General features: G+C 65.1%; 47 protein-coding genes and 5 pseudogenes (2 of these 52 only partly in view). 32 read left to right on the forward strand and 20 right to left on the reverse strand.

Annotated features, from left to right (window positions below):
- The 6 genes and pseudogenes from ACCQ03_RS01315 to ACCQ03_RS01340 all read right to left on the reverse strand — a co-directional run.
- On the reverse strand, window positions 1-562 hold the 5' end (the start) of the coding sequence (locus tag ACCQ03_RS01315; protein ID WP_150147365.1) for an L-fuconate dehydratase. Its footprint begins 761 nt before the window's first position; the window shows 562 of its 1,323 coding nt (coding positions 1-562); it begins with the start codon at window positions 560-562; its stop codon lies off the left edge, out of view.
- 524 nt (window positions 563-1,086) lie between these two features.
- Complete coding sequence (locus tag ACCQ03_RS01320) at window positions 1,087-1,944, reverse strand: fumarylacetoacetate hydrolase family protein (protein ID WP_057679663.1); 858 nt, start codon at window positions 1,942-1,944, stop codon at window positions 1,087-1,089.
- A gap of 211 nt (window positions 1,945-2,155) precedes the next feature.
- The gene (locus ACCQ03_RS01325) at window positions 2,156-2,926 is read right to left on the reverse strand and encodes an SDR family oxidoreductase (protein ID WP_017156042.1); all 771 of its coding nucleotides are present in this window, start codon (window positions 2,924-2,926) and stop codon (window positions 2,156-2,158) included.
- Window positions 2,923-3,795, reverse strand: a pseudogene (locus ACCQ03_RS01330) (amidohydrolase family protein). Before ACCQ03_RS01330 ends, ACCQ03_RS01325 begins: the two are co-directional and overlap by 4 nt.
- Window positions 3,792-4,799 carry an aldo/keto reductase gene (locus ACCQ03_RS01335; protein WP_057679661.1) on the reverse strand — a complete coding sequence of 336 codons (1,008 nt, stop codon included), beginning with the start codon at window positions 4,797-4,799 and terminating at the stop codon, window positions 3,792-3,794. The pseudogene ACCQ03_RS01330 and the gene ACCQ03_RS01335 overlap by 4 nt, the downstream one beginning before the upstream one ends.
- On the reverse strand, window positions 4,796-5,017 hold the full coding sequence (locus ACCQ03_RS01340) for a hypothetical protein (protein ID WP_209227710.1): 222 nt from the start codon (window positions 5,015-5,017) through the stop codon (window positions 4,796-4,798). Before ACCQ03_RS01340 ends, ACCQ03_RS01335 begins: the two co-directional genes overlap by 4 nt.
- A 90-nt stretch (window positions 5,018-5,107) precedes the next feature.
- Between ACCQ03_RS01340 and ACCQ03_RS01345 the strand changes: the two genes are divergently transcribed.
- On the forward strand, window positions 5,108-6,730 hold the full coding sequence (locus tag ACCQ03_RS01345; protein ID WP_209227708.1) for a family 43 glycosylhydrolase: 1,623 nt from the start codon (window positions 5,108-5,110) through the stop codon (window positions 6,728-6,730).
- 209 nt (window positions 6,731-6,939) lie between these two features.
- Here ACCQ03_RS01345 and ACCQ03_RS01350 read toward each other — a convergent pair whose 3' ends face one another.
- Window positions 6,940-7,143, reverse strand: a complete 204-nt coding sequence (locus tag ACCQ03_RS01350; RefSeq protein ID WP_005922076.1) for a hypothetical protein — start codon at window positions 7,141-7,143, stop codon at window positions 6,940-6,942.
- A 3-nt stretch (window positions 7,144-7,146) separates the two neighbouring features.
- Complete coding sequence (locus ACCQ03_RS01355; RefSeq protein ID WP_209227736.1) at window positions 7,147-7,710, reverse strand: peroxiredoxin family protein; 564 nt, start codon at window positions 7,708-7,710, stop codon at window positions 7,147-7,149.
- Window positions 7,711-7,990: 280 nt separating this feature from the next.
- Between ACCQ03_RS01355 and ACCQ03_RS01360 the strand changes: the two are divergent.
- Window positions 7,991-8,552: pseudogene (locus tag ACCQ03_RS01360) on the forward strand (DUF4424 family protein); the annotation flags it as partial.
- A 189-nt stretch (window positions 8,553-8,741) separates the two neighbouring features.
- Window positions 8,742-8,899, forward strand: a pseudogene (locus ACCQ03_RS01365) (DUF4424 family protein); the annotation flags it as partial.
- 213 nt (window positions 8,900-9,112) lie between these two features.
- Here ACCQ03_RS01365 and ACCQ03_RS01370 read toward each other — a convergent pair.
- On the reverse strand, window positions 9,113-9,781 hold the full coding sequence (locus ACCQ03_RS01370; RefSeq protein WP_017156036.1) for a response regulator transcription factor: 669 nt from the start codon (window positions 9,779-9,781) through the stop codon (window positions 9,113-9,115).
- Window positions 9,782-10,054: 273 nt separating this feature from the next.
- A complete protein-coding gene (acs, locus tag ACCQ03_RS01375) occupies window positions 10,055-11,998 on the reverse strand; it encodes an acetate--CoA ligase (RefSeq protein ID WP_209227699.1) in 1,944 nt (647 codons plus the stop codon).
- Window positions 11,999-12,294: 296 nt separating this feature from the next.
- Between acs and ACCQ03_RS01380 the strand changes: the two genes are divergently transcribed.
- The 6 genes and pseudogenes from ACCQ03_RS01380 to ACCQ03_RS01405 all read left to right on the forward strand — a co-directional run bounded on the left by ACCQ03_RS01380 (window position 12,295) and on the right by ACCQ03_RS01405 (window position 19,243).
- Window positions 12,295-13,677 (forward strand): DcaP family trimeric outer membrane transporter, encoded by a 1,383-nt coding sequence (locus tag ACCQ03_RS01380; protein WP_057687119.1) that lies wholly within the window; start codon window positions 12,295-12,297, stop codon window positions 13,675-13,677.
- Between the two features lie 87 nt (window positions 13,678-13,764).
- The gene (locus tag ACCQ03_RS01385; RefSeq protein WP_017156033.1) at window positions 13,765-14,082 is read left to right on the forward strand and encodes a DUF485 domain-containing protein; all 318 of its coding nucleotides are present in this window, start codon (window positions 13,765-13,767) and stop codon (window positions 14,080-14,082) included.
- On the forward strand, window positions 14,079-15,806 hold the full coding sequence (locus ACCQ03_RS01390; RefSeq protein ID WP_057687118.1) for a cation acetate symporter: 1,728 nt from the start codon (window positions 14,079-14,081) through the stop codon (window positions 15,804-15,806). Before ACCQ03_RS01385 ends, ACCQ03_RS01390 begins: the two co-directional genes overlap by 4 nt.
- A 602-nt stretch (window positions 15,807-16,408) precedes the next feature.
- Window positions 16,409-17,418: pseudogene (locus ACCQ03_RS01395) on the forward strand (glycerophosphodiester phosphodiesterase family protein).
- 68 nt (window positions 17,419-17,486) lie between these two features.
- Window positions 17,487-18,371, forward strand: coding sequence for a peptidylprolyl isomerase (locus ACCQ03_RS01400; protein WP_057687116.1), 885 nt, complete (start codon window positions 17,487-17,489; stop codon window positions 18,369-18,371).
- Between the two features lie 164 nt (window positions 18,372-18,535).
- Window positions 18,536-19,243 (forward strand): hypothetical protein, encoded by a 708-nt coding sequence (locus tag ACCQ03_RS01405; RefSeq protein ID WP_209227697.1) that lies wholly within the window; start codon window positions 18,536-18,538, stop codon window positions 19,241-19,243.
- 31 nt (window positions 19,244-19,274) lie between these two features.
- Here ACCQ03_RS01405 and ACCQ03_RS01410 read toward each other — a convergent pair whose 3' ends face one another.
- The gene (locus ACCQ03_RS01410) at window positions 19,275-20,417 is read right to left on the reverse strand and encodes an ROK family protein (RefSeq protein ID WP_209227695.1); all 1,143 of its coding nucleotides are present in this window, start codon (window positions 20,415-20,417) and stop codon (window positions 19,275-19,277) included.
- A 388-nt stretch (window positions 20,418-20,805) separates the two neighbouring features.
- On the opposite strand from ACCQ03_RS01410, the gene xth reads away from it, so the two are divergent.
- Together xth and ACCQ03_RS01420 are read left to right on the forward strand one after the other, a co-directional pair.
- The gene (gene xth / locus ACCQ03_RS01415) at window positions 20,806-21,585 is read left to right on the forward strand and encodes an exodeoxyribonuclease III (protein ID WP_209227693.1); all 780 of its coding nucleotides are present in this window, start codon (window positions 20,806-20,808) and stop codon (window positions 21,583-21,585) included.
- Window positions 21,582-22,019 carry a GFA family protein gene (locus tag ACCQ03_RS01420; RefSeq protein WP_057678850.1) on the forward strand — a complete coding sequence of 146 codons (438 nt, stop codon included), beginning with the start codon at window positions 21,582-21,584 and terminating at the stop codon, window positions 22,017-22,019. The genes xth and ACCQ03_RS01420 overlap by 4 nt, the downstream gene beginning before the upstream one ends.
- A 61-nt stretch (window positions 22,020-22,080) precedes the next feature.
- On the opposite strand, the gene ACCQ03_RS01425 is transcribed toward ACCQ03_RS01420, so the two are convergent.
- Window positions 22,081-22,332, reverse strand: a complete 252-nt coding sequence (locus ACCQ03_RS01425; protein ID WP_005914591.1) for a GlsB/YeaQ/YmgE family stress response membrane protein — start codon at window positions 22,330-22,332, stop codon at window positions 22,081-22,083.
- Between the two features lie 126 nt (window positions 22,333-22,458).
- On the opposite strand from ACCQ03_RS01425, the gene ACCQ03_RS01430 reads away from it, so the two are divergent.
- A complete protein-coding gene (locus ACCQ03_RS01430; protein WP_057678848.1) occupies window positions 22,459-23,055 on the forward strand; it encodes a 4'-phosphopantetheinyl transferase family protein in 597 nt (198 codons plus the stop codon).
- A gap of 247 nt (window positions 23,056-23,302) precedes the next feature.
- The gene (locus tag ACCQ03_RS01435) at window positions 23,303-24,724 is read left to right on the forward strand and encodes a hypothetical protein (RefSeq protein WP_209227691.1); all 1,422 of its coding nucleotides are present in this window, start codon (window positions 23,303-23,305) and stop codon (window positions 24,722-24,724) included.
- An 804-nt stretch (window positions 24,725-25,528) separates the two neighbouring features.
- Here ACCQ03_RS01435 and ACCQ03_RS01440 read toward each other — a convergent pair.
- Window positions 25,529-27,147 (reverse strand): annotated as a pseudogene (locus ACCQ03_RS01440) (alkaline phosphatase D family protein).
- Between the two features lie 340 nt (window positions 27,148-27,487).
- On the opposite strand from ACCQ03_RS01440, the gene rsmG reads away from it, so the two are divergent.
- The 5 genes from rsmG (at window position 27,488) to ACCQ03_RS01465 (ending at window position 34,317) form a co-directional block, all read left to right on the forward strand.
- Entirely contained in the window at window positions 27,488-28,126 is a 639-nt protein-coding gene (rsmG, locus tag ACCQ03_RS01445; RefSeq protein WP_057678845.1) for a 16S rRNA (guanine(527)-N(7))-methyltransferase RsmG, read from the forward strand.
- 711 nt (window positions 28,127-28,837) lie between these two features.
- Window positions 28,838-30,655 carry a DUF885 domain-containing protein gene (locus ACCQ03_RS01450; RefSeq protein ID WP_209227689.1) on the forward strand — a complete coding sequence of 606 codons (1,818 nt, stop codon included), beginning with the start codon at window positions 28,838-28,840 and terminating at the stop codon, window positions 30,653-30,655.
- Window positions 30,656-31,146: 491 nt separating this feature from the next.
- Window positions 31,147-31,530, forward strand: a complete 384-nt coding sequence (locus ACCQ03_RS01455) for a DUF2946 family protein (RefSeq protein ID WP_017154871.1) — start codon at window positions 31,147-31,149, stop codon at window positions 31,528-31,530.
- A gap of 55 nt (window positions 31,531-31,585) precedes the next feature.
- Window positions 31,586-32,863, forward strand: coding sequence for a TolC family protein (locus tag ACCQ03_RS01460; protein ID WP_209227687.1), 1,278 nt, complete (start codon window positions 31,586-31,588; stop codon window positions 32,861-32,863).
- A 182-nt stretch (window positions 32,864-33,045) separates the two neighbouring features.
- On the forward strand, window positions 33,046-34,317 hold the full coding sequence (locus ACCQ03_RS01465; RefSeq protein ID WP_209227685.1) for an efflux RND transporter periplasmic adaptor subunit: 1,272 nt from the start codon (window positions 33,046-33,048) through the stop codon (window positions 34,315-34,317).
- A 283-nt stretch (window positions 34,318-34,600) separates the two neighbouring features.
- Here ACCQ03_RS01465 and ACCQ03_RS01470 read toward each other — a convergent pair whose 3' ends face one another.
- On the reverse strand, window positions 34,601-34,771 hold the full coding sequence (locus tag ACCQ03_RS01470; RefSeq protein ID WP_209228339.1) for a hypothetical protein: 171 nt from the start codon (window positions 34,769-34,771) through the stop codon (window positions 34,601-34,603).
- Window positions 34,772-34,908: 137 nt separating this feature from the next.
- On the opposite strand from ACCQ03_RS01470, the gene ACCQ03_RS01475 reads away from it, so the two are divergent.
- The 4 genes from ACCQ03_RS01475 to rpmG all read left to right on the forward strand — a co-directional run bounded on the left by ACCQ03_RS01475 (window position 34,909) and on the right by rpmG (window position 39,444).
- Window positions 34,909-38,121, forward strand: a complete 3,213-nt coding sequence (locus ACCQ03_RS01475) for an efflux RND transporter permease subunit (protein ID WP_209227683.1) — start codon at window positions 34,909-34,911, stop codon at window positions 38,119-38,121.
- Window positions 38,118-38,765, forward strand: a complete 648-nt coding sequence (locus tag ACCQ03_RS01480) for a cation diffusion facilitator family transporter (protein ID WP_244663951.1) — start codon at window positions 38,118-38,120, stop codon at window positions 38,763-38,765. The genes ACCQ03_RS01475 and ACCQ03_RS01480 overlap by 4 nt, the downstream gene beginning before the upstream one ends.
- A gap of 261 nt (window positions 38,766-39,026) precedes the next feature.
- Window positions 39,027-39,263, forward strand: a complete 237-nt coding sequence (gene rpmB, locus ACCQ03_RS01485) for a 50S ribosomal protein L28 (protein ID WP_002809459.1) — start codon at window positions 39,027-39,029, stop codon at window positions 39,261-39,263.
- 13 nt (window positions 39,264-39,276) lie between these two features.
- The gene (gene rpmG / locus ACCQ03_RS01490) at window positions 39,277-39,444 is read left to right on the forward strand and encodes a 50S ribosomal protein L33 (protein ID WP_002809462.1); all 168 of its coding nucleotides are present in this window, start codon (window positions 39,277-39,279) and stop codon (window positions 39,442-39,444) included.
- A 443-nt stretch (window positions 39,445-39,887) separates the two neighbouring features.
- On the opposite strand, the gene ACCQ03_RS01495 is transcribed toward rpmG, so the two are convergent.
- The 3 genes from ACCQ03_RS01495 to ACCQ03_RS01505 all read right to left on the reverse strand — a co-directional run bounded on the left by ACCQ03_RS01495 (window position 39,888) and on the right by ACCQ03_RS01505 (window position 42,858).
- Window positions 39,888-40,910 (reverse strand): amidohydrolase family protein, encoded by a 1,023-nt coding sequence (locus ACCQ03_RS01495; protein WP_057680096.1) that lies wholly within the window; start codon window positions 40,908-40,910, stop codon window positions 39,888-39,890.
- Window positions 40,911-41,138: 228 nt separating this feature from the next.
- Window positions 41,139-42,194: a 4-oxalomesaconate tautomerase gene (locus ACCQ03_RS01500; protein ID WP_057680097.1), complete on the reverse strand. Its 1,056-nt coding sequence runs from the start codon at window positions 42,192-42,194 to the stop codon at window positions 41,139-41,141.
- Window positions 42,187-42,858: a 4-carboxy-4-hydroxy-2-oxoadipate aldolase/oxaloacetate decarboxylase gene (locus ACCQ03_RS01505; protein ID WP_057680098.1), complete on the reverse strand. Its 672-nt coding sequence runs from the start codon at window positions 42,856-42,858 to the stop codon at window positions 42,187-42,189. The genes ACCQ03_RS01500 and ACCQ03_RS01505 overlap by 8 nt, the downstream gene beginning before the upstream one ends.
- A 101-nt stretch (window positions 42,859-42,959) precedes the next feature.
- On the opposite strand from ACCQ03_RS01505, the gene ACCQ03_RS01510 reads away from it, so the two are divergent.
- Both ACCQ03_RS01510 and cls read left to right on the forward strand, forming a co-directional pair.
- Window positions 42,960-44,267, forward strand: coding sequence for a LysR family transcriptional regulator (locus tag ACCQ03_RS01510; protein WP_150147383.1), 1,308 nt, complete (start codon window positions 42,960-42,962; stop codon window positions 44,265-44,267).
- Window positions 44,268-44,283: 16 nt separating this feature from the next.
- The gene (gene cls / locus ACCQ03_RS01515; RefSeq protein WP_022560327.1) at window positions 44,284-45,702 is read left to right on the forward strand and encodes a cardiolipin synthase; all 1,419 of its coding nucleotides are present in this window, start codon (window positions 44,284-44,286) and stop codon (window positions 45,700-45,702) included.
- Window positions 45,703-45,712: 10 nt separating this feature from the next.
- Here cls and ACCQ03_RS01520 read toward each other — a convergent pair whose 3' ends face one another.
- Window positions 45,713-46,108, reverse strand: coding sequence for a VOC family protein (locus tag ACCQ03_RS01520; protein WP_057680099.1), 396 nt, complete (start codon window positions 46,106-46,108; stop codon window positions 45,713-45,715).
- 170 nt (window positions 46,109-46,278) lie between these two features.
- Here ACCQ03_RS01520 and ACCQ03_RS01525 point away from each other — a divergent pair, with 170 nt between their 5' ends.
- Together ACCQ03_RS01525 and uvrD are read left to right on the forward strand one after the other, a co-directional pair.
- Window positions 46,279-47,673, forward strand: a complete 1,395-nt coding sequence (locus tag ACCQ03_RS01525; RefSeq protein ID WP_209227682.1) for an FAD/NAD(P)-binding protein — start codon at window positions 46,279-46,281, stop codon at window positions 47,671-47,673.
- 426 nt (window positions 47,674-48,099) lie between these two features.
- Window positions 48,100-50,286 (forward strand): DNA helicase II, encoded by a 2,187-nt coding sequence (gene uvrD / locus ACCQ03_RS01530; RefSeq protein WP_039571651.1) that lies wholly within the window; start codon window positions 48,100-48,102, stop codon window positions 50,284-50,286.
- Between the two features lie 180 nt (window positions 50,287-50,466).
- On the opposite strand, the gene ACCQ03_RS01535 is transcribed toward uvrD, so the two are convergent.
- Complete coding sequence (locus tag ACCQ03_RS01535; protein ID WP_209227730.1) at window positions 50,467-50,691, reverse strand: hypothetical protein; 225 nt, start codon at window positions 50,689-50,691, stop codon at window positions 50,467-50,469.
- Window positions 50,692-51,078: 387 nt separating this feature from the next.
- On the opposite strand from ACCQ03_RS01535, the gene ACCQ03_RS01540 reads away from it, so the two are divergent.
- The 3 genes from ACCQ03_RS01540 (at window position 51,079) to ACCQ03_RS01550 (ending at window position 53,610) form a co-directional block, all read left to right on the forward strand.
- On the forward strand, window positions 51,079-52,056 hold the full coding sequence (locus ACCQ03_RS01540) for an IS5 family transposase (RefSeq protein ID WP_372359824.1): 978 nt from the start codon (window positions 51,079-51,081) through the stop codon (window positions 52,054-52,056).
- A gap of 263 nt (window positions 52,057-52,319) precedes the next feature.
- Window positions 52,320-52,901, forward strand: a complete 582-nt coding sequence (locus ACCQ03_RS01545; protein ID WP_209227966.1) for a sugar O-acetyltransferase — start codon at window positions 52,320-52,322, stop codon at window positions 52,899-52,901.
- 262 nt (window positions 52,902-53,163) lie between these two features.
- Window positions 53,164-53,610, forward strand: a complete 447-nt coding sequence (locus ACCQ03_RS01550; protein ID WP_007972857.1) for a universal stress protein — start codon at window positions 53,164-53,166, stop codon at window positions 53,608-53,610.
- 96 nt (window positions 53,611-53,706) lie between these two features.
- On the opposite strand, the gene tagK is transcribed toward ACCQ03_RS01550, so the two are convergent.
- Window positions 53,707-54,378: a transcriptional regulator TagK gene (gene tagK / locus ACCQ03_RS01555; protein WP_057687089.1), complete on the reverse strand. Its 672-nt coding sequence runs from the start codon at window positions 54,376-54,378 to the stop codon at window positions 53,707-53,709.
- A gap of 313 nt (window positions 54,379-54,691) precedes the next feature.
- Between tagK and tssB the strand changes: the two genes are divergently transcribed.
- The 3 genes from tssB to ACCQ03_RS01570 all read left to right on the forward strand — a co-directional run.
- Window positions 54,692-55,201 (forward strand): type VI secretion system contractile sheath small subunit, encoded by a 510-nt coding sequence (tssB, locus tag ACCQ03_RS01560; RefSeq protein ID WP_008572540.1) that lies wholly within the window; start codon window positions 54,692-54,694, stop codon window positions 55,199-55,201.
- A gap of 4 nt (window positions 55,202-55,205) precedes the next feature.
- Window positions 55,206-56,699 carry a type VI secretion system contractile sheath large subunit gene (gene tssC / locus ACCQ03_RS01565; protein ID WP_209227965.1) on the forward strand — a complete coding sequence of 498 codons (1,494 nt, stop codon included), beginning with the start codon at window positions 55,206-55,208 and terminating at the stop codon, window positions 56,697-56,699.
- Window positions 56,700-56,779: 80 nt separating this feature from the next.
- Window positions 56,780-57,260: the 5' portion of an Hcp family type VI secretion system effector gene (locus ACCQ03_RS01570; RefSeq protein ID WP_005993934.1), read on the forward strand. It continues 23 nt past the right edge of the window; only the first 481 of its 504 coding nucleotides appear in the window; the start codon lies at window positions 56,780-56,782; its stop codon lies off the right edge, out of view.

Below are 57,260 nucleotides of genomic sequence, written 5' to 3' on the forward strand. Positions count from 1 at the left end.
AGGCGGGGTAGCCCTGTTCGATCAGCGTGGCGATACGTTGCGCGCGCTGCGGCTGCGCATTGCGCAGGATCGCCAGCGCCTCGTCGCGGGTGAGCACGTCGGTGAGGTAGCGGAAGTCGATGGTGTCGACCAACTGCTCGGGCGTGAGTTCGGCAATGAAGCGCCACAACGGTTTTTTCGCCGCGCGTGCGGCCAGGTCCCATGCGGCGTTGATGACAGCGCCGATGGCCATGTGCATCACGCCCTTTTCCGGGCCCAGCCAGCGCAGCTGCGAATCGTTGGTGAGCCGGCGCGCGAACGCGCCCAGATCGGCGATGACGTCTTCCACCCGCAAGCCGACCACATGCTCGGCCAGTGCTGCCACCGCAGCGGTCTGCACGTCGTTGCCGCGGCCGATGGTGAACACCAGGCCGTAACCGGCCAGGTCATCGGCCGCATCGGTGCGCAGCACGACGTAGGCCGCCGAGTAATCGGGATCGGGATTCATCGCGTCCGACCCATCCAACTCGCGCGAGGTGGGGAAGCGGACGTCGTGGGTTTCGAGGGCGATGATGGTGCGCATGAAAATCCTGGGCGGTGAAGGGTGGAAGAAGAACGGACCGACAAGAACGGAAACAGGGAATTGATCTAGCCCATCTCCTATCGGGAGAGGGGTTGGGGTGGAGGGTGCGAACGCGTAGCGACGGTTGTGTTGACGCATGGCAGGGCCCCTGCGTTTGAAACTCGAATCACTGAATCGATTGCACGACAAACTGCGTATCGCCATCGAAGCGCTACAACGTTTGGACATTCAATGCGGGCGCCCACTCGCTAAAGACCTGCTGATGATTCGTTAGCACCAGCATCGAGGTAGCAAACCAACAAACAGCGGCATTGCGTCGATTTGCGCGACGACGTGGCACCTCACCCTCACCCCAACCCCTCTCCCGGTGGGAGAGGGGCTTGAGCTGCAGCGCGTACCCATGGTTGCTCGGCGACGTCTACGGTTGTTGTTCGGCTTTTGCTGCAAAAGAAGGGTCTGGGTGGTGGAGCGCAACGCGTCAACACGCTTTCAATTCGGTAACCCTCTCCTGCCGGCACGCAACCTCACCCCGCATCGCGTGGATGCGCCACCACCGGCTGACGTTGGCGACCCAGGCCTTCGATCTCCAGCTCCATCACATCGCCCGGCTTGAGGTAGACCGGTGGCTTCTGGCCCAGGCCCACGCCCGGCGGCGTGCCGGTGCTGATCACATCGCCGGGCATCAGCGTCATGTAGCGGCTGATGTGGCTGACCAGTTCGGCCACGCCGAACACCATCGTGCGGGTGCTGCCGTTCTGGTAGCGGTGACCGTTGACCTCCAGCCACATCGACAGGTTCTGCGGGTCGGGGATCTCGTCGCGGGTGACCAGCCACGGGCCGATCGGGCCGAAGGTGTCGGCGCTCTTGCCCTTGACCCACTGGCCGCCGTGTTCGAGCTGGAATTCGCGCTCGGACAGGTCGTTGATCACCGCATAGCCGGCGACATGGTCCAGCGCTTGGTCCACCGACACATCGCGCGCCACATCGCCGATCACCACGCCCAGCTCCACTTCCCAATCGCTCTTCACCGACCCGCGCGGAATGATCACCGTGTCGTTGGGACCGCACACCGCGGTGGTGGCCTTCATGAAAAGAATCGGCATCTTGGGCACGTCCATGCCCGATTCGGCGGCGTGGTCGGCGTAGTTCAAGCCCACACAGATGAACTTGCCGATGCGGCCTACCGCAGCGCCGTAACGCACGTCGCCTTCGATCACCGGCAGCGCAGAGACATCCAGCGCGCGCAGCTTGTCCACGCCGGCATTGGTGAGATGCTCACCGGCGACATCGTCGATCACACCGCTGAGGTCGCGGATGCGGCCTTCGCTATCGATCAGGCCAGGGCGTTCGTGGCCTTCGGCGCCAACACGTACGAGTTTCATGCAGTCTTCCTTTGCAGGGGAGGAGTGGAGCGGCCAATTACACGTCGCAGGCGGGTGCGGAAGGTGCGCTCGGAGGAATATGGATGATGCATGCTGCAAACAGCGGTGACGCCAGGTGTGGAAGAGCGTTTTTTGTCAGCGCGCAACGCGCGATAAAACCCTGGCGAGCGTGAGTGCGCCTGGCGGCTGCACTCTCGTTCGCCAGCGGTGCTCAGTTCGACCAGCCGCCATCGATGATGTGGGTCTGGCCGGTGGTGAACGACGATTCGTCCGAAGCCAGGTACACCACCAGCTGCGCAATCTCGCGCGGGTCGCCCAGGCGGCCCATCGGCTGGCGGTCGGTGAAGCTCTTCCACACCGCCTGTTCGTCGCCGCCCAGGGCCTTGACGCGCTGGCCCAGCGACGGCGTCTTGATGGTGCCCGGGCAGATCGCGTTGCAACGCACGCCCTGCGCCACGTAGTCGGCCGCAATCGCCTTGCTCAGCCCGATCACCGCGGCCTTGGTCACGCCGTACACGAAGCGGTTCGGCACACCCTTGATGCTGGAGGCCACCGAGGACATGTTGATGATGCTGCCGCGGCCGCGTTCGAGCATGCCCGGCAACACCGCCTTGCAGGTGTAGTACATCGCATCGACATTGATCGAGAACGAACGGCGCCATGCCGGCTCGTCGCAATCGAGAATGCTGCCCTGATGCACGAAGCCGGCGCAGTTGAACAACACATCGAACGGGCCATGCGCAGCGATCAATGCATCGATTGCTGCAGCGTCGGTCACGTCGAGCAGGTGAGTGGTGATGGCGTCCGATTCGGTGGCCAGCGCCTGCAAGGCCGCAGCGTCGATGTCGGTGGCGATCACCTGTGCGCCGGCGCGTGCGCAGGCCAGCGCGCTTTCGCGACCGATGCCGGCCCCGGCGGCGGTGATCAGGCAACGCTTGCCCTGCAGGCGGGTGTTGGGAGTGGTGGAGATCGAGACAGTCATACCGATGAGGTTCCGTGGGTGGGGGCCGCCGGCCGTGGCAGACGATAGAACGTGCGTGCGTTGTCGCCGAAGATGGCTGCCGCGTGCTCGGCGGCATGCCGGGTGACGAGTTGCTGGGCAAGCGCGAACCAGTGCGCGTAATCGGCGCGCAAGGTCAGCACCGGCTAGTCGCTGCCCCAGAGCAGCCGCTGCGCGCCGAAGCGGGCGAACAGGTGCGCCACATACGGCTCCAGCGCGTCCACGCCCGCGCCGCGCGCGGCTTCGGTCAGCAGGTCGGAGAGTTTGCAATGCACATTGGGATGCTGGGCCAGTGCGGCCATGCCGGCGGCCCAGGCGACGAATTCGCCGGCCGCAATCTGCGGTTTGCCGCCGTGATCGACCACCACGCGCAAGCCCGGATGGCGCTTCAGGCGTGCCTGCAGTGCCGGTACATGGGCGGCACGAATCAATGCGTCGAAGGCCAGATCGTGCGCCAGCAGGGCATCGAAGGCGGCATCCAGGGCAGGACTGGCCAGCCAGTGCACGTCGGCGATGTCCTGCACCATCGGGCGCAGGCCCTTGAGCACGCCGCCGCCGGCGCGCACCAAGGCGCCGATGCGTGCAGCCGCATCGGGTGCGGCGAAATCCACCCAGCCCACCACGCCGGCAATGCGCGCATCGTCGCGGGCCAGCTCGAACAGGTAGCAGGTCTCGGCCTCGGTGGTGGCCGCCTGCACCACCACCACGTGATCGACATTGGCCGCGTCCAGCGCAGCGCTGACGTCATCCGGGCCGAAGTCGCGGTACAGCGGCGCCAGCTCCGGCGTCAGCCAGTGGTAATCGCCACGGGCCAGGTGCCAGAAGTGCAGGTGCGCGTCGACCCGGCTCATGGCGTGGGCAGCTCCGCTGCGAGCAGACCCTCATCGCGCAGGCGTTGCCACAGTGCCGATGGCACCGGAGCGGCAAGCCGCGTGGCAGCCGATCGCACTTCGGCCACGCTGCGCATGCCGGCCACCACCGTGGTCACCGCCGGGTGCGCCAGCGGGAACTGCAAGGCAGCCGCACCGATATCCACCTCGAACGCCGCGCAGGCCGCGTACAGCCGCTGCGCATGCTGCAGCGTTGCGGTGTCGACCGGGGCGTAGTTGTAGGTGGCGCCGGGGCCGCGTGCGTCGCTCAGCAGGCCGGAGCTGTACGGGCCGGCCGACAGGATCGCCACATTGCGTTGCTGCGCCTGATCCAGCAGCGCACGCGCGCCGTGCTGTTCCAGCAAGGTGTAGCGGCCGGCCAGCATCACGCAGTCGAGCGGAAAGCGCGGCAACACCTCCAGTGCCACGTCCTGCTCGTTGACGCCCAGCCCGATCGCCCCGCAGGCACCGGCCGCCTTCAGCTCCGCCATCGCCGGCAAGGCCTCCTCCAAGGCCTGGCGCAGGACGTTGGCGTGGTTGTCGCCGTGGGTGAGCGCACCGATGTCGTGCAGCAGCACGTCGATGTAGTCGGTGCCCAGGCGCTGCAGGCTGGAGTCGAACGCGCGGCGGACGCCGTCGGCGCTGTAGTCGAACTCGGCACGCCGCCCGGCCACCGCAAAGCCATCGCGGCCGGCAACGGCGTGGGCATCGTCGTAGACGCAACGGCCAACCTTGGTCGACAGCGTGTAATCCGCGCGCGGCACGCCGGCCAGGCCACGCCCCAGGCGCGCTTCGCTCAGCCCGTAGCCGTAATAGGGCGCGGTATCGAAATGACGGATGCCGGCCTCGAACGCGCCTGCAACCGCTGCCAGTGCGTGCGCTTCATCCACTTCCGCATACAGGTTGCCGATCGGGGCCGCACCGAAGCCCAGTGCAGACAGCTGCACGTCGGTGCCGCCCAGGCGCTGCCGTGCCACGCCGCTCATACGCGCCGCTCCACGAGCAGGGCGCAGGGGCGGGCGCTTGAAGAATCCGTAGAACAGAAGCTGAGCATTGCAACGTCCACCATCCGGCAGGTGCCGGACTGTTCGTATATGAATATGGCAATCATCAATGAACAGATCACGCTGCAGCGCAGCATAGCGCTGGCCTGGGTGTGCGCATCGTCGTCGAGGCCGGCGGCGCTATGTCGGATTTCGCACATGGCATGACCAGTTCCTATAACGCCCCGTCTGCGGTTGCGGCATGAAAGCCGGTGCGGCTAGATACCTGCCTTCTTCGACGAACCTGGCGCATGGCAGACACGACACGGCGGGATTTGTTCAAGGGGCTGGCTGCCGGCGCACTGGTCGCACCGCTGGCGGCTGCGCCCCAGGCGTCGGCGACACGGTGCGCACGCACGCCACAGTGGGCGCGCGGTGTGGAGGGGCAGCGCAAGGCGGATCTGGGCGACGGCACCTATCTCAATCCCATCGTGGCCGGCGATCACCCCGACCCCACCATCCTCAAGGATGGCGACGACTACTACATGACGTTTTCGTCGTTCTTTTCCTACCCGGGCATCGTGCTGTGGCATTCCACCGATCTGGTCAACTGGACCCCGATCGGCCCGGCGTTGCATCAGGAGCTGGGCACGATCTGGGCGCTGGACCTGTGCAAGCACAACGATCGCTACTACATCTACATCCCGGCCAATCCGGACGACACCGGCTGGTCGATCTTCGTGATCTGGGCCGACGACATCCGCGGGCCGTGGAGCGCACCGATCGACCTGAAGATCGCCGGCTGCATCGATCCCGGTCACGTGGTCGGCGAATACGGCAAGCGCTATCTGTTCGTCAACGGCATCCGCAAGATCCGCCTGCGCGATGACGGCCTGGCCACCGACGGGCCGCTGGAACCGGCCTATGCGCCGTGGCGTTATCCCGACCACTGGGTGGTGGAGAATTTCGCGCCCGAAGGCCCCAAGCTGACCTGGCACGATGGCTGGCTGTACCTGGTCACCGCCGTTGGCGGCACCGCCGGGCCGGTGACCGGGCACATGGTCATCGCCGCGCGTTCGCGCTCGGTGCATGGGCCGTGGGAGCACTGCCCGCGCAATCCGCTGGTGCGCACCCAATCGGAGCAGGAGCCGTGGTGGTCGCGCGGGCATGCCACGCTGGTGGAAGGGCCGCGCGGCGACTGGTGGATGGTCTATCACGGCTACGAAAACGGCTTTCGCACGCTGGGGCGGCAGACCTTGCTGGAGCCGATCGAGTGGACGGCTGACGGCTGGTTTCGCGCCACTGGCGGCGATCTGTCCAAACCACTACGCACACCGGCACGCGTGCCTGCCGGCGGCATGGCGCCGGCGACGGGGTTGGCCTTGTCCGACGATTTTTCCAGCGACAGGTTCGGCACCCAATGGAGCCTGCATGCGCCCAAGCCCGGCGAACAGGCGCGGGTGCGGCGTGCGCACAAGGCGCTGACGCTGGCCTGTGCGGGCAGCTCGCCGATCGACAGCACGCCCCTGACCTGCGGCGTGCCCGATCGCGCCTACATGGCAGAGCTGACGCTGGAACTGGTCGGCAATGCCGAAGGCGGCATGGTGTTGTTCTATAACCACAAGGCCTTCGTCGGCATCGGCTTCACTGCCGACACCATGAAGACCTACGAATATTCGGAAGAACTGGTGTGGGCACGCGCGCCCAATACGCATCGGCGCATACGCGTGCGGTTGACCAACGACCACCAGATCGTGAGTTTCGACTACTCCTTCGACGACGGCCGGCAGTGGACGCGTCACCCCACCCGCATGGAAGTGTCCGGATTCCATCACAACGTGTTCGGCGGTTTTCTGAGCCTGCAACTGGGCGTATACGCCGCGCAACAAGGCCACGTGGTGATGCGCGACTTCCGTTATCGCGCGCTGGGCTGAGTGGCGCGGCACGCCACGCACCGACACCTTCAGACGGCGAGGCCCGGAGGGACCTCGCCGTCAGGCGGAACAGCGGCGATCAAAACGGTGCGTGCAGCGTCAGCAGAAGGCGGGCGGTGCGCAGAAGCGGAAGATGCGCGTGCAACACGCTGCTTCCGTCCACCGGCCGCTTCCGTTTGGCAGCGACACAGTCGCTTTGTCGCCGGCGGTTAACCGCAGCAGTAGCAGACGTTGCCCTGGCCCAGGTCGCCGCCGAATTCCGGACACTCGGCTTTGCAGGCCCATGCACTACACGATTCGACTTTCGGCTGTGCGTTATCGACCGCCATCACCTGGAAGGCACCGAACCCGGTACTGGCCAGAAAGGTCGCTGCCATCAACGCACTACGCAAGCTTACCCAACGCTTCTTCATGCATTACTCCTTCACCGTTGCAAAAGCCGCTGGCGCGTCCGTGCGGCGCAAGGCGGCAACGAGGTCCTGCACCCGCTCCGTGGTATCGAAAATGCCAAGATGCGAATGACGCACGCGCCCCTTCCCATCGATGGCCATCAGCAGCGGCACATTGCGTGCGCGGAACAGCATCAGCGCGCGACGATCGGTCAACGTGACCACCGGGAAATCGAAACCGTGCACATGGGCGTAGCGCGCCGCCTGCGCCGCATCGCAATGGCACACGCCCAACAGCTGCGGCCGGCCGGGAAGGTTGGCCTGCAGCTCCCGCGCTGCCCGCAGCACGGTCGGTGCCGAGCGCTGGCAGTACGGGCAGGTGGTGGTGAAAAAGAACAGCACCTGTGCCGGCCCCTGCGACGCACCGAGCAGATGTCGCCGGCCATCGCCATCGGTCGCTTCGATACGCGGCACGTACATGCCGTCATACGGCGTGCTGATGCGCGTCTGCAGCCACTGCTGCTGCACGCGTAGCTGCCGGTTCTGCCACGCCAGCACCGCAATCAATGCACAGGCCACCAGCAGGCCCATCCAGAGCCAGGGGAAACGTCGCGCCATGCCAGCTCCAAAGCGTCCTGGGTGCTCGAGCCTTGCCCAGGCATTAGCTCATGGTCAATGGTGATATCGACAACTGCGATGTCGCACGGTATGCGGTTGTGGATGCGATCACGCCCCCGCGCTTGGGCTTGTCACTGAAGCAGGGTGTCGCGATCGGCATTTGCGCAATCAGCGCATCGTGGAAGGGTGCAATGCGGCGTTGGCATGGGCAAGCGCGTGGAAGCTGGGATGACGTTGCGCGAGCGCGCACAACGTTTTCGCCACCACTAGCGAGCGCGACCTGAGCGTGCCGGTGGTCTTTCTGATACTGCCGATGTACTGCCGAATGGCCGACAACAAGGCACTGAGCGATTTCAAACTCTGGGGCCGACGGCAACCCGGCTGCCACCGCGCGCAAGCTGGTTATGCTGCTAAATGACGGCAGCAGGAGCTCCACCGCGTTCGCCGCCACCGGCTGGACCCAGGACAATGTCGCCGCCTTTACCGCACCGGCCACGCCGCCGAACGGACGCAAACCGCTGCCCGCACTGGGTCGATGGCGATGGGCCGGCGCGATTCACGCTTAATGCCTACTTCGTCTGGCAGCAGGAATTTCCTGCCAAGGTCAGAGTGCAGATCCGCCACACCTCTATATCCAGCCTGTCCATTAACGTCCCGCAGCCCAGCAGGGAGTGGCTGGAGTCATATGCAAAGACACCTGTATCGAACCGACGACCCAGGCCAGCATGCAGCGTCGTGAGGACAAGGACGGTCTGGAATGGACCAACCTGTGCTACGTGCGCACGAACGGCAACCACTGGAACGGCCCGATCAAGCAGGCAACAGCCTGCGTTGAGGCCGGCATGCTGGCGCAGGCACGATTGCACCGGCGCGCGCAGCGTTTGCTGCCCGCCGGCATCGAGACGGTGGCGCTGCTTCCACGCACTCGCCGTCGCTGCGGGCCGTGCCCGGCGCGTCGTACAGCACCAACCAGGTGGGAATCTTGCCCGCCAAGTTGCCTGGGGGTCCGGCTGACCATTCGCAAGCAGGCGGCCAGCGCCATCCCGAGCGTGTGCCTGGATGGCGAACTGAAAAAGTCGACCCGCTGACCTTCCAGTTCACGCAGGCCAACTTCGAGCCGATGCGCGAGTTGCACGTGCTGTTGGTGCGCGCGCCGGAATAGGGGCACGGCCTGAAAAGTGCAGGAACGCGCTGCGCGCGATACCGCACTACCGATAACGCCCTCGCGCCCGGGTGCGCTCCTACCGCGGTGCCGGAGCGTGCGATGTAGTGCAGCGCATCGGGTGACTCGGATGGATGCCGGGTCAGGCGCAGGCGCGCACCCGGGCGCGATGAAGTGTTCCCTAGACGCCCAACGCAGGACGTCCGGCGCGACTCATTCCTCTTCCGGCGGCGGCAGCACGATGCCGTCGGCATCGATGGCGAGTTTGCCGGCCATCAGCACTGCCTGGGTGCGATTGGTGACGCCGAGCTTGCGCAGGATCGCGGTGACGTGGGCCTTGATGGTGGCTTCGGACACGCCCAGGTCGTAGGCGATCTGTTTGTTGAGGCGCCCGGCACCCAGCATCTGCAACACGCGAAATTGCTGTGGCGTGAGATCGCGCAGACGCTGGCCAACCTCGCGTTCCTCGCTATCGGTCGGCGGCAGGTTTTGCGCTTCGGCCGGGATCCAGCGCTCGCCATCGAGCACGGTGGCCAGCGCGCGCCCGATGGTGTCCGAATCGGCGGATTTGGGAATGAAGCCGAACGCACCGTGGTCGATCGCGCGCCGCATCACGGTGGGCTCTTCGCGTGCGGAGACCACCACCACCGGCAACTGCGGATGCAGCGAGCGCATGTGCACCAACGCGCTGAATCCCTGCGCGCCAGGCATGTTGAGATCCATCAGCAGCAGATCGGCGTCCGGCTGCGCATCGGCCAGGGTGTATAGCGCATCCACGTTATCGGCTTCGAATAGTTCTACCCCCGGCATCACGCGCTGCACCGCCCCGCGCAAGGCTTCACGGAACAGGGGATGGTCGTCGGCGATGAGCAGGGTGGTCATTGGGGAGCCGGGAATCGGGAGTGGGGAATCGGGAAATCAAGAGCAGCCCAGAAGCAGGCAAGCAAGCAGCAACTAACGAGGGCACAGGCAGCACACGACAACAAAAGAAGTAACGAACGAATTGAGTGGGGTGGCGTTGGAGGAAATCAGTTGACGACGATGGCAGCGCAGCAAGGAGATTCGCTTCCGACGAATCCCCATCCCCATCCCACGCTCAGCAACCAGGGAACCGCTCTACCGATTCCCTACTCCCGATTCCCCATTCCCAGCGCGTCAGCGCGCCAGGCGCTCGTTGACCAGCGAATCCACCACCGACGGATCTGCCAGCGTGGAGGTGTCGCCAAGCTGGTCGGGCGCGTTCTCGGCGATCTTGCGCAGGATGCGGCGCATGATCTTGCCCGAGCGGGTCTTGGGCAGGCCCGGCGCCCACTGCAGGTGGTCGGGCGAGGCGATCGGGCCGATCTCCTTGCGCACCCAGCTCACCAATTCCTTGTGCAGGTCCTCGCTCGGGGTTTCGCCGGCGATCAGGGTGACATAGGCATAGATGCCCTGGCCCTTGACGTCATGCGGGAAGCCCACTACGGCCGCTTCGGCGACCTTGGGGTGCGAGACCAGCGCGCTTTCCACTTCGGCGGTGCCGATGCGGTGCCCGGAGACATTGATCACATCGTCCACGCGGCCGGTGATCCAGTAGTAGCCGTCGGCATCGCGACGGCAGCCGTCGCCGGTGAAGTAGCTGCCCGGATAGGTGCGGAAGTAGGTGTCGATGAAGCGCTGGTGGTCGCCATACACGCTACGCATCTGGCCCGGCCAGGAATCGAGCAGCACCAGGTTGCCTTCAGTGGCGCCTTCCAGGATCTTGCCTTCGGCATCGACCAGCGCCGGCTGCACGCCGAAGAACGGCAGGGTGGCCGAGCCTGGCTTGAGATCGACCGCGCCGGCCAGCGGCGAAATCAGGATGCCGCCGGTTTCGGTCTGCCACCAGGTGTCCACGATCGGGCAACGGCTGTCGCCGACCACCTCGTAATACCAGCGCCAGGCTTCCGGATTGATCGGCTCGCCAACGCTGCCAAGCAGGCGCAGGCTCTTGCGCGAGGTCTTCTTGACCGGTTCGGAGCCGTCGCGCATCAGTGCGCGAATCGCAGTGGGTGCGGTGTAGAAGATGCTGACCTGGTGCTTGTCGATCACTTCCCAGAAGCGCGAGACGGTCGGGTAATTGGGCACGCCTTCGAACATCACCGCGGTGGCGCCATTGGCCAGCGGGCCGTAGACGATGTAGCTGTGGCCGGTGACCCAGCCCACGTCGGCCGTGCACCAGTAGATGTCGTCCTCGCGCAGGTCGAACACCACTTCATGCGTGTAGCTGGCAAACAACAGATAGCCGGCGGTGGTGTGCAACACGCCCTTGGGTTTGCCGGTGGAGCCGGAGGTATAGAGGATGAAGAGCGGGTCTTCGGCGTTCATGCGCTCGGGCGTGCACTCGGCCGGCTGGCCGTCGACCACGTCGTGGAACCAGCGATCGCGCGGTGCCTGCATCTCCACCGCGCCACCGGTATGACGCACCACCAGCACGGTTTCCACCGTATTGGTGCCGGGAATCTTCAGCGCTGCATCGACATTGGCCTTGAGCGGAATCTTCTTGCCGCCACGCAGGCCTTCGTCGGCGGTGATGATCAGCTTGCTCTGGCAGTCGATCACGCGGTCGGCGATCGAGTTGGCAGCAAAGCCGCCGAACACCACCGAATGCACCGCACCGATGCGCGCGCAGGCCAGCATGGCCACGGCGGCGTCGACGATCATCGGCTGGTAGATGGTGACCCGGTCGCCCTTCTTGACGCCCAGGTTGCGCAGCGCATTGCCCAGCTTGCACACGCGCTCATAGAGCTCGCGATAGGTCACCGGGTACGAGGCCGCGTCCGGGCTGTCGGGTTCGAACAGCAGCGCGGTCTTGTCGCCGCGCGTGGCCAGCTGGCGGTCCAGGCAGTTGACGCTGGCGTTGAGCTCGCCGTCGCCGAACCAGCGGATGTGGAAGTCGTCCAGCGCATAGCTGACGTCCTTGATCTGGGTCGGTTGCTTGAACCACTCCAGCCGCTGCGCGGCCTTGCCCCAGAACTGTTCGGGGTGTTCGATCGATTCGCGGTACAGCGCGGCGTACTGCTCGCGCGTCACGCGCGCATCGGCGGCGAACGCGGGATCGACGGGATAAACATCAGCCATGGCACCCTCACTTGCGATGAACTTGTCGGAAGAGGGCGTTGCGGCTGCCCTCGGTAGGCAATCAGTGTGCCGCATCCATTCTGTCCCGGCGGTCAACGGCGCCTTAGACCATGGTCGTAACCCGGATGAGTGGGGCAACGCACATGCCAGGCGTGATGCGGTGCGACCATCGATCATCTTGCGGAATGCTGCGTTGCAGCTACGACCAAAGGCGAATAGGCTCCGAAGCGCGGACTGCCTCACGCTCCGCACAGCATCGCCATCAAGCGCGAGGCCTTCATTGGGGAGAGGGTTCCATGAAACACCGTATTGCACCGCTGGTGCGCCATCCGTTGGCGGCCGCCTTGTTGGTCGCCACCTTATTGCCGGGCGCTGCGTTCGCCCAGACGTCCAAGGAAAAGGCACTGGAAGCGCGCATCGCCGAGCTCGAGCGTCAGGTCCAGATGCTGGTGTCCGCGCAGCAACAGCAGCAGGGCCAGATCGCGCAGACGCAGACGCAGGTCACCGAAGTGCGTACCTTGCAGGCGCAGACGCCGCCGGCACCGGCGGTGCCTGCCGGCAAGAAGCCGATCCAGCTGACCAGCATCACGCCGAACGCGTTGCCGGGGACAACGTTCCGTTACGGTGGTTTCATCAAGGCCGACTTCATGACCACCCGCACCAGCGACGGCGCACTGCCTGAGGGTGCGGTGGGACGTTACCTGTATATCCCGACGCAGACGCCGGTCGGCGGGCAGGCGTCCAGCACCGATACCGACTTCCACGCCAAGTTCTCGCGCTTCAATCTGGGCGTAGACACCGTCACCGAAAACGGCGACAAGCTCACCGCCTTCATCGAACTGGATTTCTTCGGCAACGCGCTGGCCAACCAGGTCAACAATCTGTATGGCGGCACCTTGCGGCATGCCTACATGAGCTGGAACAACTGGCTGGCCGGTCAGACCTGGTCCAACTTCATCGATCCCACCATCCTGCCGGAAGCGGCCGACATCGTCGGGCCGACCGACGGTGCGTTGTTCAGCCGTCAGACCCAGATCCGGTATACCCGCGGCGCTTTCAGCGTGTCGGCCGAAAACCCCGAGACGCTGACCACCCCGTACCAGGGCGGCAATACCATCCTGGCCTCCGACCATGGCGCGATGCCGGACCTGACCGCACGCTACAACTGGAAGGGCACCTGGGGCACCTTCGGTCTGTCGGCCATCGCGCGCCAGTACCGCACCCGCAGCGCGCTGACCAACGACACCGACTTCGGCGGTGCCATCGCCGGCGGCGGCCGCTGGATCATCAACTCCAAGAACGATCTGCGTTACCAGCTCAGCTACGGCGAGGGCCTGGGACGCTATCTGGGCCTGGGCAACGGCTCGGATGTGGAGATCGACATCGACGGCAATATCCAGACCGTCACCACGGTTGCCGGTTGGGTGGCCTGGCGCCACGACTACAACGCCAAGCTGCGCAGCACCCTCATGTACTCGCGGGTGAATTACGACCATTCGCTGGCCAATACCGGTGGGCTTGCCAGCAAGTCCCAGCAAAGCATTCGCGCCAACGTGTTCTATTCGCCGTTGCCGAAGGTGGATGTGGGCGCCGAGCTGATGTACGGCCGCCGCGAAGCCGAAAACGGCGACAGCGGCGACATCTCGCGTCTGCAGTTCACCACCAAGTACAGCTTCTAGCGTTCTGCCACTGGCGGCCTGTTCCACTGCGGTGGAACGGGCATCGCCGCCTTCATGTCTTACCAGCGCTCTACCAGGAGACAGACCATGACCGTCTCGAATGACGCGTTGATCGCCAAGATCGATGCCAATCCGAAGTACCACGCACTCAAGCGTCAGCGCAATACGCTGGGCTGGACGCTCACCGTACTGATGTTGCTGGCCTATTACGGCTACATCGGCCTGATTGCCTTCGACAAGGAATTCCTTGCCAAGCCGATCGGTGCCGGGGTGACCTCGATCGGCATTCCGATCGCGATCGGGGTGATGGTGTTCACCATCGTCATTACCGCCATCTACGTGCGTCGCGCCAACAACACCTACGACCAGCTGACCGCGCAGATCCTGGAGGAAGCCCGCAAATGAGCAAGACTTCGCGCCTTCTCCTGATCCTGGCCGGCCTGATGCCTGCCGGCATTGCGCTGGCCGCCGGCGGCGACCTGGGCCAGGTCGACAAGCAGCCCACCAACTGGGTGGCGATCGCCATGTTCGGCTTCTTCGTGCTGGCCACCCTGTGGATCACCAAATGGGCAGCGGCCAAGACCAAGTCGGCCGCTGACTTCTATACCGCTGGCGGTGGCATCACCGGTTTCCAGAACGGCCTGGCGATCGCCGGCGACTTCATGTCGGCGGCCTCGTTCCTGGGCATCACCGCCGCGGTGATGGCCAACGGCTACGACGGCCTGATCTATGCGATCGGCTTTCTGGTCGGCTGGCCCATCCTGACCTTCCTGATGGCCGAACGCCTGCGCAACCTCGGCAAGTACACCTTCGCCGACGTGGCCGGTTACCGCTTCGCGCCGACGGCGATCCGCAGCTTCGCGGCGTCCGGCACGTTGGTGGTGGTGCTGTTCTATCTGATCGCACAGATGGTGGGTGCCGGTGCGCTGATCAAGTTGCTGTTCGGCCTGGACTACTGGGTGGCGGTGACCCTGGTCGGCGTGCTGATGATGATCTACGTGTTGTTCGGCGGCATGACCGCAACCACCTGGGTGCAGATCATCAAGGCCGTGCTGCTGCTGACCGGCGTGACCTTCATGGCCGTGGCGATCATGTGGCATTTCAACTTCAGCTTCGAGGCGCTGTTTGCCGAAGGCGTGCGGGTGAAAACCGCGGTCGCGGCCAGCGGTGGCGCTTCGCCTGAGGATGCGGCGAAAGCAGGCCTGTCAATCATGGGACCGGGCGGTTTCGTCAAGGACCCGATTTCGGCGATTTCCTTCGGCATGGCACTGATGTTCGGTACCGCCGGCCTACCGCATATCCTGATGCGATTCTTCACCGTTCCCGATGCCAAGCAGGCACGCAAGTCGGTGCTGTGGGCCACCACCTGGATCGGCTACTTCTACATCCTGATCTTCATCATCGGCTTCGGTGCGATCGCGCTGGTGCTGACCAACCCGCAGTTCGCCGATGTTGCCACCGCCACCATCCATGGCGGCAAGGGTGCGGCCAACATGGCGGCGGTACTGGTCGGTAACGCGGTGGGCGGCAACGTGTTCATGGGCTTCATCTCGGCAGTGGCCTTCGCCACCATCCTGGCGGTGGTGGCTGGCCTGACCCTGTCCGGCGCATCGGCGGTGTCGCATGACCTGTACGCCACGGTGATCAAGAAGGGCAACCCGGCGCCCGGCTCCGAGCTCAAGGTCTCGCGTGCCACCACCCTGGTGCTGGGCGTGATCGCCGTGCTGCTGGGCATCGTGTTCGAGAAGCAGAACGTGGCCTTCATGGTGTCGCTGGCCTTCGCCATCGCCGCCTCGGCCAACTTCCCGGTGCTGATCCTGTCGCTGCTGTGGAAGAACTGCACCACCCGCGGCGCGGTGGTGGGCGGCTTCCTCGGCCTGATCTCCTCGCTGGTGCTGACGATCCTGTCGCCGTCGGTGTGGGTGGACACGCTGGGCAATGCGGCCGGCTCGGCGCCGTTCCCGTACACCTCGCCGGCGCTGTTCTCGATGACGATTGGCTTTGTCGGCATCTGGTTGTTCTCGGTGCTGGATCGCAGCCCGCAGGCAGCCAACGAACGCGCCGCCTTCAAGGCGCAGCAGATCCGTGCCGAAACCGGCCTGGGTGCCAGTGGCGCTTCGGGTCACTGATAGATGGGTTGATGGTTGATGCGACCGCACAACGCCGGCCCAGTGCCGGCGTTGTGCGTTTTGGCGCCGCCGCCGCTGTTCTGGCGGCCCGGCCAGTGACGTGTGCGAGATACCCGCGCGGCCCTGGCCCCGGTGGCCCCGGTGGCCGCGTGTTCGTGGTGGTGCGCACGCGCACGCGCAGTGCCCTATGCAGGCCGAGCGCCGGCATTTCGTGGTTGTCCCGACGCCGGGAAACACCTGCAATAGACCCCGGCCGACACATGTTGGACATGTCTTTCGTTGCGTGCGCCATCGCTGCGCGCCGGTAGCAAACCGCCATCTGGTCGAAGAAATTAGGTCATGGAAAGTGACTAAGTTTTTCGCCAAGCCGACCGCCAATTGCGGCCGGCTTGCGCTCCCTCGCGGCCATTGATCCGTTGAGCGAGTGTGCTGTCCGGCGAGTGCATCGATGGTGTCGACCCGTCGGTCCTTGTCGTTGGGGATGCACCTTCCTTCACTCTGGACAATGAGACATGACCACTTCCTGTGAGATTCATAGGCTGGCCCGTGCGTGCCGGCGCCTCGGAACGATTGCGTTATTTGCAGCATTGCCACAGTGGGCGATGGCCGCGTGCGGCGACTCCAGCGCAACCAAAATGAACGCCATCCTGTTCAATGGCGCCGACAAGACCACGGTGCTGGCGCATCGCGGCCTATGGGGAAAATACGCCGGGATCGCCGATCTGCCGGAAAACTCGCGCGGCGCGTTGCAGGCTGCCAACGATCAATGCATGGATGGCGTGGAGCTGGACGTCAAGCTCACCAGCGATGGCGTGCCGGTCCTGTTGCACGACTACAACCTGGCCGCACCACCACCGTGTGGCAGCAGCATCCCGGCGTCAAATACGACCCGATCACCAACCAGGGCGTGAACCCATCAGTGCTGGTGACACCCTGGTCGCAGGTCAGCGCGCTGTTCCTGCTGAGCCCGGACCGCAACACCATTACCGGCTATCACGTGCCGCGCGTCGATGACGTGTTCGCCTATTACAAGCAGCACAACCTGCGCACTCCGATGGTGTTCGACATCAAGGATGCGGCGACGGTACGCGCTGTCCGCAAAGCGGCGGAAGGCGCGTTCGGTGTGGCCTCCGGCAGCTATGTCGCCGCCAAGGTCAATGCAACGCTGTACACCAGTCGCGATGCCTACCGTGCCGACGGTAGCGGCATGGTCGGCATTCCGGTGTTCACCACCAACATGCTCGGCAAGATCAACGTGCGCCAGACGATCTCGGCGTGGATGAACGACGGCCAGCAGACGATGGAGATCAACGTCAAGCAGCTCGGTGGCCTGTTGCAGAGCGATGCCGACTTCATTCGTGAGCGCGGTTATCGCGTCGGTGTCTTCCAGGCCATTCCCGACGGTCCGTCTGCCGGCAAGTTCTATCAGAACAGCGGTGCCTGCTGTTATGCCTTGTCGGATCTGTACTTCGCCTACGCCGGCGGCCGCGACACCGCCGACAATCGCGGCAACCTGGATTTCATCGTGCACGACGAGGCATTCGGCCTGATCACCACCGATGACCCGAAGGCGGCCATCGCCTATCTGCGTGCGCGCGGCAAGCACGAATAACGCGTGCATCTGGCCGACCCGACGGCGGCGCCGACTGCCGTCGGGTCTTGTCTAACGGAGGTTGTCGTATGTTTTCCAGACGTTTCTTGCTCGCTGCGCTGGCGGTGAGCCCGATCTTCTGCGTGGCAGCGGCGCAGGCCGCCACTACCGCATCCGATAGACGCAGTCACCAGGCAACGGTGCTGCAGATCGGCAAGCAATCGCTCGATGCCCAGCAATACCGTGTGCTTGCGCTGGCTGGCTTGCCGCAGGATTTCGATCCCGCCGGTGCAGCCGACCCGGCATTTGTACGCGAATTCGCCGATCGCCTGTTGCTGGTGGAGCAGGCTCGGCGTGTGCATCTGCAGGACGATCCGGTCGTGGCCGCGCGCATCCGTCAGGCAACCGATGCGATCCTGGCCAAGGCCGTGCAGACGCGTGCGCGCGACAGCGCGCAGATCGATGCTTCGCAGATAAAGGCGCAGTTCGATGCGCATCCACACGATTATGATGAAGTGCACTTGAGCCATGTATTCGTGGCGTTGAAGCCGCAGGGCGCCGCGCGGCGCGGGACGCCACTGACCGATGCGCAGGCGCTTGCCCGGGCGCAGCGCCTCAAGCAACAGCTGGAGTCCGGCACACCGTTTGCCGAATTGGCGATGCAGCAGTCCGACGATGCCAGCACTGCGGCCGAAGGCGGCGCACTGTCGCCGATGTTTCTGCGCAACGTGGCGGACGCGTTTGTCGCGCCGGTGCAGGACCTGGCGGTGGGACAGGTGTCGGCGCCGGTGCGTGGCCCGGAGGGTTACCACCTGATCCGTGTCGATGCGCGGCGACCGGCAACCCTGGACAGCGCACGCGGACAGATCGAAGTGCAATTGCGCGACCAGGCGGCTGCCAACGCACTGGAGCAGTTGCGTCAGGCCAACCCGGTGCGTTTCGATCACGCCACGCTGGAAGCGGCATTGCGTTGAGGCGGGGTGCGATGACAAGCCGACCGCAAACGGCGCATCGGTCTGGCGATCGATCAGGCTGGCCATGGCCGGGCAGGGTTGCTGCGATCGTGCTGGTGCTGGCGGTCATAGGGTCGCTGCACGCGTTGCATGCACCCGACACACCGCGTGTCGAGGATCGAGCCATGCTGCCGAGCGCGCCTTCGGGCGCTGGCCGATCGCGACAGCCATTCAATGGCGCATCGCCCAGCTTGTTCGACACCGCCATGCAGCAACTCGCCTGCCGCGAACGTCAGCACCAACAGGCTGCGCAGATCGCGCGCGGTGGGGTGATGGTCGCAGGGTTGCCTGGTCGGGCCGGATGCGTGGCAGACACGCCCTTGCAGATCGAGGCGATGCTACGGACCGCCGCCGCGCGTGGCGATACGGCTGCCCAGCGCTATCTGCTGGCGCAACGCGCTGCCGACCTGATGCAGCGTGCTGTGGCGGCCGCGCCTGCAGGCACGCAGCCAACGTTGTCGCCGGATGCAGAGCGCGAGGTGGCTGTCATCGTGAGCGAACTGGAGGCGCTGGCATTGGCAGGTCACCGCGATGCCATCGATACCCTGGCGCAGGTGGTGGAATCGCCGCTGCTGCATGCGCCCGACCCGGTGTATGCAGCGGCGTGGCGACTGGCTGCACGCCAGCCGCCGGGGCAGCCGCTGGACGCAACTGCGCCGCTGCAGGCCGAAGACGAGATGTTGGACGCGCTTACCCAACAGCAGCAGCAACAGGCACGCAATTTGGCGATGGAACTGTTCGACGATTGCTGCCGCCCTCTGCGGCAACTAGGAGATCGCAGCAACGCGCCGGCTTACCAGAATGCGCATCTGCCGTCGCAGCCAGGACGCTAGCCGCGCTGGCGATGCGGGTGCAGCGCCTTGCTCAGCCGAAATAACGCGCCTGCAACGGCAAGCTGGCCGCGCCAATCGCGCAGGCATCGGCAGGCGCCTCGGCCGGAAGCAGCACCGGCAGGCGCGCCTGGTCGCCGCGTGGCAGGGTGGCGATCTGCACTGCGGCGATCAGGCGTTGCGCCAGATCGCCCGGCAGGCGACCGCCGAACACGATGGCGTCGGGGTCGCACACGGCGGTGATGGCCGACACGATCGACGCGACCCCAGGTACGCTGCCGGCAATCCAGCGCTCGATCGCCGCCCAGGCCGGATCGTAGGCCGCCAGCAGGCTGTGCACATCGGCAAACGCCAGGCCGTCTTCGGCCAGCAGTTCGCGCAGCACTTCCAGGGTGGCCGGCTCCCGCTGCGGCGCCGGCAAGATGTCGGCGAATGTGCCGGCGTTGCCACGTGCCCCACGCATCACCTGGCCATCGATGACCAGGCCGCCGCCCAGGCCGTCACCTACAGACAGATAGGCAAAGTCGCGATGGCGCCGGCCAACCCCCAGCATCGCTTCGCCGGCGGCGGCAACGCTGCCGTCGTTATCCATCCACACCGGTTGCCCGAACGCCTCGGCCAGCCATGGGCACAGTGCGATCTGGCCCAGGGCGCGCAGCGGTTCGGGCCGATGGATGAAGGCATCCTCGCCGGTGAAGTACCCGCCCGGCGCCACGCCGATACCCAGGCGCGCGCCGGCTGTGTCCACGCGTGCCAGCAGCGCCGCATCGGCGGCCTGCAGTTGGGTGAGCACCCCGTACAACGTGGTGTCGGTCAGCGCGGCCTCGCTGCAGGCGAGCAGGGCACCGGAAAAATCCACCAGTGCCAGGGCCAGCGCATCGGTGGCGATGGAGATGCCCAACGTGTGCCCATGCGCCGGATTCAGCGACACCGCCACCCCGGGCTTACCGCGCCCGTGGCGTGCCACCGCCTCGCCCATCTGCACCATGCCGCGCGCGTGCAGACCTTCGATCAGGCGCACCGCAGTCTGCATGGTCAAGCCGGTGCCACGGCTGAGGTCGGCACGGGTGAGCGCACCGGCCAGACGCAGGCGGTCGAGCATGTCGCGCTCGTTGCGGCTCAGGCTGGGAAAGGCAGGCGACTGCGGCGGCAACGCGACTGCGGCGGATGACGGCATGGCTAGCGGTGTCATGGGGGTCGGGCAAGCTTACCCATATCAACCGGGAGGATTGCTTCACGCTAAGTGATTGAATTGGCGGCGGCTGTCCGGCGCAGGTGCCCGCCTCGCGCTTTCGGTGACAGGCGGCGGTCGCCGGACCGGCCGCGCCCGCGCGTGACCGCCGGCCGCTCGCCACCGTTCGCGGGCAAGCGCGTCCGTTGCGCCGATCCAGTGCGCCCGCGCAATGGGCGGCACCGATAACGCGCACGCCAGGACCGCACGCGCCTTCCCGACGACACAACCGCAGCGCGTGGCGGAATGCCCCGGTTCTGCCACGCCGGGCTCCACCGTCCTGAGGGCGACACATGGCGCGGTACCATTGGTGGTTTGGACCACGGTCCGCGCCATGAAGATTGCCTCCTGGAACGTCAACTCGCTCAATGTGCGCCTGCCGCACCTGCAACAGTGGCTCGCCGCGTTTGCGCCGGATGTGGTGGGCATCCAGGAAACCAAGCTGGAAGACCACAAGTTCCCCGATGCGGCGCTGGCGGCACTGGGCTACCGCAGCGTGTTCTGCGGCCAGAAAACCTACAACGGCGTGGCGATCCTGTCGCGCTCGCCGGCCGTTGACGTGCAGATGGGCATCCCCGGGCTCGACGACGTGCAGCAGCGCGTCATCGCCGCCACTGTGGATGGCGTGCGCATCATCAATCTGTATGTGGTCAACGGCCAGGACGTGGGCACCGACAAGTACGCCTACAAATTGCGCTGGCTCGCCGCAGCGCACGACTGGATCGCGCAGGAGCTGCAGCGGTACCCGCAGCTGGTGGTGCTGGGCGACTTCAACATCGCCCCGGATGCGCGCGACGTGCACGATGCGACGGTGTGGAACGAGCACCACATCCTCACTTCGACCGACGAGCGCGCCGCGTTGGACAAGCTGCTGGCACTGGGCCTGCACGACGCATTCCGGTTCCACAACCAGGACGCCGAACACTTCAGCTGGTGGGATTACCGCCAGGCCGGTTTCCGCCGCAATCTGGGCCTGCGTATCGACCTGACCCTGGTCTCGGAAGCCTTGCGCACGCGCGCGGTGGAATCGGGCATCGACCGCGAACCGCGGACCTGGGAGCGCCCCAGCGACCATGCGCCGGCGTGGGTGCGGCTGGCGGAGGTCGGCGCATGAGCGAGCGGCATCTGCGTCGTAGCACGCACAAGGTGGGCGATGTCACGCTGGGGCCGGTGCATCGCCTGAGTTGCCACTGCGGTGCAGTGCAGATCGATCTGGATCTGCCGCATGGCCTGCTCGATCCACGCCGCTGCGATTGCTCGATGTGTCGCCGTCGCGGCGCCATCGTCGCGTCGGTCACCCTCGATGGCCTGCATGTCGTACAGGGCGAAGACGTGCTGCGGCTGTATCAATTCAATACGCAGACGGCAGCGCACTATTTCTGCGGCGTGTGCGGCATCTACACCCATCACCGGCGCCGCTCCAATCCCAACGAATACGGCTATAACGTCGGCTGCCTGGAGGGCGTCAATCCGTATGCGTTGAACATTGCCGTGCCGGTGGAAGACGGCGTGCATCATCCGGCCGATCGCATCGCCGCCAAAGGTTGAAACGACAACGCCCGGGCGGGCCCGGGCGTTGCGTGACGCGAGAACTGTATGAGGCGCTGCGTTAGCGCAGGCGGCCGCGGGTCACCAGGTTGACGATGGCCAGCAAAATCACCGCACCCACCAGCGACCACACGAAGGTCCACAGCGTGATGGCCTGGTTGATGCCGCCGCCAAACAGGAAACCGGCGATCAATGCACCCACGATGCCGACCACCACATTGAGGATGATGCCCTGCTGCGCGTCGCGGCGCATGATGATGCTGGCCAGCCAACCCACGATGCCGCCGACGATCAACCAGATGATGATGCCCATGTTGCCGATCTCCCTGTTCGCGTGCACCGGAAGTGGTGCATGGGCGCCATTCAACGCAGCCGCGCGTGAAGCAGCTGTCGAGCGCGATGAACGCTGTGGCCGAATGTTCGGCTTGGTGTACGGCGCGTGACAGCGCACGCAAGTTGGCAGGTTGGCCCGGTGCAGCTGTGGCTACGCCCGCACCGCCCTGGCGATCGTGGCGAGCCGCAGGCACGTCAGCTGCTGGGCCCGGCGTTGGGCATCGATCCGGCAGTGGTGCCATTGCAGCGCGATGCACGCGGGCGTCCTTCGCTGCACGCCGCGCTACCCGACCGCGATACCGGCTGGAGCCACAGCGGTGAGTATCTGCTGGTGGGGCTGGGCCAAGGCGTGCGACTGGGCGTGGATCTGGAGCGCATTCGCGCGCGGCCGCGTGTGCTGGAAATCGCGCAACGCTTCTTTCATCCCGACGAGATCGCCTTGCTCGCTGCGCTGGCGCCGGATGCACAACACGCGTTGTTCTTCCGGCTGTGGTGCGCCAAGGAAGCCTTGCTCAAGGCCCATGGGCATGGCCTGTCGTTCGGCTTGCACCGGCTTGCGTATGCGCTCGCACCCGACGGCGCACTGCGCCTGCAGTGGTGCGATCCGGAACTCGGCCAGGCCGCACACTGGCAGCTGCACGAATGGTGGGCTGCTCCAGAGTGTCGCGCGGCGCTGGCGTTCTATCCTAAAGCCGACGCATGAGCCTCAATCCCCGCTCAGCTCGCGCAACGTCACGGTCAGGGCCAATTTGTGCATTCAACTCAACTTGGGCCAAGAATTAAAAATCTGCCGTCGCGGCAGTTCTGCGCTGGCAGGCGTGGAAAATATTCAACATCGGCATCTAACTTAAAAGATTTGGATCAATGGGTCTGGATACTCCGTCCCAATTTTCTTTCATGGCGAAACATCAAATTCACATGTCACTCACTCAACTAGCGGCCGCGCGGCCTTGCTGCGCTACCAAGCTGTAGTACGGCAGCAGCAGTGGCTCGCATACGAGATTTCACCAGTCTCAGGATCTGCGCCAGCTGAGGTTGAAACTGAGCCTGTCTGGCGTCGAATAGGTGGTGAGCTGACATCATTATTATTCTTTGACAGTAAGCACGGCGACATCAAATCCACGTTACGCCCTGCGTGTTTCACACCTTGGGTTAGGCAATCTGCCTGCACGGATTTTATAAGCAAGGTGCGTGAGCTTTGTCTGCAATGGTTAAATATTCTAAATGGAAACAGGGTGATTGATATGAATACAGGTAGCACGCGTAACGACGTGGATGGAGAGTCTGCTGATTCGCTTCGAGCGGATCTCGCCAATCCAGACATTGGAACATCGCTTCTTGGATTTAAGCAGCGTGGTGCAGCTGCGGCTGCGCGTACACTGCAGGATAAGATATGGCAAGATCTCCCAGTTAGCGTGCTTGATTACATTCCATTCGATGAGCACATTGCTATTCTTGCTGGCACCAGCACCTATGACTGCTCCCCTGGATTTCAATCAGCACTGAGTGATCTTCAGGCTCGCCCTTCAGGTGGCCGGCTTTTCATTCCAAATGGAAGATATAATTTAAATTCACAACTCAATTTTACTGGAAATAGTATTGAAATTTCCGGCGAGACTGAAGAGGGCGTCGTAATTTTATCACGATCAGCCGGGCACACATTCAATTTCATACTGAATGGGCCTATTGCTGGCACGCCCTCTAGCAAAGCTTTCGACTCTTGCACCATACGGAATATTTTTTTCTACGCTGCGGCCAACTCTACAGGCGCAGCTATAAATGTGGAATATATGCAAGAAAATGGAGGGCAGTGTCCGATGTTGGTGGAAAATATTCGGATCGCCAATGATCTTGAAAATAGCCTTGCATTTAAATATGGAATTAGGACGGCAAAAGCGGGCGATATGCTGGTTTGCAAAGTATTTATCGGATTTTTCGGAAATCAGTCTACGGCTTGTATACGCATGGAGCACGCAAATAATGGGCCGACCTACAATTTAAGATTCGAACATTTGGATTTGAATGGCGCTGTTTACGGAATCTGGGGGACCGGCTGGATGGAGTCAGTATTTGTCGGTGCAGGATCGTTAATTGTCGGCAGTGACGAATGTCTGGTTTTTGAATCCGCGGGTGCGCCTTATGGGAATCCCCATTTGTACATTACTGGCGTACATCTCAATGGTAAGAAAAATACGATCAGGACAGATGGTTGGCGGACTATATACGTAGTTGGTTGTGATATTTATTCTGGCGTTGGTTTCGGCGACTTGGATGGTCGTTTGGCTCTGTTCAATAATGCAGATTGGGTTTGCATAACAGGAAATAAGTTTGAGCAGGGGGCGCTATCTGTAAAAAAGAAGGGCTCGGGCTAAATGATGTTCGTGGATATTGCGTAACTGGGAATAACTTTTACAACATCAATGGAACGCCAGTCGCAGCTTTTGGCGCCACCACGGATCGGGGTACGATCACAGGTAATAACATCTGGACTGACAGTTCTGTCGCAAGTAGCGGCGTTTACTTACAAGGTAATGGAAACCATTGCACGATTAGTGGGAATACCATCCGCGGCTATGCCACAAGCATTAATGTGGCAGCATCCGGGGCCCCTACCCTGGTGACAGGAAATATCCTCCGAGACGCAAATACTGGGGTTTCGGGACGTGCTGACACTGATGCACGCAGCAATCAAATCTTGGGAATTTCTACGCCATTCAATCAAGTGGGAAGGCGTGAATTTTTTGCTACAGTCGTAGTGAACCCTCCTTCCATAGCGGCTGGCGCGAGAGCTACAATTTTATTGAATATACGTGGAGTTGTGCTTGGTGATTTTGTCGCTTTTTCGGCGCCATATGACATAAGTGATCTTACAATTACTGCCAATGTCCAGGCTAATTCATTAGTGGCGTTGTACATTAAGAACGACACTGGTGGTGCGAAAGACCTTCCTTCCGGGTCGTGGAATTTCCATATTTATAGCTAATCATAAATCGCATCTTAGTGCGATGAAGTAGCCGCTTTACCCGCTCCCGGGTGGAAATCCCCGGGCGGAGTCTATATTAGGAGGACGTCTAGTTTAGCTGTCGAGATCAAAACGTACAGGTCGAGCTAGCCGGTTTAGATTGCTTGCGAATTTTATATCCGAATATGTAGCGAGCAATTTTCGAGTAGAGGGATTACGCCTCCACCGCGCCGGCGCGGCCGTCCTCGACCACGAAACGTTTGAGCGTGTTGACGCTGGCCTGGCGATCGCGCCGATCGGAGATGCCTTGCAGTCGTGTTTCCATCTGGCCTGGCGTCAGCGTCACCGAGACATAGCCGCGGGTTTCGCCCTCGACGTAGCGCACGTGCGGGTTGAGCGCCATGGTCTGATGCAGTTCGGCATTGGGCTGGCCGTCGGAGGTGACCGAGGTGCCGACGAATTCGGTGGCCAGCGTTGCCGACGCGTCGTCGCCCGGATCGGCCTTCAGGTCGGTGACCCAGTACGAGTGGATGTCGCCGCCCCAGAACACCGGGTTGCGCAGGCGCGTGTTCGCTATTGCATCGAGCATGCGCTCGCGCGTGGCCGGGTAGCCGTCCCAGCCATCGGTCCAGTGCCCGACCACGCCGTCGCGCCCTGCCTGCCGCATCGGTGCCACCAGCAGATCCTGCGCAATGACGTTCCAGCGTGCTGGCGACTGCGCGAAGCCGCCATGCAGCCAGCGCTCCTGCTCCCAGCCAAGCATGGTGCGCTGCGGGTCGGTGCGCTGTCGGCCACCACATGGCCGCCGCGCCAGCCATTGGCCTGCGGGCAGGGTTGCTCGCTGCGGTACTGGCGGCCATCGAGCACGTAGAAACGCGCCAGCTGGCCGTAATCGAACGACCGGTAGATGCGCATGTCCGCGCCGTGCGGGCGATGCCGCGCACGCAGCGGGAAATGTTCGTAGAAGGCGCGGTAGGCGGCAGCGCGCCGGGCCAGAAAGGTGTCGACCGGAATCGCCGGGTCCTGCGACCAGCGATTGGCGTAATCGTTTTGTACCTCGTGGTCGTCCCAGGTCGCTACGCAGGCGCTGCCGGCGTGCAGCGCCTGCAGATCCGGGTCGGTGCGATACAGCGCATAGCGATTGCGGTAGCCGGCCAGATCCAGGCATTCGCCGCTGCCGTGCGGGCGCACGATCTTGTTCGCCGCCTCGCCGTGGTTGCTGTACTCGTAGATGTAATCGCCCAGGAAGAACACCAGGTCCGGCTGTTCCGCGGCCAGGTGGCGGTAGGCGCTGAAATATCCCAGCTCCCAGTGCGAGCAGGAGACGAATCCGAACCGCGCTGTGTCCGGGGTCTGGTGCGCCGCCGGCAGGGTGCGCGCGCTGCCGATCGGGCTGCGCGCACCCAGCGCCTGGAAGCAGTACCAGTAAGGGCGATCGGCCGCCAGACCGGTGAGCTCCACGTGCACCGCGTGGCCCCAGGCAGGGCTGGCGACGGTCCCGCCCTGGCGCACGATGGTGCGCATCTGCGGGTCGCAGGCCACCTGCCAGCGCACCGGCACCGCGGTGTGCAGGCCGCCGCGTCCGTCCGGGTCCAAGGGACGCGGTGCCAGCCGCGTCCAGAGTACGAAGCCATCGGCCAACGGGTCGCCGGCCGCCACGCCCAGGGTAAAGGGATCGGCACTGTCGGCGGCGCGTGCGAAAGGGCTGAGCAGCCCTGCCGCAGCCAGGCTGGCGCCAGCGATGAGTAGGCGCCGGCGGCTGCGATCCACGGCGGCAGGAGCGTTGTCGGAGGCGGGCAAAGGGACTGCGGAAGATGGGTTGATCAAGGACATGGGCACACGGGCGATCTGGCGAACGCGACCATAGTGCGACGGGCCGATGTCCGTTCAATGGCAGCGACACGGCTACCGCTGCCGGTGCAGGCTTGCCTGCACCATCGATAGCGGACGGCGGATACGGGAAGTGCCGCGGCGGCGGATGATCCTGCCCACAGCGCTGCGCATGAGCCGATGCAGCCGGGGTCTGTCGTGGCTGCAGGTCCTGCGCCAACGCCACGCCTGACGATCGTGCTGGGCAAGTTCACGTACGCCAGCGTCCTGTCCAAGCCCCGGGCATCGCCAACGCGCCCGACACGCCCGCACCTCCGCATCATCCAGCTGCGATAATTGCAGCATGAACGATGCCGCACTCGCCCCCGATGTTTCCGCCGCGCTCGAGCGTGGCCTGCAGTCCCAATCCCTGGACGCGGCGTTCGCCGCACCGCTGCTGCGCTACCTGGCCTTGCTGGTGCGCTGGAACAAGACCTACAACCTGACCGCCGTGCGCGACCCGCGCGAGATGGTCACCCGCCATCTGCTCGACTCGTTGGCCATGCAGCCCTATATCGCCAGCGGTACCCTGGCCGACCTGGGCACCGGCCCCGGCCTGCCTGGCATCCCGCTGGCGATCACCCGCCCGCAGCTGCAGGTGACGCTGGTGGAAAGCAACGGCAAGAAGGCGCGCTTCATGCGCGAGGCCTTGCGGCATCTGGAGCTGGGCAACGCCCGCGTGGCCGAATCCCGTGCCGAAGCGCTGGACGAACCGGCCGCCTACGACCACCTCACTGCGCGCGCGCTGGACACGCTGGCCGGCATCATCGCCGTCGGCGGCCACCTGCTGCGCCCGGGCGGCAGCCTGCTGGCGATGAAGGGTGTGTACCCGCACGACGAAATCGCCGCATTGCCCGCCGGTTGGACGGTGGGCGAGGTGCATCCGCTGCAGGTCCCCGGCCTGGAGGGCGAGCGGCACCTGGTTGTGGTGCGCAAGGGCTGAGCCGTTCGGTCTTAAAGCGCCCTCACCCCAACCCTCTCCCGCAGGCGGGAGAGGGAGTGAACACCGCCCACGACAAGCGCACCGCATCTCTTCCCTGGCCGAGCAGGCCAACTCGCTTCCCACGCCTTCGGGGGAAGGTGCCCGCAGGGCGGATAGGGGCAGCCGGCGGCATTTCCGGCCACGCCAGGGCATCGACGCGCGCTCTGCCACAGGCGGCAGAGGGAGTGAACAGCATCCCCGACAAGCTCGGTGCCTGCCCTTGCTGGATAAGCACATCAGCCCTTTCCCCCGGCCCTCGACGAGCAAGCCAGCGTCCTTCCCCCGCCTGCGGGGGAAGGTGCCCGCAGGGCGGATGGGGGCAGCCGGCGGCATTCCCGGCCACGCCAGGGCATCGACGCGCGCTCTGCCACAGGCGGCAGAGGGAGTGAATAGCATCCCCGACAAGCTCGGCGCCTGCCTTTGCTGGATAAGTACATCAGCCCTTTCCCCCGGCCCTCGACGAGCAAGCCAGCGTCCTTCCCCCGCCTGTGGGGGGGAAGGTGCCCGCAGGGCGGATGGGGGCAGTCCCCCTGACACGCCCGTCAGCATCAGGGCAGCACCGACACCCCAGCCCATGCGCCTACGCCAGCCCGCGTTGGGACTTCCGGCCCATGGCAGCGCGGCCTAGGGCTGCGATGATCGGGCGTTCGCTCCAGATCAGGCATTCCGCACGTGACCTCTCCGCTCGCCACCGCCCTTGCGCTCGCTCTGCTGGGCGCAGGCTTCGCCGCCACCTCGGCGCAGGCCGCCACGCCTGCCGCCCCCGCCACGCTCACCGCCGAGGCACCTGCCGACGCACGCTTCCGCGCCATTTACGAGAAAGAGTGGGCCTGGCGCCAGGCCGAGACGGGCCAGGCCGACGAAGACAGCGACACCACCGGCGACAACACCCATCTGCCCGATGTCAGCGCGGCCGCGCAGCAGGCGCGTCTGGTGGTCTGGGACGGCGTCCTCAAGCAGCTCGACGGCATCGACCCGAAGCAGCTCTCGCCCGCCAACCAGATCAACTTCGCCATCTACCGCCCGCAGGTGGAGAACCTGGCGGCCGAAGTGCGCCTGCGCGCCTACGAGATGCCGTTCAATTCGGACAGCTCGTTCTGGTCGAATCTGGGGTTCATGGCGCAGCGGCCGATGAAGACCGCTGCCGAGTACCGCGCCTACATCGCGCGCCTCAACGATGTGCCGCGCTATTTCGATCAGCAGACCGCCAACATGCGCGCCGGCCTGGCACGTGGATTCAGCGTGCCGCGCGCCGTGCTCGACGGGCGCGACGTCTCCATCGCCACCGTGGCCGATGTCAAAGACCCCACCGAATCCACCTTCTACGCGCCGTTCAAGCAGCTGCCTGCGCAGATCCCGGCGGCCGAGCAGGCGCAACTGCGCGAACAGGCCAAGGCCGCATTGCGCACCGCCGTCCTTCCGGCGTACAGCAAGCTGCTGACGTTCTTCCGCAACGACTACATGCCCAAGGCACGCACCACGCTGGCGGCCGAAGCATTGCCCGACGGCAAGGCGTTCTATCGCCAGCAAATCCGCGAATACACCACGCTGGAGCTGAGTCCCGAGCAGATCCACCAGATCGGCCTGGATGAAGTGGCGCGCATCCAGACCCAGATGAACGCCATCATCAAGCAGGTGGGTTTCAAGGGCAGCTTCGCGCAGTTCCTGACCTTCCTGCGCACCGACCCGCAGTTCTACGCCAAGACCCCGCAGGAGTTGCTCGATCGCGCCGCGTGGATTTCCAAGCGCGTGGACGGGCAGGTGGGCAAGTTCATCGGCACGCTGCCGCGCGGGCGCTTCACCATCAAGCCGGTGCCCGACGACATCGCGCCGTTCTGGACCGCCGGCCGCGGCGGCGCGACAACCTATTGGGTCAACACCTACAACCTGCCATCGCGGCCGCTGTACAACCTGCCGGCGCTGACCTTGCACGAGTCCTCGCCGGGTCATTCGCTGCAGGGGTCGCTGGCGCTGGAGCAGGGCGAGCAGCCGGCGTTCCGTCGCGAAAACTACATTTCCGCCTATGGCGAAGGCTGGGCGCTCTACACCGAAAAGCTCGGCCAGGAGATGGGCATCTACGAAACGCCGTACGAAGAATTCGGCCGGCTCACCTACGAGATGTGGCGCGCGTGCCGGCTGGTGATCGACACCGGTGTGCACCATGACGGCTGGAGCCGCGCGCAGGCGCTGGCCTATCTGCGCGACCGCACCGCGCTCAGCGAACACGAAGTCACCACCGAGGTCGATCGCTACATCTCCTGGCCCGGCCAGGCGCTGAGCTACAAGCTGGGCGAGATCACCATCGTCAAGCTGCGCGCCGAGGCAGAAAAGGAGCTGGGTGACCGCTTCGACAGCAAGGCCTTCCACGATGTAGTGCTGCGCCAGGGCTCGGTCACCCTGCCGGTGCTGGAGCAGCAGGTGCGCGCCTTCATCGCCGAGAGCAAGGCACGCCCGATAGACGCCAAATCGGCCGGTCGCGCGGCGCCGTGATGCTGGGTTGCATTGCCGACCGCCGGCCAACCTTCTAGTGCGGTGAGGGCATCGCGCCCTCAGGGCCTTCGCGCTTGCTGCAGGATCCTTGCCCGCCCACCATCGCGGGACACGCCGCAAGACGTCCATGTAGGCTCCTTGGCGGCATCCATGCCGCCAGGGGTCTCACGACGGTGGGCGGGCAAGGACCAGTCGCGTTGGTCGGTGTGCAGCGTTTTCAACAAGCAACCAGCAGACCACGGGACGCGGCTCTCGCTCTTCAGTAAGAATCACCAGCCAACTATCTGGTGCGATGTCCTCGCCGCTTGCGGGACCGTTGGCGGCATGAACGCCGCCATCGAGCCCCATGGAGGGGGTCACGGCGTGTCCCGCGAGCGGCGAGGGCACCGCGCGCTCGACGCACCGTGCTTGCAGAGTTCCCGAGCACACCCAAACAACACGCGCCGCCCATGCAATTGTGTAACCACCCCGGCCTCTATACGCATGCGCCCATGCTGCTCCGTCGCGCCCGCCTGTCGCACCCATTGCTCCGCCTGATGGCGTTGCTGGTGCTGGTCATGGGCGTGCTGGTCGCACCGGTCGCCTGCGCACTGGGCGATGTGCACGCGCTGGCGCACGACCAGGCCCACCTGGACGACACCGCACCGCATGGCCATGACGGTGCCGACGAAGGCGATGCCGGCGAACGCGACGGTGCAGGTTTGCTGCATGCCTTGATGCACAGCGGCTACTGCCACGGGCACAGCCCGGCCATGTTGCCGGCGTTGGCCTGGGGCCCGTTGCCTGCGCGCACGCACGGGCAGCCGCCCGTATTGACTACCGCCTACCGCTCGCATCTGAGCGAGACCGGATTGCGTCCTCCGATCGCGGCCTGATGCATCGCCGGCAGCCGCCGGCCTGTCCATCGATCCCGATTCCGGAGACACCCTCATGTGGTTGCGACTGACGGCGCTTGCCGTCTTCGCGGTCGTGCCGTGCGCCAAGGCGCAGGACCTGCCGCCCAAACCCGTGCTGACCCTGGACGACGCCATTGCACGCGTCGCCCGCCAGCACCCCGATCTGCGCCTGGCCGATGGCCAGCGCGCGGTCCTCACCGCCGAAGCCGAGCGCGATGCACTGCGTCCGCCGTTGCGCATCGGTGCCGAACTGGAAAACGTGTTCGGCACCGGCCCCACCCGCGCGCTGGACCAGGCCGAACTCACTGTCACCCTGGCCGGCGTGCTGGAACGCGGCGGCAAGCTCGACGCGCGTCGCACCCTGGCACAGGCCCGCATCGACGCGCTGGCGCCGCAGCGCGCCCTGGCCCGGCTGGACGTCCTGGCCGAGGTGGCGCGCCGTTACCTGGGCATCGGCATCGGCATCGCCGCGCAGCGGCACGCGGCGGCGCTGGACACGCTGGCCCAGCGCCAGCGCACCGTCAGTGCTGCGCGCCAACGGCTGCAGGCCGGCGCATCGCCCGAATCGGCGCTGCTGACCGCCCAAGCCCTGCAGGCGCGCGCAGAACTCGAACGCGACCGCGCCCAGCAGGAACTGCTCGCCGCACGCCGCCAATTGGCCGTGCTGTGGGGCGAGCGCACGCCGGACTTCGGCGCCATTACCGGCGACCCGTTGCAGCTGCCGGCCATTCCCGAGTTTGAGGTGCTGGCGCAGCTGCTCGATGCCACGCCCGAACTGGCGCGCTTGAACGGCGAGCAGCGCGTGCGCCAAGCCCGTGTGCGGCTGGCGCGCAGCCAGGCGCGCCCGGATCTGGACTGGCAGGTGGGCGTGCGCCGGCTCGAAGGTAACGATGCCACCGCGCTGCTCGGCAGCGTCTCGCTGGCACTGGGCAGCGCTGCCCGCGCGCAGCCGGAGATTCGCGCGGCCGAAGCGGAGCTATCGCTGCTGGACATCGAACGCCAATCGCAGGCGTTGGTGCTCTACGCCACGCTGGCCGATGCGCATGGCCGCTACCGCGCTGCACAGCTGGAGGTGGCGCGCATACGCGAGGATGTACTGCCGGCGCTCGCACGCGCCGATGCCGCCGCCGAGCGCGCCTATCGCGCCGGTGCCACCAGTTATCTGGACTGGGCACAGCTGCAGGCCCAACGCAGCGAGGCACGCCAGCAGCAACTGGCCGCCGCATTGGAAGCGCAGACCGCGTTGATCGAAATCCAGCGCCTGACCGGGCAGCCGTTCGTGCGCGATCCTGCCGCGCAGGTGACGCCATGAATGCTGTTTCGGCACTGCGTTTTCAGGCCGCGCGTGGGGGCCTTGTTGGAATCGCCGCATCTGCAGTGATGTCGGCATCCAGCACGCGCCAAACGCTGCTCACGCCAGGCGCACCTTCTTCGCAACCCACCTCTATTCGTTCGCCCGACCCAGCGCGTCGGCGCCAACCAGGATCATCTTCGATGACACGTTTCATGATTGCGCCGCTGCTGCTGGCGCTGGTGCTCTGTGGCTGCAGCCGCAACAGCGATAAGGCGCACGATGACCACGCAGGACATGCCGCCGAAGGCGAGGCGGGCGCCGCTGCACACGGCGAGGAAGCCCAGGCCGGCACGCATGGCGGGCGCTTGCTCAGCCAAGACGGCGACAGCGTGGAGCTGGCCATCGCCGAAGACGGCACGCCGCCCACCTACCAGGCCTGGCTGTACCGCGATGGCAAACCGTTGCCGGCCGCCGCCGGCAAGGTGGAAGTGCATCTGACCCGGCTCGGCGGCGTCACGGAAGTGCACCAATTGACGCCGCGCGACGACGGCAGCCTGCTGGCCGACAGCACAGTCGGCGAGCCGCATTCGTTCGATGTGGACGTGCGTGCCACCGTGCAGGGCAAGACCCACCGCTGGCGCTATCCCAGTTACGAAGGACGCACCACCATCGCGGCGAAGGTCGCGCAGGACGCAGGCATTCGTGTGGCCGCCGTCGGCGCCGGCAGCATTGCCGATCAGCATGAAGTGCAGGGGCTACTGACGCCGGCAGAAGGCGCGCAAGCGCAGGCCACCGCGCGTTTTCCCGGGCCGGTACGCAGCTTGCGCGTCAACGTGGGCGACCAGGTGCGCGCCGGCCAGGTGCTGGCCACGGTGGAGAGCAATCTGAGCCTGACCACCTATTCGGTGAGCGCACCGATCAGCGGCACCGTGCTGGCGCGTAATGCCAGCCTGGGCAGCAACGCAGGCGAAGGCCAGGCGCTGTTCGAAATCGCCGACCTGTCCACCTTGTGGGTGGATCTGCACATCTTCGGCGCCGACGCCGGGCACATCACCGCCGGCGCACCGGTGACGGTCACGCGCATCAGCGACGGCGTCGTGGCGCAGACCACCCTGGAACGCGTCCTGCCCGGCACGGCGACGGCGAGCCAGAGCACCGTGGCGCGCGCGGTGCTGCGCAACAGCGATGGCTTGTGGCGACCGGGTTCTGCGGTGAAGGCGCGGGTCACGGTGGCGCAGCAGCCGGCGGCGATGGTGGTGCCGGCCGGTGCGTTGCAGCGGTTCCGCGATTGGGATGTGGTGTTTGTACGGGCGGGCGATGTCTACGAAGTGCGGCCGGTGAAGCTGGGTGCGCGCGATGCGCAGCAGGTGGAAGTGGTCTCGGGGCTGGTGGCAGGTGATGCGGTGGTGGTGGAGCAGAGTTACCTGGTGAAGGCCGATATCGAAAAGTCGGGGGCTTCGCATGATCATTGAGCGCGTTGGGGTGGGCGGCATTGCGTTTTCGAGTCGGGGCGAATGTCGGATACGGAGATGCACGCCAGATCCAAGGCTTTCGCGCCCTGTCGGGCTAGAGCAAAGGCTTTCGCGGCACGAGCAAAGGCTTTCGCGCCCTGTCGGGCACGAGTCACTTTTTCTTTGCTTGTGCAAAGAAAAAGTAACCAAAAAGAAAGCACACCCCGTCCTCGCGCCCTACACGCCTGCGGCGCTGCGGGTGCGCAAGTCCGGCAGAAATTTTTGTAAGGGACGTCCCTGTCCCTTACAAAAACGTCGCGCATCCATGCGCGCCGCCCTGCGGGTTGTATCTGCCAGCCTTGCCGCTGCGGTATGGGGCCCCGAAAGCCAACATCATCAACAGCAACAGCAACAGCAGCAACAGCAGCAACAGCAGCAACAGCAACAACAGCAACAACAGCAACAACAGCAACAACAGCGCTGGTGTGTGGGTGGTGGTTTGTTCGGGGTGTTGCGCGGCTGCGCGGTAGGGAGGCGGCGCTCTCGGTCGGGGGCAGGGCGAGGGTACCGACCGGTGCGGTGCGGTGCCGGGTGTGCACGGAGGGGCGTGCCATGCTGACCAACATCATCCGGTTTGCGATCGCGCAGCGTTGGTTGATGCTGGCGTTGACGGGCGTGCTGATCGCCATTGGCGCGTGGAGTTTTTCGCGCTTGCCGATCGATGCAACTCCCGACATCACCAACGTGCAGGTGCAGGTCAATACCGCGGCGCCTGGCTATTCGCCGCTGGAATCCGAACAGCGGGTCACGTTTCCATTGGAGACGGTGCTGGCGGGCTTGCCGGGGCTGGAATCCACGCGCTCGCTGTCGCGCTATGGCTTGTCGCAGGTGACGGCGGTCTTCGCCGATGGCACCGATCTGTATTTCGCGCGGCAACAGGTGGCCGAGCGTCTGCAGCAGGTCAAGTCGCAATTGCCTGCCGATCTGGAGCCGCAGCTGGGGCCGATTGCCACCGGCCTGGGCGAGATCTTCATGTACACGGTCGAGGCCAAGCCGAATGCGCGCAAGCCCGATGGCAGTGCGTGGACGGCGACCGATCTGCGTACCTTGCAGGATTGGGTGGTGCGCCCGCAGCTACGCAACGTGCCGGGCGTCACCGAGGTCAACACCATCGGCGGGTATGCGCGGCAGATCCATATCACCCCCGATCCGGCGCGCCTGGTCGCGCTGGGGTTCACCCTGGACGAGGTTGCCCAGGCAGTGGAGTCCAACAACCGCAACATCGGCGCCGGCTATATCGAACGTAACGGCCAGCAATTTCTGGTGCGGGTGCCGGGGCAGGTGGACGACATCGCGCAGATCGGCGCGATCGTGCTGGATCGGCGCGCCGGCGTGCCGATCCGCGTACGCGATGTGGCGCAGGTGGGCGAGGGACGCGAATTGCGCACCGGCGCCGCCACCCAGGACGGCAGCGAAGTGGTGCTCGGCACGGTGTTCATGCTGGTCGGTGCCAATAGCCGCACCGTGGCGCAGGCCGCAGCGCAGCGGTTGGAGGTGGCCAATGCCAGCTTGCCGGCGGGGGTGCAGGCAGTGCCGGTGTACGACCGCACCGCATTGGTGGACCGCACCATCGTCACCGTCGCCAAGAACCTGATCGAAGGCGCGTTGCTGGTCATCGTGGTGTTGTTCCTGTTGCTGGGCAACGTGCGCGCAGCCCTGATCACCGCGGCAGTGATTCCGCTGGCGATGTTGTTCACGCTGACCGGCATGGTGCGTGGTGGCGTGTCCGGCAACTTGATGAGCCTGGGTGCGCTGGATTTCGGCCTGATCGTCGATGGTGCGGTGATCATCGTGGAGAACTGCCTGCGCCGCTTTGGCGAAGCGCAACTGCGGTTGGGGCGCGTGCTCGAACGCGATGAGCGTTTCGAGCTCACTGCCGAGGCCAGCGCCGAGGTGATCCGCCCCAGCCTGTTCGGCCTGGGCATCATCACCGCGGTGTATCTGCCGGTGTTCGCGCTCACCGGCATCGAAGGCAAGATGTTCCACCCGATGGCGATCACCGTGGTGCTGGCGCTGACTGGCGCGATGCTGCTGTCGCTGACCTTCGTGCCGGCTGCGATCGCGCTGCTGCTCGGCGGCAAGGTGGCCGAGCACGAAAACCGCGCGATGCGCTGGGCGCGCGGCGTCTACGCGCCATTGCTCGATCGTGCGCTTCGGCACAGCCGCTGGGTCGGCATTGCAGCGCTTGCAACGGTGGCGCTGTGCGCGGTGCTGGCCACCCGCCTGGGCAGCGAGTTCATCCCCAACCTGGACGAAGGCGATATTGCGCTGCATGCCTTGCGCATTCCCGGCACCAGCCTGGAGCAGGCCATCACCATGCAATCCACGCTGGAAAAACGCATCAAGCAGTTTCCGGAGGTGGCGCATGTGTTCGGCAAGCTCGGCACCGCCGAAGTGGCCACCGACCCGATGCCGCCGTCGGTGGCCGACACGTTCCTGATCATGCATCCGCGCGCGCAGTGGCCGGATCCGCGCAAGCCCAAGGCGCAGTTGCTGGCCGAGATCGAGGAGGCGGTGAAGCAGTTGCCCGGCAACAATTACGAGTTCACCCAGCCGATCCAGATGCGCATGAACGAGCTGATCTCCGGCGTGCGTGCGGATGTGGCGATCAAGGTGTACGGCGACGATCTGGACACGCTGGTCACGCTCGGGCAGCGCGTGCAGGAAATCGCCAGCGCGGTGCCCGGTGCAGCCGATGTGAGCCTGGAACAGCCCACCGGTTTGCCGATGCTGGCGGTGGTGCCCGATCGCGCCGCACTGGCCGGCTACGGGCTCAATCCCGGCGTGGTGCAGGACACCGTGGCGGCGGCCGTGGGCGGGCAGGAAGCCGGGCAATTGTTCGAAGGCGACCGGCGCTTCGACATCGTGGTGCGCCTGCCCGAAGCCCTGCGCCAGGACCCGACCGCGCTGGCCGATCTGCCGATCCCGCTGCGCGGCGATGGCGAACGTGCCGATGCGGACGAGTCCAGCCGCGCGGCAGGCTGGCGCAGTGGCGAGCCGAGCACCGTGCCGCTGCGCGAGGTCGCCAAGGTCGATACCGTGCTTGGGCCAAACCAGATCAACCGCGAAGACGGCAAGCGCCGCATCGTGATCACCGCCAACGTGCGTGATCGCGATCTGGGCGGCTTCGTGGCCGAGGTGCAGCAACGCGTCAAGGCGCAGGTCAAACTGCCCACCGGGTACTGGATCGGCTACGGCGGCACCTTCGAGCAATTGATCTCTGCCAGCCAGCGCCTGGCCTGGGTGGTGCCGGGCACCTTGCTGCTGATCTTCGCGTTGCTGTACTGGTCGTTCGGCTCGCTGCGCGATGCGCTGGTGGTGTTCAGCGGCGTGCCGCTGGCGCTGACCGGCGGCGTGGTGGCCTTGGCCCTGCGCGGGCTGGCCTTGTCGATTTCCGCCGGCGTGGGCTTTATCGCGCTGTCGGGCGTGGCAGTGCTCAACGGCCTGGTGATGATCGCCTTCGTGCGCAGCCTGCGTGCCGAGGGCATGCCGCTGGAGCAGGCACTGCGCGAAGGCGCGTTGGCGCGGCTGCGACCGGTGCTGATGACCGCCCTGGTGGCCGCGCTGGGCTTCGTGCCGATGGCCTTCAATGTCGGGGCCGGCGCCGAAGTGCAGCGCCCGCTGGCCACGGTGGTGATCGGCGGCATCGTCTCTTCCACCCTGCTCACCCTGCTGGTGTTGCCGGTGCTGTATCGCTGGCTGCATCGGGAGCGGGCGCCACGCGTCGCATCGCTCTCCACGCAGCCGCACGGGAGCACGCCATGAGCGATGCCTGCTGCGGCTGCGGCAAGACCCTGGATGTGGCCGCCATGCAGGCGCGCCAGCGGCGCGTCCTGTGGTGGGTGCTGACGATCAATACCGGCAGCTTTGCGCTGATGTTGGCCGGCGCGCTGCACAGTGGCGCGGCCTCGCTGCTGTCCGGCAGCCTGGACAATCTGGGCGATGCACTCACCTATGCACTCAGCCTGGCTGTGGTTGGCGCCAGCCTAACCGCCAAGGCGCGGGTGGCCCTGCTCAAGGCCGGCATGATCCTGCTGGCAGCGCTGGCGGTGGCAGCCGAGATCGGCTGGAAACTGGCCCACCCGCAGCTGCCGCTGTTCCAGAGCATGGGGGTGGTGGTGGCGCTGAACTTCGCTGCCAATCTGGTCTGCCTGCGCCTGTTGTGGCCCTACCGTCACGGCGACATCAACCTGGCGTCGGCCTGGGCCTGCTCGCGCAACGATGTCTACGAGGGCGTTGCGGTGCTGGCGGCCAGCGCAGCGGTGTGGGCGTTCGGCAGTGGCTGGCCGGACCTGCTGATCGCAATGGCCTTGCTGCTGTTGTTCCTGCGCTCGGCCTGGCAGGTGGCGCGTGGTGCCTGGGCGGAACTGCGCCGGGTCGCTGCGCCAGCGCACGCCGAAGGCGGGTGATCGTGCCTTGGCACGGTTGCCGGTGGGCGCCGGCAACCGCGGCTGGGCAGGTAGCGTAAGTGCTTGCGGCACATAGGAAAGCCGTGCATAATGCGCGGCTCGCTGTGCCCGGATCGCTCCGGATGGCGGTACCCAGCGCAATGGGGTTGCCGGCCTGTTCCAGCGTAAGTTCTTGATTCCCAACGTTGCGTGACAGCCCTGGCGCTGTCGGGGCCGCCGCTCCCCAGGCTATGGGTGGCAATTCATTTATCGAGGTGCGTAATGTCCCGCGTATGCCAAGTGTCCGGCAAGCGTGTGCAGACGGGTAACAACGTCTCCCACGCAAACAACAGAACCCGTCGTCGCTTCCTGCCCAACCTGCACGAGCGTCGCTTCTGGGTTGCCAGCGAAAACCGCTGGGTGAAGCTCCGTGTTTCCGCGCATGCATTGCGCACCATCGACAAGAACGGCATCGATGCCGTTCTGAAAGAGCTGCGTGCGCGCGGCGAAAAGGTCTGAGGAGTAAGCAGTCATGGCAAAAGGCAAGCGTGACAAGATCCGTATGATTTCCTCGGCCGCTACCGGCCACTTCTACACCACGGACAAGAACAAGAAAAACACTCCGGGGAAGATGGAAATGATGAAGTACGACCCGGTCGTGCGTAAGCATGTGATGTACAAGGAAGGCAAGATCAAGTAATCCACCGATTACGCGATCTGCATTCAAGCAAACACCCGCCAAATGGCGGGTGTTTGCGTTTGTGGATGTCGAATTCCGTATTGGTGCGTGCAGGTACCGCTGGCGGTGTCATTGCCGATATCGTGCAGCTAAGTCAAGCCGGCCAAGGCCAAGGTCAAATGGGCAGCGGCGCGTGACAGCGCCCCTCTCCCCTCGGGGCGACAAGGCACGGCTTGCGTACCGACGGTGTGCGTGCCTTGGAGCGCTCGCGCCGCTGGCGCGGGCCGGGGCGCGGAGCGGGGGTTGGGGTGAGGTACGGGCGAAGCCGCAGGGACACGATGGACACGAGGCTTCGCACGTACCCTCATCCGGCCCTTCGGGCCACCTTCTCCCCCATAAAGAAGGGGACAATGTCGCAATGGGAGAAGGGAGCAATACGGCAAGCTCGCCGTGCAACGGCGCAGTCACAGCCCACGCGCACGCAATTGCGCATCCAATCTCGGATACACCCGACGCGCATTGCGCTCGAACACCTTGCGCTTGTCGGCCTCGGAAATCGCCAGCGCATCGATGTAGCGTTTGGTGTCGTCGAAATAGTGGCCGGTCTGCGGATCGATGCCGCGCACCGCGCCGACCATTTCCGAGCCAAAAAGGATGTTGTCGATGTCGATCACCTCGAACAACAGGTCGATCCCGGGCTGGTGATACACGCAGGTATCGAAGAACACATTGCGCATCACATGCGTGGACAGCGCAGGCTTGCCCAGCATGTCGGCCAGGCCGCGGAAACGGCCCCAGTGATACGGCACTGCGCCGCCGCCGTGCGGAATGATGAAGCGCAATTGCGGAAAATCGGCGAACAAATCGCCTTCGAGAAACTGCATGAAGGCCGTGGTGTCGGCATTGAGGTAATGCGCGCCGGTGGCATGGAAATTGGCATTGCAACTGCCGGAGACGTGCACCATCGCCGGCACGTCCAGTTCCACCATTTTCTCGAAGAACGGGTACCAGGCGCGGTCGGTCAGCGGCACGCCATTCCAGTGCCCGCCGGACGGGTCGGGATTGAGATTGCAGCCGACGAAACCCAGTTCGTTGACGCAGCGTTCCAGTTCGGCGATTGCGTGTGCGATCGGCACGCCTGGCGATTGCGGCAGCTGGCACACGCCGATAAAGGTGTGCGGATACAGCTGTACCACGCGCGCGATCAGGTCGTTGCAGTGGCGCGTCCACACCTGGCTCACCGCTTCGTCGCCGATGTGATGTGCCATGGTGCTGGCGCGTGGCGAAAAAATCGTCATGTCGGCGCCGCGCTCGCGCAGCAGGCGCAGTTGGTGCAGCTCGACACTTTCGCGCAGCGCATCGTCGCTGATATGCGGATACACCGGCGCCGGCAGCGTTGCGTCGGTGTAATGCGCAATCTGCGCCTTGCGGAACGCATCGTGCGCGGCGGGTGCGGTGGTGTAGTGGCCGTGGCAGTCGATGATCATGGCGATGGTGTGCGTGCTGCAGCGGAAGCGGCGCGCCAGCGACTGCCTGGGCGCCAGGTGGGACGGTCCGTTGGACGGAAGCTGCAGGTCGCAACGGCAATGGTGGTCCCGATGTGCAGGTGGGCACGGGTCACGGCACTCTGCCTGTCGATGGTCTGCTTGAGCGGCACACGCGCGCACGCGCCGCTGCGATGGCGGCCGCGGCGGCTTGGCGATGCAGCGGAGCGTTCAGCCATACAGCTCACCATCGAACAATTTGCGCGCCGTGCGGAGCACCGCGGCACCGACCACGGCGCCGTGCGCATCGAGATCGATCAGGCAGCTGCTCGCACCGCTGGGGTGTTCGACGTCCAGCCGCTGGCTACGCCCGCCGGGCACCTGCGCCAGCGCGTGCGCGGGCGATCCGGGCAACAGGCAGGCGGTGGCGACGGTGACCGCACCCAGCACGCCAATGGAGGCATGACAGCGGTGCGGGATGAACGAGCGCACGCTGATCGCGCCGCCGGCGCGCGGTGCGGCGACCAGCATCATTTTCGGCACCGTGGCGTCGCGCACGTCGCCCAGCTGCATCACCGGACCTGCCTGCAGGCGCAGCGTTTCCAGGCGCGCCCTGAGCGCAGCATCGGCGTCGAGCGTGGCGCGCTCTTCGTAACCGCTGATGCCGACATCGCTGGCGCGCAGCACCACGCACGGCATGCCGTTGTCGATCAGCGTGACCTGCAGGCCCTCGAGCGTGTCCACCGCATGCCCGCTCGGCAGCAGCGCGCCGCACGAAGAGCCGGCGATATCGGCGAATGCCAGCGCAACCGGCGCGGCCGTGCCGGGGACGCCGTCGATGCGGGCATCGCCGTCGTAACGCACCGTGCCATCGGGCGTCTGCACGGTGGCGGTAGCCAAGGTGCCGGTGTTGCGCATGAAGATGCGCACCTGGGTCTGGCCGTTGCATGTGGGGAGCAAGCCACGTTCCAGCGCGAACGGGGCAACCCCGGCCAGCATGTTGCCGCAGTTCTGTGCATCGCTGACCTGCGCCTGTTCCACCGCGACCTGCAGGAACAGATAGTCCACGTCGGCATCGGCACGCGCCGAGCGCGACACCACGGCAACCTTGGAGGTCAGCGGGTCGGCGCCGCCCATGCCGTCGATCTGGCGCGCATCCGGCGAGCCGTAGGCGCGCAGTAAGAACGCGTCGCGCGCGGCGGTGTCGGCGGGCAGATCGTCGGCCAGAAAGAATCCACCCTTGGAGGTGCCACCGCGCATCCACATGGCGCGCACGCGCTCAGACATAGCGCAGGCCTTTGGCGGCCAGGCGTTCGCGCATCGCATAGATGTCCAGGCCCAGTTCGCCGCGTGCCAGGCGTTCGCGCTTGAGCAGCTCGCGTGCCTCGCGCGCCTGCGCCTCGGTCAGCACATCGGCAGCGCTGGCACGCGGCACCACGCAGACGCCATCGTCGTCGGCCACCACCACATCGCCGGGCTGGATCAGTTGCCCGGCGCACACCAGCGGCACGTTGACCGAACCGAGCGTCTCCTTGATGGTGCCCTGCGCGCAGATGGCGCGGCTCCACGCAGGGAATTGCATGGCGGTGAGATCGCGCACATCGCGTACGCCGGCATCGATGATCAGGCCGCGACATCCGCGCGCCTGCGCCGAGGTGGCCAGCAGGTCGCCGAAGTAGCCGTCGCAACAGTCGCTGTTCGGCGCGACCACCAGCACATCGCCTGCCTGCAGTTGCTCGATGGCCACATGCATCATCCAGTTGTCGCCGGGCGGAATCGACACGGTGACCGCGGTGCCGGCGATGCGGCAACCGGCGTAGATGGGACGTAGCCGATGGTGCAGCAGGCCGCTGCGGGCCTGCGCTTCGTGCACGGTGGCCACGCCGGCCTGCGCCAGCCCGTCGACGATGGCCAGCGGCGTGCGCTCGATCCGGGTAACGACCTGGCTCATCCATCCATCCTCGTTAAGAGTGCGCCGAGTCTGGCTGGGCAGAGTCAACCGCCTCAAGATTCATTTGAGGTATGCATATTGGTTTTGCTTATAGTTAGAGCATGCAGCCGATCCCGGAACCGAATCTGCGTCACCTGTACGCGCTGGTCGTGGTGCACCAGGCCGGTAGCATCAGCGCGGCGGCGCCGCGGGTGAATTTGTCGCAACCGGCGCTGACCCAGGCCGTGGCGCGATTGGAGCAGCAACTGGGCGTGCGCCTGTTCGACCGGCACCCGGGTGGCATGTCGGCCACCGAGGCTGCCGGGTTGCTGGTGCCGCGTATCGAGCGGGTGCTGGCGCATCTGGGCCGGGGGATCGGAGTCGCGCGGCGTGCGCTGCGCCTGCCCGCGCGCCCTGGGCTGGAGCGGCGGGTGTCGCTGGGCCAGCTGCAGGCCTTGGTGGCGGTGGATGTGGCAGGCAGTTACGCGTTGGCGGCAGTACGCGCTGGCGTTTCGCAGCCGGCGATCTACCGCGCGGTGCAGTCGCTGGCCGATGTGATCGAAGTGCCGCTGACGGTACGCCGCGGCAAGACCATGCAGCCCACGCCGGTGGCGCTGCGGCTGTTGCGGCAGGTGCGGCTGGCGCTGGCCGAGTTGCGTGCCGGGTTGGACGAGGTGGCCGCATTGCGTTCGCAGCACGCCGGGCGCCTTACCCTGGGGGTGATGCCGCTGGCGCGCGCCATCCTGTTGCCGCAGGTGCTGGCGCGGTTTGCGCGTGCGCATCCGGGGGCCAGCGTCCAGGTGGTCGAGGGCCCGTACGCCCAATTGCTGGCGCAGCTGCGCGAGGGCGGCCTGGATCTGTTGATCGGTGCGCTGCGCGACCCGTTGCCGGTGCGCGATGTGCTGCAGGAGCCGCTGTTCGACGACGAACCGGTGATCGTGGCGCGTAGCGGCCACCCCTTGGCCGGGCAGGGCTATGCGTTTGCGCAACTGCGCGATTACCCCTGGGTGATCGCTGCCGCTGGCACGCCGGTGCGCGCGCGCTGGGAGCAGCTGTTCGGCGACCACCAGCTGGAGCCGCCGCCGGTGCGCATCGAATGCGGCGCCGAGCTGACCGTGCGCGGCCTGCTGCTGGAAGGCGACTGGTTGACCTTGATGTCGCGCGACCAGTTTCTGTTCGAGCGCCGCGCCGGCCTGCTCGAGGAGATCGGCAGCGCCGGGCCGCTGCTGCGCCGGCAGATCGGCATGACCACGCGCGCCGACTGGTATCCCACCCGGATGCAGTCGGCCTTCGTGCAGACGTTGCGGCAGGTCTGCGCCGAACGCGTGCAGCCGGCCGATGCGCAGGGCGGGCCGTTTCGCTATTGCCCCCCTGTCTGTGCGCCACCGCCGTTGCGTTTGCGCGCGGCCAAGTCAGAATCGGATTCCTGATGAGAACGGACCACTGATGCTGCCCGATTGGGTCACAGGCACCTGGCTGCTGGCGCTGGACTGGGCGATCCGCCTGGCAGCACTGCTATGGATTCCCGCCCGCACCACGCCGGGCGCGGCGCGCAGCTGGCTGCTGCTGATCGGCTTCGTACCGGTGGTCGGCCTGCCGCTGTATCTGCTGTTCGGCCACCCGTGGTTGTCGCGGCTGCGGGTGGAGCGGCAGGCCACCGCTTCGCAGGTGATTCGCGAACAACAACTGCCCCTGCACGCCTTGCGCTGGATGCCGCAGGCAGACACCAGCAGTGCCGAAGTGGTGCCGCTGATCGAACGCGAGGGCGATTTCATGCCCACGCTGGGCAACGCGGTGGAATTGCTCGACGACTACGCGCAGTCGTTGCAGGCCCTGATCGCGGCGATCGATGCGGCCGACAAACGCGTGCACCTGCTGTATTACCTGATGTTCGACGATGCGGTGGGCGAAGCGGTGGTGGCGGCACTGGAACGCGCCAGCGCACGCGGCGTGCGTTGCCGCGTGCTGCTGGACGCGGTGGGCGCCAAGCGTGGCCTGCGCCGCTACCGCAAGCGCCTGCAGGCCGGCGGCGTGCAGGTGCTGGCAGTATTGCCGGGCGGTTTGCGCTGGCGTCGCAGTGGCCGCATGGATCTGCGCAACCATCGCAAGATTGCGGTGCTCGACAACCGGGTGGCGTTTGTGGGGTCGCAGAACCTGGCCGAAGCCGGCTTCATTGATGGCGTGCCCAATCGCGAATTGGTGGCACGCGTGCGCGGGCCGGTGGTCAATCATCTGGAAGCGGTCTTCGCCAGCGACTGGTTCACCGAAACCGGAGAGCGGCTGGACGTGTGGCCCGATGCGCCGGTCTGCGAAGCCAATATCGCCACGCAACTACTGCCCAGCGGGCCGGCGTACCCGTTCGAAAATGCGCGCGATGCGATCAATGCGGTGATCCATCTGGCGCGGCGCAAGGTGGTGCTGGTCACGCCGTACTTCGTACCCGACGAAGCCTTGTTGAGCGCCTTGCGCATCGCTGCGGTGTCGGGAGTGGATGTGCAGTTGATCCTGTCCGAGCACAACAACCAACGCCTGGCCGCGTGGGCGCAGGAGGCCTATTTCGAAGAGCTGCTGCGTTGCGGGGTGAAGATTGCGCTGTATCGCCCGCACTTTCTGCATGCCAAGCACCTGAGCATGGATGACGACATCGCGCTGGTGGGCTCGATCAACCTGGATATCCGCTCGTTCGCGCTCAACGCCGAGATCGGCATGCTCTGCTATGACACCGGCGTGGTGCAGCGGTTGCGTGAGATCGAGCAGGATTACCTGGCCAATGCGCGGCAATTAACGTTGGAACAGTGGCGTCGCCGCCCGGCCTGGCGCCGCAGCCGCGAGGGCATTGCGCGGCTGGCCGATGCGTTGATGTAGGGCGCCTGGGTCAATCCAGGCGCATGACCTGGAAGACGTTGCCCTCCGGGTCGCGGCCGTCGTACAGCTGGTACGCAAAGCCGGGGTAACGTTTGAGCTCGCCCACATGCACGCCCGCGTGTTGCAGCTGCGCGCGATGTGCGGGCAGATCGCTGGCGATGGCGAACACCAGCTTGGTGGTCGTGCGTGTCGCATCCGCGACAGGGCACGGCGCAGGCGTCGATGGCCGCTGTCGGTAGGCGTCGCCCACCCGGTGCAGCGCCAGCTCGATGCCGCCAGCTGCAAGCACCACCCACGCGTCGGCAATCTCCTCGGTGACGGCGAGCGCGAAATGGGTCTGGTAGAACGCCTTGATTGCCGCCACATCGTGGACGTAGAGGATGGGCCTGACCAGGGCGATGGACATGTTGGGGATTCCCCAATGGCGCGTGCCGATGCTGACCCGCCAATCGTAAGTGCTTGGCAGGCAGGGCGTGTGGGAGGCGTTGGCACACACCGCGCTTGCGATGCCGTGGAAGACAGCCACTGCCGGTGACGGCCTGCGGGTGTGGCCGATGCATCGCCTACAATGTCGACATGAATACACTGCGTGATCCCGGCGATGCCGTCATCGCCATTGTCGGCGGCGGCGCGTCCGGTGTGCTGGTTGCGCTGCAGCTGCTGCGCCAGGCCGCAGCGCCATTGCAGATTGTCCTGATCGAGCCGCATGCGGCGCTTGGCGAAGGTGTGGCGTATTCCACCGCGCGCAGCGAACACCTGCTCAATGTGCCGGCTGCGCGCATGAGTGCGCTGCCGCAGCTGCCCCACGACTTTGTCGATTACCTGCGCGCGAACGCCTGTTGCCCCGAACTGGACGATGCACAGTTGCCGCTGCAGTTCGTGGGGCGGCGGCACTATGGCCCGTACTTGCGCGACCGCCTGCAGGCGGCATGTGCGCACAGCCCGGCGACGCTGCGTGTGCACTGCGCACGCGTGCAGGCCCTGCAACCCAATGCCGATGGCGCACTGTTGCAGCTGGACGATGGACAGCTGCTGCAGGCGAGCGTGGTGGTCTTGGCAGTGGGCAATGCGCTGCGACCGCTGCCGCTGCGAGGTGCCACCGGGCTGTCGCGCGCGCAGCGTGTCGAAGCCTGGGAGACCGAGGCGGTGGCAGCGCTGCCACCGGACGCGGCCGTGTGCATCGTTGGTTCGGGCTTGAGCATGGCCGATACCGTGGTGACGCTGGCAGCGCAGGCGCATCGGGCAAGCGTGCATGTGGTGTCGCGGCATGGCTTGCTGCCGCTGCCGCAGGCACATGGCGGCGTGGCGCTGTTCGATCCGCAGCCGCTGCTGACAATGCCGCTGCGCGCGCGCATGCGCACACTGCGCCAGCATGCGCGCATCGCCGCCGCGCAGGGCCTGCCATGGCAGAGCGTGATGGAACGCATCCGGCCGTTGAGCCAGGCGTTATGGCAGACGCTGTCGGTTGCCGACCAGCGCCGTTTTCTGCGGCATGTGGTGCGCTACTGGGACGTGCATCGGCATCGCATCGCCGCAACGGTGCATGCGCAGCTGCAGGCGATGCAGGCACGCGGTCAGCTGCAGGTACATCGCGCACGGCTGGATGTGGCCTTCGAGGTGGGCGCTTGCGTGCGCGTGAGTGCCGGAGCCGCCAGCGCCGGACATGCCTTGCAGCTGGATGTGCAGACCCTGGTCAATGCCACCGGGGTGGAAATGCGGGTGCAGGCGATGGGCAACCGGCTGCTGCAGCAATTGCTGGGACAGGGCATCGCAGTGGCCGGTCCACACGGGATCGGCGTGGACACCGGCCCCGATGGCAGCCTGATCGATGCCGATGGACGGATGCAGCCGCAGTTGCGGGTGATCGGCAGCCTGCGCATCGGCACGCTGTGGGAAAGCCTGGCGGTACCGGAGTTGCGCGAGCAGGCCGCGGCGATTGCGCGGGATGTGGTGTTGCTGCTGGAGCGCTGATAGGCGTGTGGAGATTGGAAATGTAGCTTGGCTGCCGTCTCCGTCCTTGACGCTGGCCTCTTCGATGGGCAAAGGTGACGCATAGCACCGATGAGGGGGCGAGCAAAGCCTCGGATGACCCGCAATGCGTCGGCTGCGCCTCTTGCCCTCACCCCAACCCCTCTCCCGCAGGCGGGAGAGGGGCTCTGCCACGGCGAGCATCCGTCTGCGCTCTTGCAGGCTGGAAAGCAAGCAGCGTCGCGCCTTCTCTGGCGAGCGGCAGAGCAATCAGCGTCGGCCTTCTCTGGCAGGCGGCAGAGCAACCACTATCCTGCCTTCCCCCGCCTGCGGGGGGGAAGGTGCCCGAAGGGCGGATGAGAGGCAGCAATCCCAACCGCTTCATCGCAATCTCAGCCGCAGCGACGCCACAACCGGTAAAATGCGCCGGTGGATGTCTCTCATTTGCTCGATCATTTAAACCCCGCCCAGCGCGAGGCCGTTTCCGCGCCGCCGGGGCATTACCTCGTGCTGGCCGGCGCCGGCTCCGGCAAGACGCGCGTGCTGATCCATCGCATCGCCTGGCTCAACGAAGTCCAGGGCGTGCCCAACCACGGCATCTTCGCGGTGACCTTCACCAACAAGGCGGCCGGCGAAATGCGTCACCGCACCGACCTGCAGCTGCGCAATGGCAGCCGCGGGATGTGGATCGGTACATTTCACGGGCTGGCCCATCGCCTGTTGCGTCTGCATTGGCAGGACGCGCGGCTGCCGGAAGGTTTCCAGGTCATGGACAGCGACGACCAGTTGCGGTTGGTCAAGCGCGTGGTACAGGCGCTGGAGCTGGACGAGAGCAAGTATCCGCCCAAGCAACTGAGCTGGTGGATCAACGAGCAGAAGGACGAGGGCCGCCGTCCGCAACATATCCAGCCCGAGCCCAACGACGATTGGACCGAGGTGCGCCGGCAGGTGTATGCGGCCTACCAGGAACGCTGCGACCGCTCCGGGCTGCTGGATTTCGCCGAGTTGCTGCTGCGCGCGCACGAGTTGCTGCGCGACACGCCCGCATTGCTGGCGCATTACCGCGCACGCTTCCGCGAGATTCTGGTGGACGAGTTCCAGGACACCAACGCCATCCAGTACGCCTTCGTACGGGTGCTGGCCGGCGAATCGGGCAACGTGTTCGTGGTGGGCGACGACGACCAGGCCATCTATGGCTGGCGCGGTGCCAAGGTCGAGAATGTCCAGCGTTTCCTGAAGGATTTCCCTGGCGCGCAGACCGTGCGGCTGGAGCAGAACTACCGCTCCAGCGCCAATATCCTGGGCGCTGCCAATGCAGTGATCGCGCACAACCCGGACCGTATCGGTAAACAGTTGTGGACCGACTCCGGCGATGGCGACCCGATCGATCTGTATGCGGCCTACAACGAAGTGGACGAAGCGCGCTATGTGGTCGAGCGTGCACGGCAGTGGGTGCGCGACGGCGGCAGTTATGGCGAAGTGGCGGTGCTCTACCGCAGCAACGCGCAATCGCGCGCGCTGGAAGAGGCGCTGATTTCCGAGCAGTTGCCGTACCGTGTGTATGGCGGCATGCGCTTTTTCGAACGTGCCGAAATCAAGGACGCGTTGGCTTACCTGCGCCTGCTGACCAATCGCAGCGACGACGCTGCGTTCGAACGCGCGGTCAACACGCCCACGCGCGGCATTGGCGACCGGACGCTGGATGAGGTGCGCCGGCTGGCACGTGCCAGTGCGCTGTCGTTGTGGGAAGCGGCGATGCTGTGTACGCAGCAGAACACGCTGGCCGCACGCGCACGCAATGCGCTGGCCACCTTCCTCAGCCTGATCGGCCAGCTGCATGCCGAAACCGGGCAGATGGAACTGGCCGAACGCATCGACCATGTGCTGATGCGCTCGGGCCTGCGCGAGCATTGGGCCAAGGAAAGCCGTGGCGGGCTGGATTCGGAATCGCGTACCGAGAACCTGGACGAACTGGTGTCGGTCGCCTCGCGCTTCACCCGCCCCGACGACGAAGACAGCCAGGGCATGACCGAACTGGTCGCCTTCCTGGCCTATGCCTCGCTGGAGGCCGGCGAAGGCCAGGCGCAGGCTGGCGAAGAAGGCGTGCAGCTGATGACGCTGCATTCGGCCAAGGGCCTGGAATTTCCGATCGTGTTCCTGGTCGGTCTGGAAGACGGCCTGTTCCCGAGCGCGCGCTCGTTGGAAGAGAGTGGGCGGCTGGAAGAGGAACGGCGTCTGGCGTACGTGGGCATCACCCGCGCGCGGCAAAAGCTGGTGCTGTGCTACGCCGAATCGCGCCGCATCCACGGCCAGGACAACTACAACGTGCCCTCGCGCTTCCTGCGCGAGATTCCGCGCGACCTGCTCAACGAAGTGCGCCCGAAGGTGCAGGTTTCGCGCACCGCATCGCTGGGCGCGGCGCGCGGCGGCCCGGTCCATGGCATCGTGGAGACCGCGCCGATCAAGCTTGGCGCCAACGTCGAACACCCCAAGTTCGGCGGCGGCGTGGTGGTCGATTACGAAGGCGCCGGTGCGCATGCGCGCGTGCAGGTGCAGTTCGACGAGGTCGGCGCCAAGTGGCTGGTGATGGCCTACGCCAATCTGACCGTGGTGTAGTCAGGGGTCGCTCGCCTGCGCGTGCGTGTTCTTTGGCAGGCGAGGGCGTAGGGCGGTTGTACTGTGCATGCAGCAAGCGGGGCCGGCCGCTACTGCACCGCATGCGCCAAGCGAGATCGCATGACCATCTTCGACAGCTGATCGATGGCGGAAGCCTCTCGCTGTTGCGCTGTTGCGCGCCTACATTTCCCAGCTGAAGCGTGAGTTGATCTGCTTGCCGTTCACGGTCAGGGTCGACTTGTTGGCGAGCACGACCAGGGTAAAGGGCGGCACGCGCGCGTCTTCTCCTGTGTAAATCAGGCGGAGGATTCTGCGTTTGGTGTCGAACGTCTTGACCTGGAAATTGCCCCGCAACAACACGCCCTTGCTGTCGCCAGGTGCATTGAAACGAAGACTGGCGATCACTGGTCGGGTGACGTGACCGATTTCGAAGTCTATCCAGTATCCGCCGCCCTCGAACGAAAGTGAGGAGGTTGCGTTGGCAGGTGTGCTGACGCATGCCCACAGCAATAACGCAACGCAGGCAGCTACACATCGTGTCATGACGTCGTCCTTGAACGTGGTCGTGCCGCAAGGGCACGGTCAGGAGTATCGATGCTGGCGCCAAGGCATTGCAACGGATGCGGCAAGCAATGGAATGGCGACACACCTACCTCGCGCGCCAGGCCGATGCTCGAATTCTCCATGGGCGGTTTCCACTCCAGTGCTGAATGCGCCAATCGCTTTAGGGAAACTCTGAACAATCCATCGTGATCTGCCACAATCGATCAACGACCCGAGTAGACGATTTCGATGCAGCTGACCTTCGGCGACGCGGAGTACAACGGCAAGCGCAAGCGCAAGCGGACGCGGCGTGAGGTGTTCTTGGCCGAGATGGACCAGGTCGTGCCGTGGAAGGACCTGCTGGCGCTGATCGAGCCGCACTACCCGAAGTCGGGGCAGCCGGGGCGACAGCCGTATCGGCTGGAGACCATGCTGCGCATCCACTTTTTGCAGCAGTGGTATGCACTGAGCGATCCATCGGCGGAAGAAGCGCTGTACGACACGGTGTCGATGCGCCGTTTCGCCAAGATCGGCGGGCTGGATGAGGTGCCGGACGAGACGACGATTCTCAACTTCCGCCATCTGTTGGAGCAGCACGATTTGGCGCGCAAGCTGTTCAATCGGGTCAACGCGCACCTGTCGCGCAAGGGGCAGAGCTTGCGCGGCGGGACGATCGTGGACGCCACGATCATCGCTGCGCCCAGCTCGACCAAGAACAAGGATGGCGAGCGCGATCCGGAGATGCACCAAACCAAGAAGGGCAACCAGTACTACTTCGGGATGAAGGCGCACATCGGGGTGGACGATGACTCCGGGCTGGTGCACCACGTGGAGTGCACGGCGGCCAACGTGGCCGATATCACACAAGCGCACAAGCTGCTGCACGGCAAGGAGGACACGCTGTGCGCGGACAGCGGCTACACCGGGCTTGAGAAACGCGAGGAGATGAAGCGCAAGCGCAAACTGCGCTACCTGATCGCGGAGAAGCCCTCGAAGCTGAAGCAGATTAAGAACAAGCGCGAACTGAAGTTGGCCAAGCGCTGGGAGCACACAAAAGCCAGCCTGCGTGCAAAGGTGGAACACCCGTTTCGGGTGATCAAGCGCCAGTTTGGCTACGTCAAGGTGCGCTATCGCGGTTTGGCGAAGAACACCGCACAGATGCTGATGCTGTGTGCGCTGTCGAATCTGTGGCTGAAGCGCAAAGAGTTCATTACCGCCGCGGGGTAGGTGCGCCCGTAATCGGGACGATACCCCGAAAAAGCGCCAAAAACGGCGAAAAACCGAGGATCTGAGCGCGGTCACCGCGACCGATATGGCTTACCACATCCTCCGATCGCGTTGTTCAGACCTTCCTTAGCCAATCGCCAGATTGCAAGGTTCTGTAAGCCACTTCGAGCCGGCAAGCCAAGGCGATTGGTGCATCGCTCGATGCATACCGCGCGATATCCATGCCACCCTGTCGGCAGTTCATTGCATAGGCACGCGGCGGCATGCAGACCGAAAAACAGAAAATGCTGGCTGGCGAACTCTACAACGCCACCGATGCGCAACTGCAGGCCGATCAGGCGGCGGCTGCGGCGTGGATGGCACGCTATAACGCCACTGGCGCGCAGCCAGCCGCACAGCGGCACGCATTGTTGGTCGAGCGGCTTGCCGAGGTGGGTGCCGGTGCGGTGATCCTGCCGCCATTTCATTGCGATTACGGCTACAACATCCATCTGGGCGCGGGCGTGTTCCTCAACTTCAACTGCGTGATTCTGGATATCTGTCAGGTGCATATCGGCGAAGGCACGCAGGTGGGGCCCGCCGTGCAGTTCTACGCTGCCGACCATCCGCGCGATGCGGCCGGACGCGCCAGCGGGCTGGAATTCGGGCAGCCGATCCGCGTCGGGCGCAATGTGTGGATCGGGGGCGGGGCAATCATCCTGCCGGGCGTCAGCATCGGCGACGACGCGGTGATCGGTGCCGGTGCGGTGGTCACGCGCGATGTGCCGGCCGGTGCGACCGCCGTGGGCAATCCGGCACGCGTGCGCGTACCCCGGGGTGCTGCCGATGACGCGCCCACCGACTGAAGGCAACGAAGAAGAACCGTTACAAAAAGCTGTCGCGCAGCCGTCAGGCGGACACGGCCAGTGTGCAATGCAGCGCACACGCGAACAGGCCAGTTGTGAGCACGCTACTGGCGCGATGGAGATGGTCGCTCGTCAGCCAGGTGAGCCGCTTCAGGCGCGACCGTCCGCCAGGTGCAAGATTGATCTGTATCAAGGTCTGCGTCGCTGAGTGCTGCCAATCTCAAGTCGCCGGCGCCGCAGCCGGTCCATCCGGGAGGTCATCATGTACAAACGAATCCTGATCGCCATCGATGCGTCCGAGCTCTCGCATCGCGGTTTGTTCCAAGGCCTGGAGCTGGCCAAGGCAACCGGTGCGAAAGTGGATATCGTCACCGTGTCCGAGCCATGGGCGATGGGCATGTACGACGCAATGGGCTGGAGCGTGGGCTATGAGGCCAGCCCGGAATATCGCACCGAGCGCGAAGCGGCCGCTGAAAAGATCCTGCGCCCGGCGTTGGAGCTGGCCGCCGCTGCCAACATCAAGGCCACGCCGCGGCATGTGCTGGATCGCTTCGCCGCCGAGGGCATCGTGCAGACCGCCAAGGACTGCAACAGCGATCTGATCATCATGACCTCGCACGGCCGCCGCGGCATGCAGCGCATGCTGCTCGGCAGCCAGACGGTGGAAGTGCTGACCCACAGTGCGATTCCGGTCCTGGTGATTCGTTGATGCCGATGCCATTGCCTTGCCGCACCTAGGTGCGGCCCTGGGCGCGATGTGGCGTCCAGGTCATGCACGTCGCGTCCGGGTGCGCTCCTGCGCAACTCAGCGTGCTTCGCTCTCCATCGGCTCCAGTTGTGCCGCAAAGCGCGCGGCCGGCCGGGCGAGCCGGCGCAGTGCTTCGGCATGCACCAGCGGAGAGCCGTGCGTGGGTGTGGCCGCGCCGCCGCGGATGGATGCGTGCTCGGGTTGTACGTGCTGGCTCAGTTCGCGCATGAAGCGCCACATCGGCATGTAGTGGCCACGCCGTGGCGCAGGAAGATGCGGCGCAGCGCGGCACTGGCGACGCCACTGCATGGGCGGCATGCCGAAGCGCTGCTGAAACGCGCGCTGAAACTGCCGCTCGGAGGCAAAGCCCATTTCGTAGAGCAACCAGGTCAGGCTGCACTCCGGGTAGGCCTGCAGGTAGCGGTGCGCTGTGCTTAGCCGCTGCTCGCGGATATAGCTGGCCACACCGCCACGCGACTGAAACAAGCGGTACAGCGATGCACGCGATAACGCGAACGCTTGCTGCAACGACTCGGTGCCCAATTCCGCCTCGCCGATGTGCTGCTCGATATAGGCCAGCAGATCGATCATCAGCGGCGCTTGTGCCTCGCCGGCCGGCGGTACGTGCGCAACGATGGCGCTGTAATAACTGCTGCTGCTCATGCGGATGCTGCCTGCGGCCCACTCCCCGGGGCCTGTCCCCTGGTCAACCGAGAAAAGCAGTGCCAACCCATCACGCCTCTTTCACAAAGTCGGCGCTGGATCACGCATCCGTGCCCGTCTGCGCCCGATCGCGGCGATTGAGACGATTTGTCGGGTGAGCGCACAGGCGCATTTCTATCCTCGCCGCAACGCTGAGAAAGCGTCATCGCACGGCCTGCCGCTTCGGTCCGGGTGGTGCGTGGCGGTCGTGGGCTAGCCCACGGCAGCGGCGTCGCACGCAGGCCGCAGGCATACCGCCGGGCCGGCGACATCCAAGCCACATGGCGGCGCACGTGCCCTGCACGCCGGCGCAACGGGCAAGCTCAATCGGAGATCAGGCATGGCCAGCAGTCAGAAGTTCATTGCCCGCAATCGGGCGCCACGAGTGCAGATCGAATACGACGTGGAGGTCTACGGTGCGCAGAAGAAGGTACAGATTCCATTCGTGATGGGCGTGATGTCGGATCTGTCCGGCGCCAATGCCGGCGAACTGCCTTCGCTGGACGAGCGCAAGGCATTGGAGATCGATGTCGACAACTTCGACAGCCGGCTGCAGTCGATGCGTCCGCGTGCGCAATTCAAGGTGCCCAACACGCTCACCGGCGAAGGCGAGCTGGCGGTGGATATCACCTTCGAAAGCATGGACGACTTTTCGCCGGCTGCCATCGCGCGCAAGGTTGCGCCGCTGGCCAAGTTGCTGGAAGCGCGCACGCAGCTGGCCAACCTGGACACCTACATGGATGGCAAGGCCGGTGCAGAGCAGCTGATTGCCAACGCCATCCGCGACCCGGCGTTGCTGCAGTCGCTGGTGTCGGCCGCCAAGCCTGCCTCCGAACCGGAAGGAGCGTAACGCCATGTCCGCGACCGAAGCCGCATTGGCCACCAGTGGCACCGAAACAACCGAGCAGGGCGACTTTGCCGCGCTGCTCAACCGCGAGTTCCGCCCCAAGAGCGAGCGCGCCAAGGAAGAAGTGGAATCGGCGGTGCGCACGCTCGCCGAGCAGGTGCTCAACCGCAGCGATGTGGTCAGCGAAGACGTGTCGCAGACCATCAAGGCCTACATCGCCGAGATCGACCGCGCACTCACCGAGCAGCTCAACCAGATCCTGCATCACGCCGATCTGCAGCAGCTCGAAGGTGCTTGGCGCGGCCTGCATTATCTGGTCAACAACACCGAGACCGACCAGCAGCTCAAGATCCGCGTGCTGAACATCAGCAAGAAGGAACTGGGCAAGGTGCTCAAGCGCTACAAGGGCACCGCCTGGGATCAGAGTCCGATCTTCAAGAAGGTCTACGAGCAGGAATACGGCCAGCTCGGTGGCGAGCCGTATGGCTGCCTGGTCGGCGATTACTACTTCGACCAGAGCCCGCCGGATGTGGAACTGCTCAACGGCATTGCGCAGGTAGCCGCCGCCGCACATGCACCGTTCATTGCCGCCGCCGCGCCCAAGTTGATGGGCATGGACAACTGGAGCGAGCTCTCCAACCCGCGCGATCTGGCGAAGATCTTCTCCACGCCCGATTACGCCGCATGGCGCTCGCTGCGCGAATCGGAAGATTCCAAGTACATCGGCCTGGCCATGCCGCGCACGCTCTCGCGCCTGCCGTACGGCGCGGCCACCAGCCCGGTGGAAGAATTCGATTTCGAAGAAGACACCGCCGGCGCCGATTCCAACAAGTACACCTGGCAGAACGCGGCCTACGCGATGGCGGTGAACATCAATCGCTCGTTCAAGCAGTACGGCTGTTGCTCGCGCATTCGCGGTATCGAGTCTGGCGGCGCAGTGGAAGGCTTGCCCACGCATACCTTTCCTACCGACGACGGTGGCGTGGACATGAAGTGCCCGACCGAAGTGGCGATCACCGACCGCCGCTCGGCCGAGCTGGACAAGATGGGCCTGATGCCGCTGGTACATCGCAAGAATTCGGACATGGCCGCCTTCATCAGCGCGCAGTCGCTCAACAAGCCCGATGAATACGACGACCCGGACGCCACCGCCAATGCAGCGTTGGGTGCGCGCCTGCCGTACATGTTCGCGTGCTGCCGCTTTGCGCATTACCTCAAGTGCATCGTGCGCGACAAGATCGGTTCGTTCTCCGATCGCGAACAGATGCAGAGCTGGCTGACGCGCTGGGTGACGCAGTACATCGACGGCGACCCGTCCAACTCCAGCGAAGAAACCAAGGCGCGCAAGCCGTTGGCTGCCGCCGAAGTGGTGGTGGAAGAAGTGGAAGGCGCGCCGGGCTACTACAGCTCCAAGTTCTTCCTCAAGCCGCATTACCAGCTGGAGGGCCTGACCGTGTCGTTGCGGCTGGTCTCGCGCCTTCCCTCGGCCGCCAAGGCCTGATCCGACGCATTCGCGTCACGCACGACGCCACTGCGCGTCGCGCCATCTCGTGTTGTCACTCTCATTGAAGGAGCAGTTCCATGGCGTTCGACATGCATATCAAGTTCGGCAGCGGCAAGGTCAAGATCGAAGGCGCGTCCAACCACAAGAAGCACAAGGGCGAGATTCCGATCCTGGCCTGGTCGTGGGGCGCGAGCAATTCCGGCGACCTGCACACCGGTGGCGGCTCGGCCAGCGGCGGCAAGGCGCATATCCAGGACATCTCCATCACCAAGTACGTGGACGGCTGCTCCAACGCGCTGCTGGATGCAGTGTGCACCGGTGCACGGGTGGAAAACGCCTGGCTGTACGTCACCAACGCCACCGGCGAGCAAAGCGACTTTCTCACCCTGGAATTGAGCGAAGGCGTGCTGATTACCTCGCTGTCGACCGGCGGCTCCGGTGGCGAAGACCGCCTGACCGAAAACGTGACGCTGCACTTCGGCAAGTTCAAGTACGGCTTCCAGCCGCAGGACGACAAGGGCACCGCGCAGGGCGGGGCGAAGGAATTCACCTACGACA

Origin of the sequence: Xanthomonas sp. NCPPB 3569 (genome assembly GCF_041475645.2) — a bacterium.
Classification (GTDB): Bacteria; Pseudomonadota; Gammaproteobacteria; order Xanthomonadales; family Xanthomonadaceae; genus Xanthomonas; species Xanthomonas phaseoli.

Coding starts and splice junctions, on each gene's coding strand:
- ACCQ03_RS01320 (WP_057679663.1), bottom strand. CDS start 1,944: ATGAAACTCGTACGTGTTGGCGCCGAAGGCCACGAACGCCCTGGCCTG.
- ACCQ03_RS01325 (WP_017156042.1), bottom strand. CDS start 2,926: ATGACTGTCTCGATCTCCACCACTCCCAACACCCGCCTGCAGGGCAAG.
- ACCQ03_RS01335 (WP_057679661.1), bottom strand. CDS start 4,799: ATGAGCGGCGTGGCACGGCAGCGCCTGGGCGGCACCGACGTGCAGCTG.
- ACCQ03_RS01340 (WP_209227710.1), bottom strand. CDS start 5,017: ATGTGCGAAATCCGACATAGCGCCGCCGGCCTCGACGACGATGCGCAC.
- ACCQ03_RS01345 (WP_209227708.1), top strand. CDS start 5,108: ATGGCAGACACGACACGGCGGGATTTGTTCAAGGGGCTGGCTGCCGGC.
- ACCQ03_RS01350 (WP_005922076.1), bottom strand. CDS start 7,143: ATGAAGAAGCGTTGGGTAAGCTTGCGTAGTGCGTTGATGGCAGCGACC.
- ACCQ03_RS01355 (WP_209227736.1), bottom strand. CDS start 7,710: ATGGGCCTGCTGGTGGCCTGTGCATTGATTGCGGTGCTGGCGTGGCAG.
- ACCQ03_RS01370 (WP_017156036.1), bottom strand. CDS start 9,781: ATGACCACCCTGCTCATCGCCGACGACCATCCCCTGTTCCGTGAAGCC.
- acs (WP_209227699.1), bottom strand. CDS start 11,998: ATGGCTGATGTTTATCCCGTCGATCCCGCGTTCGCCGCCGATGCGCGC.
- ACCQ03_RS01380 (WP_057687119.1), top strand. CDS start 12,295: ATGAAACACCGTATTGCACCGCTGGTGCGCCATCCGTTGGCGGCCGCC.
- ACCQ03_RS01385 (WP_017156033.1), top strand. CDS start 13,765: ATGACCGTCTCGAATGACGCGTTGATCGCCAAGATCGATGCCAATCCG.
- ACCQ03_RS01390 (WP_057687118.1), top strand. CDS start 14,079: ATGAGCAAGACTTCGCGCCTTCTCCTGATCCTGGCCGGCCTGATGCCT.
- ACCQ03_RS01400 (WP_057687116.1), top strand. CDS start 17,487: ATGTTTTCCAGACGTTTCTTGCTCGCTGCGCTGGCGGTGAGCCCGATC.
- ACCQ03_RS01405 (WP_209227697.1), top strand. CDS start 18,536: ATGCTGCCGAGCGCGCCTTCGGGCGCTGGCCGATCGCGACAGCCATTC.
- ACCQ03_RS01410 (WP_209227695.1), bottom strand. CDS start 20,417: ATGCCGTCATCCGCCGCAGTCGCGTTGCCGCCGCAGTCGCCTGCCTTT.
- xth (WP_209227693.1), top strand. CDS start 20,806: ATGAAGATTGCCTCCTGGAACGTCAACTCGCTCAATGTGCGCCTGCCG.
- ACCQ03_RS01420 (WP_057678850.1), top strand. CDS start 21,582: ATGAGCGAGCGGCATCTGCGTCGTAGCACGCACAAGGTGGGCGATGTC.
- ACCQ03_RS01425 (WP_005914591.1), bottom strand. CDS start 22,332: ATGGGCATCATCATCTGGTTGATCGTCGGCGGCATCGTGGGTTGGCTG.
- rsmG (WP_057678845.1), top strand. CDS start 27,488: ATGAACGATGCCGCACTCGCCCCCGATGTTTCCGCCGCGCTCGAGCGT.
- ACCQ03_RS01455 (WP_017154871.1), top strand. CDS start 31,147: ATGCTGCTCCGTCGCGCCCGCCTGTCGCACCCATTGCTCCGCCTGATG.
- ACCQ03_RS01460 (WP_209227687.1), top strand. CDS start 31,586: ATGTGGTTGCGACTGACGGCGCTTGCCGTCTTCGCGGTCGTGCCGTGC.
- ACCQ03_RS01465 (WP_209227685.1), top strand. CDS start 33,046: ATGACACGTTTCATGATTGCGCCGCTGCTGCTGGCGCTGGTGCTCTGT.
- ACCQ03_RS01475 (WP_209227683.1), top strand. CDS start 34,909: ATGCTGACCAACATCATCCGGTTTGCGATCGCGCAGCGTTGGTTGATG.
- ACCQ03_RS01480 (WP_244663951.1), top strand. CDS start 38,118: ATGAGCGATGCCTGCTGCGGCTGCGGCAAGACCCTGGATGTGGCCGCC.
- rpmB (WP_002809459.1), top strand. CDS start 39,027: ATGTCCCGCGTATGCCAAGTGTCCGGCAAGCGTGTGCAGACGGGTAAC.
- rpmG (WP_002809462.1), top strand. CDS start 39,277: ATGGCAAAAGGCAAGCGTGACAAGATCCGTATGATTTCCTCGGCCGCT.
- ACCQ03_RS01495 (WP_057680096.1), bottom strand. CDS start 40,910: ATGATCATCGACTGCCACGGCCACTACACCACCGCACCCGCCGCGCAC.
- ACCQ03_RS01500 (WP_057680097.1), bottom strand. CDS start 42,194: ATGTCTGAGCGCGTGCGCGCCATGTGGATGCGCGGTGGCACCTCCAAG.
- ACCQ03_RS01505 (WP_057680098.1), bottom strand. CDS start 42,858: ATGAGCCAGGTCGTTACCCGGATCGAGCGCACGCCGCTGGCCATCGTC.
- ACCQ03_RS01510 (WP_150147383.1), top strand. CDS start 42,960: ATGCAGCCGATCCCGGAACCGAATCTGCGTCACCTGTACGCGCTGGTC.
- cls (WP_022560327.1), top strand. CDS start 44,284: ATGCTGCCCGATTGGGTCACAGGCACCTGGCTGCTGGCGCTGGACTGG.
- ACCQ03_RS01520 (WP_057680099.1), bottom strand. CDS start 46,108: ATGTCCATCGCCCTGGTCAGGCCCATCCTCTACGTCCACGATGTGGCG.
- ACCQ03_RS01525 (WP_209227682.1), top strand. CDS start 46,279: ATGAATACACTGCGTGATCCCGGCGATGCCGTCATCGCCATTGTCGGC.
- ACCQ03_RS01540 (WP_372359824.1), top strand. CDS start 51,079: ATGCAGCTGACCTTCGGCGACGCGGAGTACAACGGCAAGCGCAAGCGC.
- ACCQ03_RS01545 (WP_209227966.1), top strand. CDS start 52,320: ATGCAGACCGAAAAACAGAAAATGCTGGCTGGCGAACTCTACAACGCC.
- ACCQ03_RS01550 (WP_007972857.1), top strand. CDS start 53,164: ATGTACAAACGAATCCTGATCGCCATCGATGCGTCCGAGCTCTCGCAT.
- tssB (WP_008572540.1), top strand. CDS start 54,692: ATGGCCAGCAGTCAGAAGTTCATTGCCCGCAATCGGGCGCCACGAGTG.
- tssC (WP_209227965.1), top strand. CDS start 55,206: ATGTCCGCGACCGAAGCCGCATTGGCCACCAGTGGCACCGAAACAACC.